Raw genomic sequence first — 57,671 nt, 5'->3', positions numbered from 1 at the left:
TAGAGGGTGCACTGAATAAACTGAAAGATTCGGATTATTCATCCCTTTCAACTTATGTAGATGATGAAGCCAAAAAAGAGGCGGAGGAAGAAAAACAAGAGCGCAAGGAAGAAACGCGACTTGTTTCATATGAAGATCAGGAAAGGGAGTTTATCAAAGGATTTGCGCCCGGAGCGATCTTTAAAGTGAAAATGGATAATACTCATCCGCTGGCTTTTGGGTATGGCAATACCTACTACACCTTGAAAACAGGCTCAAGCAAAGTGGCCTATCTCGATGGAAATAATGTTGGAGTTGTGACAGATAAGGATGATCTGATGAGTGGTTTTGCTGGGCAATATGCTAAGGAAGACATGGCAGAGACGTTAGTCTTTGGTGTGGAAAATAAGGGTAGAGGACAGATTGTTCATATTGTAGATAACCCACTTTTCCGTTCTTTCTGGCAAAATGGGAAGCTATTGATGGTCAATGCAATGTTCTTTGTGGGTCAATAGGGAACAAGTTTTTAGTAGAAAGTCTTATGAGATGTATTTGCTTTGAGACTTTCTACTAGTTACCCTTATCTTTTAGTCTTCCATTCTCTTTTAACGCTTTATGAATGATCCATTCAATCTGTCCATTGGTGGAGCGGAATTCATCTGCTGCCCACTTTTCCAGGGCCTTCATGGTATCTTCGTTTAATCGAAGTGCGAATGGTTTTTTCTTAGCCATCTAGTCCCCAGTTTTCTTTCAATCGCCTCACTGCCTGCTTCATAGCTTCTGGTTTTTGGGTGCCAATCAACAACTGCTTTCCATCGGATAAAATCAATTGTAAACCCTGATTCCCTGCTATATTCATCGCTCGTCCTTTTCCCGGTCGAATTCGATACCCCCATCCTCCATACTCCCATATCGGTTGATACTTTCGTACATAGGCTTCTTTTATGTCTGCTTGCGTTAGTTTTTTTTCGCTATTGACAAACGGTGGGTATCGATAATAGATGGCTTTATCATCAATGGTGACATATAATTTGGAATAAACGAAAAGCATGATTACCCCGAAACAAACCACCACAGCGATTACAACGCCAATGATGCCTTCATTCGTCTCTTTTTCGAGCCATATGGGAATTGCAGCGCCAAGGGTGGCAAGCACACATACGCCTATGACAAGGTAAAACAACCAGGTGCCAACAAAGCTTTGCTCTTCTTTAAATATGATTTTTCCCTTCATTGATTAATGATTTACCTGTCCCTCTCCAGCATCACGATCAAAGAACCATGATCAGATGCAAAACTGTTGATCTTCCATCCCTGACTCACAGTCTCTTGGAGTCTTTTCTCAAATCGTTCTACTTTTTCAAATGCTTTCTGTTTTAAGAATTTATAGTTATTCATGGTTTAATGATTTAAAGTTCCTGAATTGACAACCGGAGCTACATCCTTGTCAGCACAAAGCACAACCATGAGATTGCTCACCATCGCTACTCGTTTTTCCTCATCCAGCTCTACTACTTGTTTTTCGTTAAGCTGATCCAGCGCCATTTCCACCATACTGACTGCACCTCCCACAATCTTATGACGGGCAGCTACAATAGCGGTCGCCTGCTGCCTTCTAAGCATTGCACTTGCGATTTCCTGTGCATAGGCCAGATATCCAATTCGTGCCTCTAGAATTTCTATTCCTGCGATGGCCAGTCTTTCATCTAGCTCTTTCTCCAAATCTTCATTCACTTCCTTAATACCCGAGCGCAATGTCACCTCTGCCTGCTCATCGTCAAAATTATCGTACGGATAGGTTCCGGCAAGTTTTCGAACAGCAGCATCTGTCTGCACACGAACGAAGTTTTCATAGTCATCTACTTCAAAGGCTGCAGCAAAAGTGTCTTTTACACGCCACACCAGAATCACGGAGATCATAATCGGGTTTCCGATGCTGTCATTCACTTTGATACGTTCACTGTCAAAGTTTCGGGCACGTAAACTGATTTTCTTTTTGGCATAAAAAGGATTGACCCAATAGAAGCCGTTTTTACGTACTGTTCCAATGTATTTTCCAAATAGAACTAGAACCCGGGATCCGTTAGGGTTGACATAGAAAAACCCGGGGATCATTAAAATCCATGGAATCAGCAGTAAAAGCCATATTGGCTGCCGAGTGACACTAACAAGTGTTATAAAACCACCTAAAATCAGGAAGTTGATAAATAAACCCAGATATCCGGATGAGGGTGTATGCGTTTTTTCTTGCGTTTGCATAGTTGTAGAGTTTAAAGTTTTTGAATGAATTTGATCATGCCTGACATGAGGCCATCGCTAAGAGGCAAGTCAGGATTATTGTATGTTGCCACGTTTGCTGCAGGGTCTTCTGGTGCATCTTTAAGGACATGATTCATGCCTTCAATGATTACAAGCTCAGCATTGGGATATGCATTTTTTAAATTCTCAGCCTGATCTATTCCAATTTGAATGTCCGTTGTTCCGTTTATGATTAGTATCGGAACTTCAAGCTTTTTGATTTCCTCAGAAGGAGTGTAAGCGATATATGATTTAAGAAATGGCTGGATCGATGGACCAAATAATGAAATTAGATAGGGATTATACTTTTTGACTGTATATCCGGCTTTCAAAGAATCAATATTTATCCTCGCGTCTTCGGCCAATACCGGCGATTGAGCACCAAGCTGACGGACAATCGCTTCTCCTGAGTCTTCGGCTAATCCTGCAATTGAAATGAATCCAACTACATTAGCATTTTCCTGAGCAGCCATCATACCCACCAACGAGCCCTGGCTATGTCCGGCTACCACCAGGTTTTCATACCCTTCTTCAATCAAGAAAATCAACCAGTTTTTCGCATCTTCAATAAAATGTTCAAACCGCAGGTTAGCTTGGTTGGTTACTGCATTTTTGCTTCCCGCAATGCCTCGTTTATCATACCTCAATACTGCATAACCGCTGGTAGAGAGCTCCTGGGCCACCATTTTCAATGAATTGTTGTTAAATCCCAAAGCATTATTTCCATCTCGATCAGTAGGACCAGAACCTGCAATTAGAAGGACTGCTGTTTTCGTTTTACTGACTGGCTCAGTCAGGGTTCCTCTTAGGTCTCCGATTGATACTTCTCTTCCTTTGAACTCTTGGGCAAACAGGTAGCCGAAGGAGATTATCATTAATGATGATAGAATAGATTTCATGATTGAATGGTTGATGATATTAAAATGATATCATAGTAATATACGATAAAAAATCAGAAATGGTTATGAATTAATTATTTCATTCTTTTGCCTAATGGAAAATCAGCATCTAAGGTGGAAGGACTATCATCATCAGCTTTATCAAATCTATCATGGTTTGATAGCGCTCACATTAGTTCCTTTTGCATTGCTCTTTCTGGAATGGGATTCCGGAAACTTTCAGCTTGAAGTTTCGTTTTCAGACGTTTTTTTCATTCTGGTGGCTCAGCTTATCTGGGTGGTTGGGTTTGCTTGCTGGTATGTGGGAAAAGGGGAGAAGGTTCAGTATGAAATAAAGGAAGGGATGACCCTGGAAGAAAAATTAAAAGAGTTTAAGAAGAAGAATGTGTATAAATACCTTCTACTTGCATTTGCAGGTTGTATTGCTGCTTTTGCTATGTGGCTGCAACCAACTTACATTTTTGTAATTGCATATTTTGTTGTTTTGGTTCAGTATTCTTTCTTAAGGCCATCGGAGGATAAAATCGTCAGGGATATGCGATTAACGAAAGAAGATCGGAGAAGACTTCATCAGGAGGAATAAAAAAAGCACCACTGATATAGCGGTGCTTTAGCGTTGATTCTTAATGTTTTATAATGTAATTCCGAAGGTGATTGCATTAAGTGCTGCATTCTCTCCATCGCCATTAAGTGGCCCTCTTCCAGAGGAGAATACTTCGTTTAGATCATAAGTAGCGAATAGTTCTACACCTTTCCATCCTACTTGTGCACGTAATCCATATCGGAAGTTTTCAAGGAAGAAATTGTCACGTTCTTTATCTTTTTCCTTGCCACCATCTTCCTTGAATTTGAATTTGGTATGACTTCCTATTCTGTAACCGGCATAGCCTCCCACTCCAAATCGGAATCCTTTTCTCGAGTATTTTTTTATTTTCAAACCGCCTGATTCAATGCTGGTGATTTTTTGTCTGCCTCTGGAAAAGTCAAACATGGGTACCACAGTAGCATTGATATACGAGGCTGTTAGTTTACTTTTCTGACCACTTATTTCGGGTGGGGTTGCATTAAATTCAACCCTGTCAGCGCCTTCCTGAATGATATAATCAGCGTCTTCCAGCTTCCAGTTGTACCAGCTGATACCCATGCCCCATTCAAGGAAAAGCGGACCACCAACCCAGGTTCTGTTTACACTATTAAGTCCAACATACCATGAGCCGAAAGGCTTCACTGAGTAAGGTGCGTTGTTTGCATCGGGAAAATTCCCATCTTCCAACCAATTGTTCATACCCAGATCTATATTAAAATGATGTGTAGTGCGATCTGCTCGCTCAGCCTCGTAAGTGACTTTTTTGCGCTCACTCCAGTCATCTTCATCCCAGTCGTCCATTTCGTCAGGATCAACATCTACTTCCACTCCTCCCAGCTTTATTCTTACTTCATCCTCATTGATTTTCCAGTCCTTCATTTCGATCTCATCGTCCTCATTCACATAAGCTTTTCCTTCGCTTATTTCCATGTACTCTACACTGTCTGATAATTGAGCATTGAGATCTTTGATCATCTGGTTGATGTCGTAGTTTTCAAGAGTGGCAAGATCTGCGCGGCTCTTTGTTACGATTACAATTTTACTGTTGTTATTTAGTTCGATGATTACGGTATCCTGTTTTGGATCTTTAGTGTCACCATTGAATGCCATTGCCGGAGCAATTGTCAGACAAAGCAGCAGTGTGAAAAATGATTTCATCCGTGTATTTATTTTCAGTTGATTTTTCATGTCCTTGTTTTTTATAATGAGCTTCGTTCCTTTTTCTTTAATCCACCGTTTAGCAGATTGTCCTTTGCGGTTTTAATGTCCGCCAACATATCTCCTGGGTCTATTTTTTCCGCAAAAGCGATGAATTTCTTCAACACTCCAGTGGAATCAGTTTTTTGGATATCCTCTTTTGTCTCACTTCCTGAAGCAGAAGCGATATAAGTGATTTTGATTGCCTTGTATTCAGTTTTGTTTGGCACCTCTATAGCATCTTCCAGCGTTTCAGGTGCATCAATCTCTGCACTTGCTACCATGGTTTTAGCCTCAGCCTCCATCACCGGCATTTGTTCTTCCACTTTTTCCATTTTTGGTGCTTCCTGCTGGTTTGACACAAATTGCGTTTGCAGAGGTCTTTTTCTTACTGGTCTTGTCCGGTCCTCTTTTGGTTTTTCATCCTCTTTATCAATAGCAGGCATGACAAACTCAGGCATGTCTACTTGAGTAGGGGCGTTTACTTCTGAGGCAATTTGTGTGAATTGGTGCTCAGTAGTGGCTTCCGGCCATACGATCCAGGTAATGAGTAAAAGGGAAACAGATGCGGCCACCCAGTAAATCATGGGTGTTTTGTTCGGTCGAATTTGTTTTTCGACCTTAGACCAGGCATTAGCGGAGGGTTTTACCTCCATCTGACCTAGTTTTTCCCTAAATAACCGATCAATGTTTTGTTGATCCATTGGTAATATTATTTTCAAGTTCTTTTTCTATATCAGCCAGTTTGGTCTGTAACCATTTTCTGGCTCTGCTTAGCTGAGATTTCGAGGTGTTTTCATTGATTTCCAATTGCTCCGCAATCTCAGCATGACTATAACCCTCTATTGCATAGAGGTTAAAAACGGTCCTGTATCCAACAGGTAGTTCGCCAATCAGTTTTAGAAGGTCTTCCTGACTAAGAGAATCTTCCATCACGCTTAAATCCGGGTGGCTAGAGGCTGACTCAATATCCGTCTCTAAGGACATATTCCTGTTTTTGCGGATATACATGAGGCAATCATTCACGATGATTCTTCTTACCCACCCTTCAAAGCTTCCTTCGCTTTTAAACTGATCCAGTTTGTCAAATACTTTTACAATGCCTCCAATCATCACATGCTCAGCTTCTTCTCTATCTTTTATGTACCTGAGGCATACACCCAACATTTTGGGAGCTAGTCGATCATATAAATCACGCTGCGCAGAAGCCCTACCTTTTCGGCAGCCCTCCAGCAATTCTTCTTCGGTTAGTGACTTATTTATTCGCAGCATGTTTTTGACCTTCATGGGGTAGATGCAGCGATGCTGCCATTGGTTGCGTGGGGGTGAAATTATTTAAACAAAAAAAGTCGGCAAAAGCCGACTTCTTGAAAATCTATAATTTGTTTATTCCTTAGTCATTATCATGATGCATGTGATGATGATGAAACCTGTTTTGTCTTTTTAGGAGAAATCTCCAAAGACTGGTCCACATATCATCAAACGCGTAGTGGATAATGTTCTTGAAATTAAGCCAGTTGTCTCTTTTCTTTTCCATGATTGACAATAGAGCTGATTGATAACCAAATGTACACGTTTTAACGAAAAAATAACATTTATGGTTCTTGTAATTGAAATACCATTGAATTATCAAATAGTAATCTTGGAATAATTCTAAATGAAAAAATAACCGTACATAAAAAAGAGGGGCCAGATAGAAACCTGAAACCCCTCTATTAAGTATGAAGAGGAATACAAGATTAGAGTAGCACCAACCTCGATAATTGTAAAAAAGGCTGAAATCATCTAACTGTAAAAAAGAAGATTTTTCTCGCCAATCAGGGTTGTTAGCTTTATTGCTTGTTATAAACTCAACAACTCAAAGTGGATTGGACAATGATAGCAATAGGTCTTACCCTGCTGGGCATAGCACTAATCTGGTACACAAAGTACCGGCCCAAAGTAGGTAAGGAAGTAAATGTCGTGGATGATGAAGAAGATCTAAGGGTCATCTACAACAAAACCATTGATTTAATCTCTAATGAAAAGTACTATTTAAACAAAAGTTTGAAGCTATCAGACCTTGCGGCAGAACTGTCTTATAATGAACGCCAGGTATCACGATCGATCAACCGATTTAGCAACGGAAACTTTAATAAGTTCATTAACTCCTTTCGTATTGAATACTCCAAAGAACTTCTCACAGGTGGGCAATTTGACCACTACACGATAGAGGCGATAGCTGAAGAATGCGGTTTTTCGAACAAAGTGTCATTCTATAATGCTTTTAAGAGTGATACAGGAATGTCACCAACACAATTCAGGGCGCTAAAACAATCTAGCTAGGACTTACCCTATCTCAATTTGAGGAAAAAGTAAAAAAGCGTGATCCTTTATATAAAGAATCGCGATTGTTTACATATGTACCTGAAAATCAATAGGTATGAGGTGGGTTAAATACGTTTTGGTTGAAACTAAAATTCACCAAAATGTATACTCAAGGACTAGGACTAAAAGAAAAACTGGCTATTGTGGAGGACTCATTCCAAATAGCGATAGGGTCAAGCAATGGTAACTTCACATTGATCCCGGATGGTAATGCCGAAATAATCATTCCAATTAAAGAAAATATCTCTTTCAAATGCATTGGAAGTGTGAGGTCGTTAAATCTTCTGGCAGGTAAAGGATACTTTATAATGCCTAGAAGGCGCGGTGCTGAGATATCTTTATCGTTTCGGACAAAATGTCTTGTAATAAAGTTAAATCCCGTATACGCGAAGAAAATAGCTGATAGAATCACTGAAATATCCAATGGAGTATTTGATTTGGGCTTATCGTTGAGGCAGGTTGAGGAGCTTTGTAAAACAGTTCAGGCAAAGGACAGATTCGAAATGAGTGACTATCTGGAGAATCTATTTGATGACATTTCTGATTTGTATGAATACAATACCACCATTTTACATGCTATTGATCAGATAAAGGAAAGTTGTGGAACCATTTCGGTCAAAGAAATTTATTCTAACCTCAGTGTAAGTAAGTCCAAGTTAGAGCAACATTTCAATCGGGAAATAGGATTAACTCCCAAAGAGTTTTGTAAAATTGAAAAGGTTAATTGCTTCATCAATGCGTACAAAGATGATGAGAACTTAAGCCTTACGGAATTAACCTATCAATGTGGGTATTATGATCAGTCTCATTTGATCAAAGACTTTAAGTATTTTTTGGACACCAGCCCTAAGAAATTTTTTCTTAGTCAAGAGCGAGGTTAAAGGACAATTTCTATTCAGGTCTAAGATTAGTAAAAAAAAAGAGCCAGCTATTTAGCTGACTCTCTTCATAAGTTTCAAAAGGCTAAAGTTGAAATGCTGTGCTTCCACTATCACCAAATCCATTAGACCAATTCAATGTCAGAACCTCATCACATGTATTTATTGATCCTGTACCGTCAAATTGATCGCCACCATATACAACATCCGGCTGAGCTGTTAAGGTAACACTAAGACCATCAACGACAATTTCTCCGGGGTTGTCTGCAGAACCATAACAGTTGGCGTACAATCCTCCGGTTACATCCGACAACAAATAGGTTGTTGACCCATCCGGATTATCAGATACCTTGGAGATTGTTACCGAATTGGTTACTCCATCACAGCCAGCTGGACTTGTATTGGTCGTGGTTACTTGAAATTCGCCAACTAGTTCCGGCACTGGACAATCATCATCTATGATAGTCACTTCTAATGAAGACTGTTTTGATAGTTCAAAATCAGATGTTTCTGACAAGCTAATAGTGAAGGTCTTCGCTCCATCCACCTCAGAATTATCTACTAAAGTGTAGGTAAAAGACCCTGAATACTCTCCGGAAGGGATCACTACCGTGGATTGTAAATTAAAATCCTCACCTTCCACAGCAGACCCTTCTTCTACCTGAAGGTTTAGTGTAAGATCAGAAGATGGGGCCTTACTTATTGTTATAGATACTGTTTGCTCTCCGGCTGCTTCGTCAATACTGACTACCCCAGGACCAGATATGGATACGAGTTGTCCTTCATAAATCACTTTGTCTTCCTCACTACACCCAACCAATATGAATAGCAGTGCTAATGAAATTATATATTGTAAATTTTTCATAACATCTAAATTTTTAATAGCCATCATTTTGCTGTATTCCTGACACCACGACCTCTTGCGTCGGGATAGGAAATACTCTTCTAAAATTGTTAGCTGATAGATTGCAGCTTTCCATTGGAGATCCGCAATCTGCTCCTCTTACAATTGGCAGATTCCATCTACGTAGATCAAACCACCTGTGACCTTCTAACCACAGCTCTTTTCTTCGCTCGTCTCTGATAGCGGACTCTAAAGCAGTGCCGGTGAGATTCTCATCAACATAGCCTGTAATACGATTTGCTCTTAATGTATTCAGGTCAGCCATAGCTAGTGGTGTTTGATTCAACTCATATTGAGCTTCAGCCCTTATCAAATACATCTCTGACATTCTGAATAGTTTGATGTCATTAACACCATCAATTGCACCATTTCGGCCACTGAATTTGATTGGTACAGTAGTTCCGATTCTACTAGGGCCTCCGTTTACAGCAGCAATATTGAAATTGTCTGAGTAGAAGCTTGAAAAGCGAATGTCATTTGCCTGATCGTAGAGGTTTAGCACATCTTCAGAAGGCACCCACCCTAACCTATTATTGACATAGAAAAATGTCTCTGAAGTGGGTCTTGCTTCAGCCTGATCAACTACGGCGATGGACCAAATCACCTCGGTGCTTTGGTCGTCAGCACTCCAAACAGGGGCATAGTTGCCTGTATTTGCTAATGAGACAGCACCATCCTGAATAACGGATGTTGCATCAGCGATGGCATCATCATATTCACCGGCATACAAATTGACTTTTGCTCTAATAGCCCTCACCACAAGTCTATCAATTCGATATCTTGAGCTTCCGTCCCCGTTAGGGTTTACATCAAGTCCATTTGGCGCAAGAAGTGTTTCGGCTTGATTGAGATCTGCGAAAATTTGATCGTATGTTTCCCTTACTGTTACTCTGGTCGGATTTTCAAGACTTTGGGTGGTTCTTACAGGAACCCCAAGTGCATCCGAGTTTCGCTCATATGACTGACCATACAGTCTTAAAAGGTCAAAATGACCCATCGCTCTCAAGGCTAAAGCCTGTCCAAGAATCCGATTTCTACTGCCCTCATTTTCTTCTGGTACCTCATCGATTCCATCACTTACTACATTGGCTCTGGCGATCATTAAGTAGGGACTATTCCACCCTGCCGCGACGTTCCCACTTCCATCAGAAGGGCCAAAAAACCAGTCTGTAAACTCAGCTTCGTTTCTAAGAGACTCTGCCGTTTCAGTGCCTCCATCTGCACCAAGCTCCATTAGCTCACCATATGTTTCGCCGTAATAACCTGCATCATTTAGTGTAGCGTAAGCCGCAATAAGTGCTTGATCGTACTCCTCAGCCACTTCAAAAGCATTGTCTGAAGTAAGTGAAAACTCAGGAGAGATATCCAACTTGTTATCACACGAGTAAACAGTGAGAACAAGCATTGTAAGTATTATATGTTTTATTTTCATCTCTAATCTTGTTTAGAATGTTAAGTCTAATCCGAAAGTGTAGGTCCTAACTGCTGGATATACAGCTCCCGCCAGGAATCCATTGGTGTCTTCAGGATCAGCTCCGGTAAATTTGGTTAGAGTGATCAGGTTCTGACCTTGAGCATAGAATCTGACATTTTTAAACCCTGCCTTGCTGATAAGGTTGGTTGGAAGATTATATGCAAGGACTACATTTCTTAGCCTGAAAAAGTCCCCGTCTTCAAGATACCTGGTGGTCGCACTCTGATAGGTATTAGTCGTTAAACCATCCACTGTTCGAATTCGGGGAACATCTGTGATATCGCCCGGTTGTTTCCATGCTCTAAGCAGATCTGTGGAAACATTATCAGGAACATAAGCAGGGTTATCTATGTTAATCCGCTCATTGTTATAAAGAGTCGAACCCTGGATCCATGATCCCAGTGCGAATAATGAAAGATTGCCGTAAGTCACATTTAAGGTCACACCACCACTGTACGGAGCTGTTCTTGGCCCGTATACCCTTGAGTCATTAGCCTGATCAAATACATTTGTTATTCGACCATCAGCAGTAAGATAAAGTGCATCACCGTTGGCTGGATTTACACCGAGGTATGGCACAACATAATTTGCTGAGACGGGCTCTCCTTCACGAATGATGGTTGTGTTTCCTACAATATCATCCTCGCCCGCTAAGCTCTCAACAACATTTTCATTGTAAGCAAAATTGGCTCCCAGTACCACAGAGAAATCGTCAGCATCAACTAATCTTCCGGATAATGAAACCTCAACCCCCGAGTTTCTAACCTCTCCTGCATTTTGGTTTTGCGCAGCAAATCCGGTTGTACGAGAAAGCTGAGTATTTAGAAATGCATCTACAGTCAGGTTATCATAGTATTCGATGGTTCCAGACAGCCTTGACTGAATCATGGAGAATTCCAGACCCACGTTCAACATTTTGGTCGTTTCCCATTGAATACTGGGGTTTGGTATGCTTAATAAAGCTAAGCCGTTTTCACCTGCATAAGATACAGTTCCAAGTGTGGCTGCATACTGAAAATCTCCGATTTCCTGATTACCTGTAGTTCCATAACTCGCTTTGAATTTTAGGTTATCAACAAAACCTACATTAAAGAAACTCTCATCAGATACAATCCATGCGACTCCAGCGGAGTAAAAAGTTGCGTAACGATTGTTGGACCCAAACCTTGATGATCCGTCTCTTCTGAGTGTTCCATTGAATGTGTACTTATCCATGAAGGTGTACGCAACTGTTCCAAAATAAGAAAGTAAAGAGCTCCTGACTCCACCACCCCCTACATCTGGAATAAATCCATTCGTAGCACTTCCTTGGGTAACTCCTGCATCATTCTTTAGTTTCAGGTTTGTAAACCCATAACCGGTGTAGTTAAAGCTTTCTGTATCGTTCCAAATAAACTCCTGAAACAATGACACAGAAAGTCTATGGTCTGATCCAAAATCGGTAACGTAATTGATTGAATTGGTTCCTATTAGTGTTACGTCACGATCAAAGTCTCGAAATAAGCTACCTTGACCTCCTTTTGCTTGTGCTCCGGGATTCGTTCTCGGATCAGTGAAATCAGAATCTATGTCGGAATCAAAATCAACACCCCAGCGTGAATTGACAGATAGTCCATCTACTCCTGGTATGTCGAATTCACCGTAAAGTGATGAAATGATCTTCACATTCTCGGTGATGTTTGTATTCTGTACCAATTCCTGTACACCATTTGGCTGACCGGAGACCAATTGATTGTACGTTCCGTCAGGGTTAAATACAGGCTCATAAGGGTTTGACCAGTAAGCTGCATTAAGAGGAGATCCAATAAATTGATCACCCTCATTTGTATCTCTTAAACGAGAGTACCCAAGCGTGTTATTCGTCCCAAAAGTAAGGTTTCCTGTAACCGTTTTAAGATTTACTCGAGCCGTATATCTTTTCAATCCAGTTGTAACTACAGCTCCATCTTCATCATAATATGATCCGGATATGAAATAGGTTGTGTTTTCATTGCCACCAGAAACATTGATTTGATAGTTTCTGGTCACAGCAGTTTCGAATAGCTCATCCTTCCAGGAAGTTTCAAATTGTCTCAATGAGTCAATTTGCTCTGCGGTATATGTGGACAAAGTTGTTCCTCCGGTTAATAGCTCAAAATCTATTTTTTGATTTGTATTCATAACCGGCAGAAAGTTCTTTGGTGCCTCAGAAACCCCATATTGTGCACTGAATGTCACTTTAGGTTTTCCTGACTGACCACTTTTTGAGGTAATTACAATTACACCGTTTGCTCCTCTTGATCCATAAATTGCTGAGGATGAGGCATCCTTTAGAACAGATATATTAGAAATATCATTGGGATTAAGAGTCTCAAACTCTGCGGCATCAATCGGCACACCATCCAGTATATAAAGTGGTTGTGTGCTTGAATTAATACTACCTGCTCCACGGATCAGAACACTTGCTCCTGCACCTGGTTGTCCACTATTTGATTGTGAAAGAACCCCAGCAGCTTGTCCCTGAAGAATCTTATCAAAAGATGCCATGGGTACATTATTGATCGTTTTGGCGTCTACAGAAGCAACCGCCCCTGATGCTCTTCTTGTTTCTATCGGTCCATATCCTGTAACAACTACTTCCTGGAGCTCAGTTGCTCCACCCATTGTAACATCGATAACAGATCGAGTGCCAACATTAATCTCCTGAGATTTAAACCCAACAAAAGAGTAGACCAGAATATCACCATCGTTAACCTGTAAGCGATAATTCCCATCTAAATCTGTCGTAGTACCAGTTGTGGTGCCTTTAATCACCACATTCACTCCGGGAAGACTTTCACCGACATCATCGGTTACTTTTCCGGACACAGTCCTTTGAGCAAAAACCTGTGTTATTGCCAAAAGACATGCAAATAGCGAAAAGTAAAACTTCTTCATAAGCATGATTTATTTGTTAAAAATTGTTTTTGAACCTGTAATGGTAGCTTTGAAAAAGTTTCATTAATTGTAAAAAAGAAGCGCCTTTTTCTTAAGGGAAAGCGAGTTTTGGTGAAGAAAATAAAAAAACCCACTCTGAGATCAGAGTGGGTTTTTAATTGAGAATTGGGTGCTACTTAAGGAGCATTTCTTATTTCTACAGTATGAGAACTTGCAGTTCCAATTTCTGTTTCAGGATCATTGGATCCTGTTAAAGTAACTGTCAAGTCAACATCGGTACCTGCATCTAGTACTTCGATCAGAATTTCTTCTTCCTGATCAAGAGCAAAAGAGATGCTACCACCTGAAACGTCATTATAATCGACCCCAGCTGTACCACCTGTTATAGTGTAAGTCACATCATTTGTGTTTCCATTGTCAAAGTCAAGGTTGCTCAGCGAAACTGGGATTGCAATGACTGAAGAGCCAGAAACTGAAGTGCTGGCAGTTGAAAATGAAACTACTGTGGAATCATCAACGAACACTCGCCCCAGAGACTGGTCAGCCAAAAGAGATGTTTCCGCATTACCTCCTGATATTGAGGTCAACTCAATGTAGAAGTTACGATCTGCATCTGCTGTTGCATTATCAAATGCATCAGCAAACGTGACAACTATCGTATCCTGAGTTGTACCTGCCTCGATGATAATTGGATTAGCCCCAACAGTATAATCAACACCAGCAGTCAAATCTCCAGTGATGGAGTAGTTGACAGAAATATCAGCGTCAACATCATTTCCAGCGGTTACAATGAACAGCATTTGTCCTGACATTTCTGCTACTTCGATAGTATCAACGGAAAGGCCGATCTCTTTGAGGTCTTCTTCCCAATCAATAGTTGCTTCTAGTTTCGAAAAACCAGCATCCGGACCGCCTCGACCTAGGTCAAGGCCATTATCCACGGAAGTAAGCGCAAATGTGGCGCTTCCGCCTGTTGCTTCCAGTGTCTCATTATCAGCTATTGTTATTGTTGCACTTGCACTTTGTGAATTAGCAGGAATAACAATACTACCGGATTGAGTAATATCACCTGTGACACTATAGCCAACCGTCACATCGTCAGGAAGTGCTTCTCCCAGACTGACGGTTACTGTAACTTCATCACCTTCACTACCCTCAAAATCACTACTTGTGATTTCCACATATTGCGGTAGAGAATTTGAGAAGTCAAGATTATCATCCTCAAAGTCATCACATGAAATAATGACAGAGGCTATTAATGTATATAAAAGTATTTTTTTCATGATTTTCATTCTATTTAGTCAACATCAAAATACATTCGCTCGTCCAATGGCGGATCACCATCCGGGGCATTCACGTTAGCCGCTAGTTCATCCGGAGGATAAGGCAACCTTCTCAAAAGATTGGTTGTCAATGCACCATCAGGGACATTCAATGCTGGAGACTCAATTCTTCTCCATTCAGTCCACCCCTCTATCCATCGAGCCTGGTTGCAATCAAGCCAATACTGCTCTCCAATGATGGATCTAGCCTGTATATCAGTTAATGTGGCTAAATCAGGAATCTCATTATCAAGAAAAGTAGAAACGGCTGAACCCGTGAGTCCGTGCTCGGCCATAGCTGCAGTTATACCTGCTCTTAACTTCTCATCGGCAACAGCTAATCCGCCAGAAGCATAACCCATTGCATGCGCTTCAGCTTCCAGGAACAATTGTTCTTGAACTGTGAAGAGAATTTCAGGTTTATCAGGACGGATGAGATTATTCGTGCCAGACCCACCAGTAGAAAGCACCCATGGTGAAAATGGAATGGAAGTAACACCTGCTGGCGCTCCTGCTGGAGTTGCAGGACTTCCTCCTCCTGGATAAGGGTCAAAATACACATCAATTCTTGGATCATTGGTTGCAAGCATTCTATCAACCATTACCTCACTGGCGAAATAAAAGAAGTTAGACCCACCTGCAAACGCCTCAAGGACAGTATAGAAAGGATTTTGATTTCCCGGCTCTCCGAAGAATGGAAATTCTGCATTTTCAGATGCTGAAGAAATCATATCATTATCCGTAATCATCGCTTGAATTTCTGACGCCCTTGCCGGCTCAGCATCAACCAATGTCATCAGTGTTCTGAACTTGATAGATTTGGCAAACTTTCTCCAGTTTTCCATATTCCCGCTGAACATCAAGTCTTCGGCTTGAATAGCTAAAGCAGGACTTCCTTCGTCGATTAGAGCGAGCGCCTCATCAATGATGTCAATTACACCTTGTAGTACATCAGCCTGACTATCGAAATTTGGATTTCTATTATTGATAGCGCCTGTTGCTACATCTATATCAACAGCTTCTGAATACGGGACATCTTCCCACAAAACAGTAGTGTACCAATAAACCAGTGCAGACATGATTTTGCATTGTGCAACTGCATTTGTCTGACCCAATATTTCAGCATTAGTGGAAGCCAGGAGCAAATCCTTTTGCGCATCTCTATACCATGATCTCCACGTATTTCCTGTAGTGAAAATACTGAAGTTGTATCGCTCAGGGTTTGTGAATACCCCTGCGCCAAATGATCCGCCTCCAGACCATAGCTGAGCGGCTGCACCGGACGATCCGATATCATTGGACCGGTTGGTAGCAATTCCTACCATCACATTGTTAAAAATGGGACCAGGTTCTGAATTTGAAGCCGCATTTGGGCTTTCGTTTACATCTAGATAGTCCTCACATGAAGTAGCAAAAATGCCTACCATGAAAAGGACGAATAGTTTTTTATATAAATATTTCATTGTTGCTATCATTTAAAATGTTAGTCTAACGTTTGCTCCGAAAGTCGTTGACGATGGAACATTGTAGAATTCCACATTAGCCTGTCCTCCAATTAACCCAGGACCAAAGAAGCTTGCTTCCGGATCAATATGAGGAACCTCGCTATCAATCAACCAAAGGTTTCTTGCTTCAAAACCAATAGATGCTGCCTTAAGTGGAGTGCCTGAAAGGAGTCCATTAGGAATTCTATAGCTGATAGTCACTTCTCTCAACTTCACATATGAAGCATCGAATACACTTCCTTCGGTATTACTTCCGTTAGTGTAAGTGTTCCAAAAGTCCTGCATAGAACGAACTGGTGTTTGATTCTCAACATAGCTGAATGTTCCATCTCCGTTATCAATTCTATTCACACCATTATCGATGAAAACTCTGCCTCGATTCTCAGCCGTTTCAGCAGCAACACCACTTCCTCGAATTCCACCTACTGTTCCTGACCAAAGAACTCCACCTTTGCTGATATCAACTAGTGCACTTACAGTAAAATTTTTATAAGTGACTGTATTCATAATGCCAAGTTGATAGTCAGGGTTGATATTACCCAGTCTCGCTCTGCCACCTCTTTCTCTCTCACCAGTGGTTGCATTGATTATGATGTCTCCATCTGGGCTTCTGTCCCATCCAGCACCATAAAGGCCAAACTGTTCACCTTCTTCAGCTCGGATCGACAAACCACTAAACCCACTGGTTAAAGCAAGGTCCTCCAGTCCGGGAGCTAGTTTTGTAACTTCCTGTTTGTTGTTTGAGAAATTAGCAGTTACTCGCCATTCGAAAGTTTCGTTTTTGACTGGTGATCCAAATACTGAAAGCTCAATTCCTGAGTTGGTTACCTCACCTGCATTTTGTCTGACGGCATCAAATCCAGTTGACTGAGCCACCTGAATACTTAGAATTTGGTTGCTTGTTACCGTTTCGTAATAAGTCGCGTCAAATCCAACACGTCCACCAAAAAACTGTACCTCAGTACCCACTTCAAATGTAGCCTGGTCTTGTGGCTCAAGTGATTGACCTGCTGGCAGTGTTGCCGGACCACCAAATCCTCCTTGTCCTCCGTGTGGGAAGGTGTTGTTATTAGGTAGGAATTGAGTGAAAACTTCAGCTTGTGGCAAGAACAAGAAATCAAGTTGATAAGGCAACTCATCACTACCTACGATAGCGTAGCTAGCTCTAAATTTGCCATATGAGATGAAATCAGGTAGGTCAAAAGCCTCGCTAAAAATAAAGCTACTGCTAACCCCAGGGTAGAAAAACGAATTATTTGCTTTTGGAAGCGTTGAGCTCCAGTCATTCCTTCCCGTGATATTTAAAAACAAGTAGTCTTTATAACCGAATCCAATATCAGTATATACGCCAAATAGCCTTCTGATAGATTCAAATCTTGTATTTGCTACAGAAAGAGCATTCGATGGAGTATATAAGTCAGCTACGATAAGATTACTGGCAAATGCTCTTGTTTGCTCATTATTAATCTGGTTCACCTGATACCCAACAAGAGCTGTCAACACTAGATCTGAATTAATATCATAAGTAGCCCGTGCGAATAAATCGTAAGTCATCTCTCTACGATAAATATCCCGATCCTCAAAGCTTCCGGCTTGAGCACTTTTTGTTCCTTTTGCTGTGATATTTCTTCTGGTTTCAGTGAACATATCCAACCCAACACGAGATGTTACGTCTAGCCATTCAACTGGACGATAATTCAACGAGAAATTTCCAAAAACCCTATCAACCTGGTTATTGAATGGGGTTTCATTGACAATCCAATAAGGGTTATTACCAGTTTGGTTTCCGTCGATTCCGATAGGTACTCCATCAGCATCTCTTAAATTATTTTTAAGAACATCAATGTTGTGAGTACGCTGTAAGTTGTACACCGAGCTTATGACTCGGGTAGGTGTATTACTACCCTGACGTGGACGTCCAACTCCCTCTGTTCTGCTATAGTTGACAACTGCTCTGGTAGATAACTTTTTAGTTATTGTAGTACCTGCGTTCAATGAAAAACTGTGTCGTGTTAATTCATTGTTTGGCACAATTCCTTTCTCATTGAAGTTGGTATAAGAAAGTCTGAAGTCCCCTGCGTCAGTACTTTGGCTAATAGCAAAATTGTTAATTAGCGTAGTGCCTGTCTCAAAGAAATCTTTCACGTTATCAGGTTGAGCTACAAGCGGACCTTCGTTTCCATCATATGGAAACTGTCTGAATGACTCTCCTTGTAAACCATCGATTCTTGGACCCCAGCCATTAGAAAAAGCATCTGTATTGTAAGTTCCAAAATCTCCTGAAGCATATTCGTTTTGTAAATCAGGAAGAACGAAAGGCTTAGAAACTCTAACTGAAGAGTTTACATCTAGCTTTAATGCTCCTTTACCTTTCTTAGTAGTAACGATGACAACACCATCACGAGCTCTCTGTCCATATAGTGCAACAGCTGAAGCACCTTTAAGTACAGTCATAGACTCAATATCATCCGGGTTAAGGTCCGAGGCTCTGTTACCTGTGTCAGCACCACCGTTGATGGTTTCATTTCGTGTTCCTCTAAATGAGGAGTTTGAAATGGGAGTACCATCTACAATAAATAGAGGTTGGCTGGTACCAGAGATTGAACTTGCTCCACGAATCTGAATATTTACCGATCCACCTGCTGTACCTGAGGAGGAGTTGATTCTTACCCCCGGCACTCGTCCGGATAATGATTGAAGAACGTTGCTTGACCTAGCTTTAGTTAGCTCATCCCCATCTACTGTGGTGACGGCATATCCAAGCTCTTTACGCTCCTTCTCGATACCGAATGCAGTTACAACAACTTCCTGAAGCTCTGTTGCTCCGCCCATTGTCACATCAATGACCGTTCTTGTTCCTACATTGATTTCCTGAGTATCAAAACCAACAAAGGAATAGACCAGTACATCGTCATCATTTACCTGAACACGATAGTTGCCGTCAATATCAGTTGTGGTTCCGCTAGTGGTGCCTTTTATCACCACATTTACTCCGATTAAAGGCTCACCTGTGTCATCAGTGACCTTTCCGGATACCGTCCTCTGTGCATGGGCATAAGCCATGACTAAGAGGCACGCCATCATTGAAAAGAAAAACTTTTTCATAAGCATGATTTGTTTGTTAGAAAATTGATTAACTCGTAAGACTAGCTCTGAAAAAGTCTTTTTAATTGTAAAAAAGAAACCCTCAATTCGTAAGGGATTTGAGGGTTTGGAAGGTTAAATGGTAATTTTTACAATTTTAAAAGAGGGAGTTAATTAAAGAAATCGAAGAAGCTTCGTCGTTTTTCAAGTTTAAGATCCTGAAGCACCTGTGATTTAACTCGTATGGATAAGAAGTAGGACTGGTACCTTCCGAAAGGAACCCAATCAAAATTCATTGTCCAGCAGTGAAGATCTCGCGAGATTCCCAATCGAGTGGTGGTAAAGTCTTTCGCCTCAAAGTCATAGCCCGAGTTGAAAGTGATCTGCGTTTTGTCGGTAAGACCTAGCGTTCCGCTGAAGGAGAGGCTTTGCCGGATGGTGGGGTCTTCAAAGCCTTGTTTGTTTCTGTTTATTGAGTATTGCACGCGTAAACTCCATGGCACGGCAAAATCGACATACATTTCAGGGTTGTTTTGAATATGTTCCACTTGCTCTCTTTCAAAATCAGTCATCCCATCAAAGCCCACCTGTTCATCGGGAGGTACTACTCCTTGTTCACCATAAAGATCATTCAGTCGACTGTTTTGGTTTGAGTTTTTTCTCTTTGAGGATCCTGGAGGAGCAAGATTTAAACTTATTGCAGTAGTCATATTAGATAACCTCCCTAAACCATTTCCATTATTCCAGGCATACCTATTCAATCTACGCTGACTTACAGTCCTCTCTCCTCGCGCATTTACACTTTCGGAAATTAGAAGGTACTCATATGGGTCAATAGTACCAGTAAAGTTCACGGATACTTTGCCTTCAAAGAAGCTCGTTCGTGCATTCACATTGATATTACTAAGCTTAAATGAGTCTGCTGCAAGATTGTAACCAGAGCTTAATCCGAGGTTGTCGAACAACTTTATTTTTTTGAAGCCACTGACAGTGTCTTTCTTACTTGCCACTTTCATTTCAAGGTTGTTGGAAAGTGAGAAGCCCAAAGTTTTACTTTCTCCACCAGGAGGAGAACCATAGGCAAAGCCTTCGTATTTACTCACCCGTCGAGTGTTGCCTAGAGAATCAATCTGTATATCATTGTACACCCCATATTTTGTATCAGAAAAGTCCGGACTATAGCTAAATGAAACACTTGGAGTCATTACATGTCTGATTGCCTGAATTTTACTATTTGGGAAAAATACCGTTCCGTAAACACGTGTATTTAATGAGGCACCTGTAGACCAACTTCCTGCTCTGCTGAACCCGTCTACAGTATCTATTCTTACTCCATTTTCCTCCTCAACATATTCATATTGTAATTCCTTATTATACCAAAGCTCTTGATAATTGAAATTGGGATTTAATGTGAAAAACTTCAAAAGGCTTAATGAAGTAGAAATCGGAACGGTGTGTTTACCACCAAGCTTGGAGCGATCCATTATCTCGCTAAGATTCCCCTGATTAAAAGCAATTATTTCATCGGATCGCTCTCCTCGGTTTATTACATTAAAACCTGCATTTCTAACTGCTTGATTTGACAATTCATTCTTTGCGACAAAATTGTGACTGAAGTTGAGCTTTGCTAATGGAGACTTGCTGGAATTAACCACATTTTTAAGTGGATAAATTCGATTCATATTAACCGTTAAATCCGGTAGTGTAAGGTTCACAATGCCTGTGCTAAGGTTTTGGCTATGTCGCAGGTTTGTTGACATTTGAAAAGGGGTACCAGCGAATGTCTTTCTATAGCTAATATTTGAAGCTAATTGCGAATTGATGCTTCGATCGAAATCTTGAACAACAAGGTTATTATTGGTATTGTAGCTCGTGGAAGCAGCGTTCACGGAGGCAGAAAATGAGGAATTCCCCCTGGACTCAGGCGTGTGATTCCATCGAACACTATAGTCATTTGTTTCCAATGGATTCTCTATCTCATCCGAGATGGATTTGATGTAAGACATATTGAATGTTCCCCTGAAAGAATAACGCTTGTAATAATTTGATACCGACTGAATACCATGGCCACCTTTTGAATAGATATCTCCTGTAAGTCTTAAATCCACATAGTCACTGATGGCAAAATAATACCCCCCATTCCTTAAGAAAAATCCTCTTCTCCGTTCTTCTCCATATGATGGAACCACAATTCCTGATGATTTTTCCTTGGGTTGAGGAAACATGCCAAACGGAAAGAATAATGGAGTTGGTAAGTCTCTAAAACGCATGTTAAAGGGTCCGGAGACCACTTTGTTGTTAGGTATTACTTTGATTTTAGTTGACTTTATTGAAAAATGCGGATCTTCTAGATTACACGTGGTGTACTCTGCACCTCTGATAAACAATTCATCCTCTGAATTTTTTTTCACGTCTTCACCGTGCATAAACCCTCCATCCTGCTCGGTAATTACCCCCTTGATTACCGCCCTCTCTGTTTTGAAATTGTAGACGATATCATCTGTGACATAAGTGTCCGGGCCATCTGTAAAAACAGGTTTACCAATTTTCTTACCAGTGGAGTCAGTTTTGTATTTAGCCTTCAACGTCCGCTTATTCCAATCCACTTCGGTTTGTTCAGCCTCCAGAGCTACTTTGCCATAATCAATATGGGTATCACCATACATAGTTAGCTCTCTGCTTTTTACATTGAAAAAAAGTGAATCTTTTGCGTGATAATTGATGGTAGTTTCAATATCACTTTTCTTAGATGCAGGTTTTTTTTGGACTAAAGAGTCAGCTTGGGTTGTATCTGAATTGATTAACGTATCAGATTCGAGTAGGTCCTCCCGGTCCTTAGATAGTGAATCTATTTCCTGTGATTGTACATGGAAATAGGCAGTGAAACAGAAAAGTAAAATGAGACACCTCAATCCAACTCGCTTTTTTGAAAATGAATGATGACCAAACTATCTTTGAGATGTTTAATTACTGGCACAATTGGCAGATTTTTTGCAAATGAAAGCAATTGAAAACTGTATTGAATGCCGGTTTTTCTAACTTTTGCGTAAAAGTATTTCATTTTAGACAATATAAGGGCGTGAGAAACCTAGTACTACCCATCGGACTGACTCTATTTTTGGTTTTAGCATCATTTCACCCAATAGGGAAGAAGAATTTTGCGGTGACAAAGATTGTGATTGATCCTGGTCATGGGGGAAAAGATCCAGGAACTCTTGGATCTTATACCAAAGAAAAAGATGTGGCTTTGTTGGTAGCCATGAAAGTGGGGGAGTATGTTGAACAGTATATTCCAAATATAGAGGTCATCTATACCCGTAAAGACGATACATTTATAGACCTTAAAAAAAGATCTGAGATTGCAAATAGTCATGATGCTGATCTGTTTGTTTCGATCCATGCAAACTCCTTACCAAAAACAACTCCTTATGCCAGGAAGCAGGCTATAAAGGGGTCAGAGGTTTATGTGATGGGAGCGCAAAATACAGATCGCGCACTTGAGGTTGCAAAACGGGAGAACTCAGTAATCTTATTGGAAGAGGATTACGAGAAAAACTACGATTTTGATCCACAGTCCGAAGAATCCTATATTCTTTTTAACCTGACTCAATCGGCTTTTCAGGATAATAGTTTGATGCTGGCCAGCCTGATTGACGATCAACTAAAAAACCGTGCCGGGAGAAGAAGTTATGGCGTAAAACAATCCAGTCTTTACGTGATGTGGAGCACTGCAATGCCTAGTGTGTTAGTAGAAATTGGCTACCTTTCCAACCCGGCCGAGGAGAAGGAATTAAATAATCCGGATGTGCAGTCTTACATTGCGTCTGGTATTTACCGTGCCATCAAAGATTACAAAGAAGCATTTGATGCTCAAAACTAAAAATTAAGAACTGTGTCAAAAGAATTCAAGATTGGTCTAATCACCATTATTTCCGGAGCTCTTTTATACTATGGGTTCAATTTTCTACGAGGGTCTGATTTGTTCTCACCTTCCAACAGATACTTTGCCACATATACGAATGTTTCGGGCTTAAACGTATCTAATCCAGTGTATTTTAACGGACTTCCCGTTGGACGAGTAAGTGGGTTTGAGTTGGTTCAAAAGAAAGGGTACATAGTTGTCTCAATCGATATTGATGAAAAACTTACTATTGGAAAAGATGCATCGGCCACACTAGCCAATGATGGACTTTTTGGAGGCAAGGCGATTGTCCTAAATGTGGGAAAGTCTGAAGAAAAAGCACAGCCCGGTGACACGCTGGCTTCTGATATGGATGGTGATATGCTCTCGCAATTTGAGCCAGTGGCAGACAACTTGAATACAACAATTACCAAGCTTAATGAATTGCTTGACGAACTAAATAATACTGATATTAAAGGCACTGTTGACACCTTAAAATATGCTATTGGTTCAATCACATATAAGGTAAATCAGCTCGAGGTGGAAAAAGTTCTCACCTCGACAGACTCATTAATCCTGAGTATCAAGGACAGAAGTGACCAATTGGAGGGGCTGATTTCAAGCTCTAAAATGTTGATGGATTCACTCAATGAAGTTCCAGTTGCTGCCACTTTAGAAAAAGTAAATGAATCACTGGAGCACGTCAACAAACTATTATTAGCAGTACAATCCGACGAGGGGACCGTAGGTAAGCTCCTCAATAATGATTCTATCTATAACAATTTGAACAAGCTTTTAGTAGATATGGATGAATTAATCATTCACTTCAATAATTATCCTAAGGACTTCCTGGGACCTTTGGGAAGGAAGAATAAAAAACTAAGAGGTATTCCGCAGGAACAGGAAGGTAAGTAGCGAACATTCATGGACATTCAATTCAATAAAAATGAAGATGCCAACAAACAGTTGGTATACAAACTAAACGAGCGCCTGAAAAAAGTAAAACTTGGTGGTGGAGAAAAGAAAATAGCTTCACACCATAAAAAGGGTAAGCTTACCGCTAGAGAGCGAATTGACTATTTGCTCGATGATCCAAAAGATTTTTTGGAAGTGGGAGCCTTTGCAGCTGATGGCATGTATCAAGAAGTGGGTGGGTGTCCGTCTGCAGGTGTGGTAACTGGCATTGGAAAAGTATCCGGGCGGCAGTGTATGATTGTAGCGAATGATGCGACAGTGAAAGCAGGAGCGTGGTTTCCGATGACGGCTAAAAAGAACCTAAGAGCTCAGGAGATATCAATAGAAAACAACCTGCCGATTATTTATTTGGTAGATAGTGCCGGAGTATTTCTTCCTATGCAGGATGAAATATTTCCCGACAAAGAACACTTTGGTAGACAATTTCGAAATAATGCAGTAATGTCCTCTAAAGGCATCATCCAGATTGCAGCGATCATGGGAAGCTGTGTGGCTGGAGGAGCGTATCTGCCGATTATGGCCGATGAAGCTTTAATAGTTGATGGTACTGGTTCTGTATTCCTGGCTGGTAGTTATCTGGTCAAATCAGCAATAGGCGAAGATATTGATAATGAAACGCTTGGTGGTGCAACCACTCACTGTGAGATTTCTGGTGTCACAGACAATAAGTTCCCTGATGACAAAGCGGCTCTAGACGCGATCAAAAAGATATTTGATAAAGTCGGAGATCCTAAAACTGCAGGGTTTAATAGAACAAAGAGTAAAGCACCCAAGAAAAAGCTGGAGGATGTCTACGGTGAATTCCCTGCGAATAGAGGCATTCAATATGACGCAGTAGACGTAATTAAGTGCCTGGTTGATGATTCCGAATTTGACCAATATAAAGAGCTCTATGGCAAGTCTATTGTCTGTGGATATGGACGAATTGATGGGTGGAGTGTTGGCATTGTTGCTAATCAACGAAAAGTTGTGAAGACCAAAAAAGGCGAAATGCAGATGGGTGGAGTCATCTATTCAGACTCTGCGGATAAGGCAGCTCGCTTTATTATGAACTGCAACCAGCGAAAAATTCCATTGGTTTTCTTGCATGATGTGAATGGATTCATGGTTGGATCGCGATCAGAACATGGAGGCATCATCAAAGACGGTGCGAAAATGGTTAATGCTGTTTCCAATTCCGTGGTTCCTAAATTCAGTATTGTCATGGGAAGTTCTTATGGAGCTGGTAATTACGCAATGTGTGGAAAAGCCTACGATCCACGTTTGATCTATGCATGGCCTACTGCTGAAATAGCGGTAATGAGTGGAGGCTCGGCTGCAAAAACGCTTCTGCAAATAGAAATTGCCTCAGCTAAAGCAAAGGGAAAAGAACTTACAGAAGAGGAGAAGAATGAGCAGTTGAAAAAAATTGAGGATTCCTACAAGGAAAAGCTAAGTCCATACTATGCCGCATCGAGGTTGTGGGTAGATGGAATCATCGATCCTAAAGACACTCGTGAGGTTATTTCAAAAGGAATTGAAGTGGCCAACCTCGCGCCAATTGAAGAGCGTATGAATGTAGGTGTCATCCAAACTTAATACCTTTATTAAGTGCTGAAGGATTCTGAAATAAAGGCATTAGTCGTTCTCCTGGACGATGAAGATCACGAGGTAGTTTCTCATGTGGAAGAAAAAATCATGTCTATTGGCACGAGCGTGATCCCCATGCTGGAGCAGGAGTGGGAGAGCACATTCAATCCTATCATTCAAGGCAAGATTGAAGATTTGATCCACGAACTTCAGTTTGAATTACTGAAGGAACGGTTTATTGAATGGAAAGAAAATGAATCCGATGATCTGTTGAAAGGGCTATGGATTGTAGCCACTTATCAATACCCTGATTTAGAACCGGATGAGCTTCGCCAGCCTTTGGACCAGTTGTATCATGAATTGTGGAGGCATATGAGTGAAGAGATGGCTCCTTATGATCGCATTAGGGTCTTCAATGAAGTCTTTTTCAATAAGTTTCGATTTAGGGCGAATACAAAGAATTTTCATTCCCCGGCAAATTCAATGCTCAATGCCGTGCTGGAAACACGAAAGGGAAACCCTATTTCTCTTTGTGCAATCTACCTGCTCCTGGCTCAAAAAATGGACCTCCCAATTTATGGGGTTAACCTCCCTAACCTATTTATCCTCACCTATAAAATAGGTGAAGAATCCTTTTATATCAATGTTTTCAATAGGGGTTTGGTTTTCACAAGGGATGACATAGACAACTATCTGGAGAGCCTTCAACTTGACAAAAAAGACATCTTTTACGAACCTTGCTCTAATCTGGATATCATTCTCCGAGCCCTACGTAACTTGATTGTCTCTTTCGAGAAGCTGGGGGATTACCATAAAGCAGATGAGGTCAAACTAATCCTGCAAAAGCTGGACGATCAGTATTTCAGCCTCTAATTTCTCCATAGCATTGTAACCTTTCGTTTCTCTTTCAGTATTAAGATTACATTTAAGACTTAAATATTTAGTCTACTTTTAGGATTTAAATTGAAAATCTATGAATAAGTATTCGATAGGGGAATTCGAGGAGGTTGTAATGCTAACAGTGGCTGTTCTTTACGAAAATGCCTATGGGATTTCCATTAAGGAAGAAATTGAGAGCCGGTTGGAGCGAAAAGTAAGTGTAGGTGCTATGCGCACGGCACTTAATAGATTAGAGAAAAAGGGCTATCTCGAGTCAGAATTTGGGGAAGCAACTGCTGTTAGAGGAGGTAAGCGTAAGCGCTATTTCAAAGTGACTCCTTTGGGTAAAAAAGTATTGGAGCAAGTAATGGAAACCAGAAAGCAGCTTTGGGATTCTATTCCGTCGGTAGCATTTGATTTCAAATTTGCATGAGCAACTCTCAGCAAATATCGCCTCCTAGACTTCCAGCCCGATTCCTAAGGTGGTTTTGCAATTCAAAGCTTATTGAAGATGTAGAAGGAGATTTATCAGAGTTGTATGCTGAGCGTGCTAGCACTAATCTGAGCAAAGCAAAGCTCAAATACTTCCTTGATGTCATACTGCTTTTTCGACCTGGAATCATAAAAAATATCGAACTCAAAAACGGACTAATTAATATATCAATGTTAAAAAACTACTTAAAATCTGCATTTAGGAATCTCTTAAAACATAAGAGCTTCTCCTCTATCAATATTTTTAGCCTGTCCATTGGGATAGCTGCTTGCCTGGTTATATATCTTTTCATTAAGGATGAGCGATCGTTTGATGCTTTTCATGAAAATAATATTTATAGACTATGTGAGGTGCAAAGCTTCACCGGAACTAATACTCAAAAAGTGGCACTCTCAATGCCCGGTATGGGCCCAACGATGGCTGAAGAATTTCCGGAGATAGAAAAATATACGCGATTCTGGAGCTGGGGAAATCAACTGGTGGAGTTGGAGGACAAGAATATAATGGTTGACAAGGTTGTAGGTGTCGACAGTACATTCTTTGAGGTCTTCGATTTTTCACTCATTCATGGTGATCCATCTGAAGTAATCAGTGGGCCGCTGGATGCAGTTGTTACAGAATCTACTGCACAATTGCTTTTTGGTAAGGTAGATGTTGTTGGTGAGGCTTTCGAAATGGGAGGAGATCAGGTGGTTATTAGGGGAGTAGTGGAGGATGTTCCTGAAAACTCACATCTTCAATTTGATATAGTGTTATCTGTCTTTGCTGCTGGTGCTGAGGAGGACGAATTTAACAATCGGTTTGGGGGAAATTTTCTGAACACCTATTTCATCATGAACGAAAATGCCAATCTGAAACAAATGGCAGAGAAGTTCCCGGAATACTTACTCAAGTATGTCGACAATGGTGACGGAGACATTAATGAGTATTACCAACTTTTTCTTCAGCCACTCCCGGAAGTGCATTTAGCTTCCATGGATATTGAACATGACTACAATAACTACAGAAAGTTTAATGGAGAATATCTTGACATTTTTGTTATGGTCGGAATATTCATTCTCATCATTGCGTCTGTCAATTTTACAAACCTCACCACTGCAAGGGCGAGCAATCGAAGCAAGGAAGTCGGGGTAAGAAAAACGATAGGTGCGGTACGAAAACAGCTTTTCGATCAATTCATTTTTGAATCCATCCTACTTTCTGTCATAGCATTGGTGTTTGCGGTTTTGTTGGTAATCGTTTCACTTCCTTCATTAAACAACCTCATTGATCGGCAACTATCACTTTTTCCATTTCTAGTTGATATGGAGTTTATGCCCATTGTTTTAGGCGTCACTCTGCTGCTAGGAGTAATCGCAGGATTGTATCCATCGCTTTATTTATCATCATTTAAGCCAGTAGTCGTGCTTAAAGGATTAAAAACTCAGGAGAAAAAGTCTATTTTCAGAAGCTCACTTATTGTTTTGCAGTTCAGCTTAGCACTTGGCATGATTGTCTGCACATTGATTGTTGTCCAGCAGCTGATGTACATCAAAAACAAGGATATTGGTTTTTCTAAGGACCACATAGTGCTGGTGGATATGAACCGAGAGTCTCAGGAGCATTACCGGGAGATGAAAGAGGAGTTGCTAAAACAGTCAAACATTTTAGGTGTTACAGGTTCGGGTCAGCGACTTGGCAACAACTTTCATCAATGGGGTTTCAAGGTATTAAAAGACACTGGCGTTGTAAGCGTAACTCCTTCCAATGTGCATGTAGATTACGATTACCTGGAGGTGTATGATATCAAACTCAAGGATGGACGATCGTTCTCAAAAGAGTATGCAACCGATGATGGCTTAGCATTTATAATCAATGAGGCATTTGCTGATGAATTGGGCTTTGATGATCCTATTGGACAGAAAGTAGGTCATAGTTGGTACCCGAATGATTCACTTGGAACTATCATAGGAGTGACAGAGGATTTTAATTTCAACTCATTGCACTATAAAGTGAACACGCTCTCAATGGTGGTGCATTCCGAATGGGGATATAGTGAAATGTCGGTAAAGTTGAATGGTCAGAATATTGAGGCTGGTCTAGCTGAAATCGAACGAGTTTATAGTCAGTTTGTCAAGGACTTTCCTCTTGAGTATGAGTTTTTGGACGACCACTTCAGCGAGCTTTACAAATCCGATCAGCAGATGGGTTCTGTGATTACGATTATTGCTGTGCTATCCATTTTCATTGGATGTATGGGTCTTTTTGGTCTTGCTTCAATTTCGATTCAGCGGAGAATCAAGGAAATTGGTATACGAAAAGTCATGGGTGCCTCAACGAAAGAGTTAATGATACTACTTTCCAGAGGGTTTGCTATGATGATCTTGTTGTCATTTTTAATAGCAACGCCAATTACTTTCATTTTCATGAAGGGCTGGCTTGAAAACTTTGCGTATCGAATTGAAATAAATCCATTCTTATTTCTTATCGGGGGAGCAGTTGCCCTGCTCATTGCTTTAGGGACTGTTAGCTTTCATGTATTTAAAGCTGTTCGAGCTAATCCGGTGCAGTCCCTAAGGTACGAGTAAAGTTTAGGTGCCATAAGCCAACAAATACTCCTTCACCCATTCGTAATGGATTTGGTGAGTCGTTTCATGGCCCGGTTTCAATATCTCACCTTTGATCAGGCTGTCTGTCTCAAAGGACAGCTTGATCTCATTTTTCAGACTCAAAAATTTACGTCCAAAGATTTTATAGATCACTTCTTTGGCGCACCAGATTGTGCAAAGCTTTTGCAAATCATCCTGATATTGCATTTCTGTTTCATGCAGGTATTTCAGCTTAACATACTCATGTTTATCTCTAGGCCGCTCCATATCTATTCCGCATGGTTTCTCCAGGTGGATCATAGCTGCGGCGATGGGGAACGAATGTGAGATAGAGATGTTTGCTGTATTATCATTTAGGTATGGCTTGCCTTTATCCTGTTTACTGATGCCCTGGTACTTGATGCCGAACTTTTCGCAGAGTGTTTTAACAAGGATACGTCCAATAATCCACTCAGCTTGTCTTATGGGGTGCAGCTCAGCAGGGTAGGGTTCTGGAGAAAGGTATGGAAGCTCCAAAAAGGTTTCCTGGATGTTCCAGACGGCATAGGCAGATTGTTCGTCAATCTGCTTGTTCAATAGCAATGGCATTGGCAATTGTAATAATTTTGTATTCCAAATGAGCAAAATCGAAGTAAAAAAACTCCACACTTTTCTAGGGCACAACGACAGCATTTATACACTTCAGGCATTAGATGATCATCGATTTATTTCAGCCGGAGGTGATGGAATGGTCGTCATGTGGGACCTGAGATCTCCTGACGAAGGAGAGGTCATTGTGAAAATACCAAGCTCGGTTTATGCACTCACCTACGATTCCGAAGAGGGATTCTTGTACGCAGGCCAAAACAATCAAGGTATCCATAAAATCGACCTTAAGGAGAAGAAGGAGATGAAGTCCATCCATTTAGGAGAATATCAAATTTTTGACTTGCAAATGGTTAATGGTTCTCTATGGGCTGGATTGTCCAATGGTGAGGTACTGGTTCTTTCAAAAGACCTGACCATAGAAAACCGAGTGAAATATGCCAATGATCGTATCAGAAGTATTCATCAGATAAATGGCGAACTGGTGATTGGTTGCAGTGACAATGTGGCTCGTGTTGTTGACCCAAAAACAATGGATGTCAAACAAGTACTGACAGGACATAAGAACTCTGTATTTGCGGCTAAGTATCATCCCTCCGGGAAATACCTGATAACAGCGGGTCGGGATGCACACTTGAAAGTCTGGGATACGCAGGAAGATTACGTTTTACGGGAGTCAATTGCGGGTCACCTTTACACCATTAATGATGTAATATTCCGAACTGATGGACGATATTTTATAACCGGTAGCATGGACAAGTCCATTAAATTGTGGGATGCGCATAATTTTCGCTTGCTGAAAGTACTGGACAAGCATAGGCACGCTGGACATGGAAATAGCGTTAATAAGCTGCTATGGATGAATTATCAAGACTTGTTAGTAACTTGTAGCGATGATCGTTCAATCTCCGTTTGGGAAATTAAATTTGCAGAATGAAGATAACACCGCTGGAAATTCGTCAGAAAGACTTTGAAAAGAAGCTGAGAGGATATGATAAGGATGAAGTCAACGCTTTTCTCCAGTCGCTATCCAACGAATGGGAACGCATGCTCGAGGAGAATAAGGATCTGACCCTTAGGCTGAAGCAAGCAGAAAAGGAAGTGGAAAAACTCCGTGAAGTTGAAAGCTCCCTTTACAAAACACTCAAGACGGCTGAAGATACAGGTGCAAATGTGATAGAGCAGGCTAACAAGGCCGCTGAGCTTCACATGAAGGAAACCAAGATGAACGCCGAAGCTCTGCTCAGTGAATCTAAAAACAAAGCACGCTCGATGATAGAGCAAGCGGAAATGGAAGCTCGACAGATCATCGAAGAACTTCAGGACGCAGTAAAAAGCATTGAGCAAAATCACCGTGACATTGAAAATCACCGTCAAAATGCACTGCAGGAGCTGAAAAATCTTTCAGTTACTCTAATAGAGAAAGTAGAGAAAAACACTGGTGCGAATAGAGAGTTCAAGTTTGATGATTATGTGAAACGGGTAAAAAAACTTGCCCGTGAAAGTGAAGAGCGAATCAAATCCGAAAGGACAGAGGTAAAGGCAGAAAGTAAAACTCTGGAGACACCTCCAATGGATATAGAGGCACATAAAGCTGAAGTCCCCAAACGCGAATCAGAAGAAGCACAAGAAACTTCAAGTGAGCCCCCAAAAACGGAGGAGTTGCGAGAACGCATTACTCAACGAAGTAGAGTAGAAGATAAAGAGGAGGAAAAGGCCAAGGAGGCTGACAACAAAAAGACAGAGGATTCTAAGAAAGCTGATGAACCTAAGGCCGAAGAGCAGGAGGAAAAACCCAAGAAGGAAGAACATGTAGAAGAGAAGAGAGGCCCTCGTATTTCCAAGACCGTATCATTTTTTGATGAACTAGACACAGATAGCTAAGCATGGGAAGGGTTTCTCTGGAGGGAATGGAGTTTTACGCTCGTCATGGCTATTATGAAGAAGAGCGTGTAATCGGTAACAAATACAGTGTGGATGTAACGCTGGATGTAGACTTTACTGAGGCTGCTTCAGACGACAAACTGGAAGGCACTGTCAACTACGAGCAGGTTTATGAAATAGTCCAAAATGTGATGAGCATTGATGCCAACCTATTAGAGCACCTGGCCGGTAAAATGATTAAAGCTTTAAAAGAAAACTTTTCCCAAGTCAATCGTGTACAGGTTCGGATCAGTAAATACAATCCACCGATTAAAGGGCTATGCCATAAGGCGACAGTGGAGCTGGAGGGTTAAGTAAACACAAACCCTCGTCCATCAGACTCATCGTAAAACTCAATTTTTTTCCCAACCAAAAACATCATTTCACTCTTTCGGATCAGGACTTGCACGCCATCCAAATCGTAAACGTCATCCGTATCCTTCTGCTTATCAAAGCCCAACTTAAAACCAACGCCACACCCCATGCCTCTAGTAGCAATACGCAATCCATAGCCTTTGGGGATGCCTTTATTTTTTAAGATATTTTTAACCTCTTTCAGCGCTTGATCCGTTATTTCCACAGGTGGTTTCATTCACTTAATCATTTATTCAATACTAGCTTTGAATTACTTAAAGCCTCCACGTAAAAGTATTATTTTTGACGTTTATCAAATACGTATTCTAAAAATCAGCTAATCTCCTTCTCCACTTTGGAGAAGGATGGGAAGAGGCCCAAAGAAAATGGATTTTTAGAATGCATTAAAAACATTAAACAATCCAATCCATGGAAATGGTTTACGAACTTCTGAAAATTACGATTCCAGCAGCCCTGGTTCTTTATTTAGCCTACTTATTGGTTCGCTCCTTTTTACAGAAACAACTGGACGAAATTGCTTTCAGCGTGCGTCAGAAAAATCAGGAGATTGTCGTGCCGATTCGACTGCAAGCTTACGAGCGGATTGTATTGTTACTCGAGAGAATAACACCTGCAAACCTCATATCCAGGCTTAGTAGCTCGGATTATTCGGCAGAAGAATTTCAGCATATTCTGATCCATGAAATCAGAAATGAGTTTAACCACAATCTTTCGCAGCAAGTATACATGTCGGACAGTGCATGGACTTACGTAACAACAGCTGTGGAGCAGACCATATCCATTATTAATTCCTCATCGAACGCACTTGATAAAAAGGCAAAAGGGTTTGACCTGGCAAGGGCTATTTTAGAAAATAGTGCAGGAGAGGAGATGGATACGCCAAAACAGGCAATTAAGTATATTAAGGAAGAAATTCAGGACGTTTTTTAATTGATGGACAAGACCAGAAAAATATGGCAAAAAGCAAAGGAAACAGCTACTGATAAGGAGGCGATGAAGTCCACCTTGACGAAGGCTGGAAATAAGTTAAAAAGCCTAGCTGAAAATTCCAGAGAGCTGCGGGAACTGAAAACCAAACTGGAAATATTGTTAAGGATGTTCCAATCGCATATAAATGGTGAGTATAGGGCATTCCCTGTTTCAACAATCGTTTTGATTGTATTTGCATTGGTCTATTTCATCACCCCTACAGATTTAATTCCTGATTTTATTCCGGCGCTTGGCTTTACAGATGATGCTACGGTTGTGCTTTTGATAGTCAAAAAGCTAAACAGAGATATCAAAAAGTTTTACAAATGGGAAGACGAACAGTGGGAAGAAGCAGACTGATTTTATGCGAACAGTAATTCAACGAGTTTCCGAAGCATCTGTCGCCATAGAAGGTCAGACAAAGTCTAAAATAGGAGTTGGTCTAATGATTCTCTTGGGGATTGAGGACGTAGATGAAAAAGAAGACATTGAGTGGCTATGCCGCAAGATTAGCAATATGCGCATCTTTCCGGATGACGAAGGAGTTATGAATAAAAGTCTGATTGATGTGAATGGAGAAGCTCTGGTGGTAAGTCAATTCACCCTCCATGCCAGCACAAAAAAAGGAAATCGTCCGAGCTACATTCAGGCAGCCAAACCAGACAAAGCAATTCCCATGTATGAATCGTTTGTAGAGGAACTGCAAACTCATCTAACCACTGATATAAAGACCGGTGAGTTTGGCGCAGACATGCAGGTATCCCTCATTAATGACGGCCCTGTCACCATTCTGGTGGATACCAAAAACAAGGAATGATTTATTTTCGGTAAATGAGTAACCACTCTTTGAAGCTGGTTAGCAGCATGTTACCTTTGCGGCTAATTTTCAAAGGATTGAGGAGAAAGAAAGTCACAATCCGCTGACTTACATATATGAAAAACATACGAAACTTCTGCATTATTGCCCATATCGACCATGGTAAAAGTACCCTGGCAGATAGGCTTTTGGAGTTTACTCATACAGTGACTGAGCGTGATATGCAAGCCCAGCTGCTTGATAACATGGATCTGGAACGCGAGCGTGGGATCACCATTAAAAGTCACGCCATTCAGATGGATTATGAGTTGGAAGGGGAGAAATACACACTCAACCTTATTGACACCCCGGGGCACGTCGATTTCTCTTATGAAGTTTCTCGATCCATCGCAGCTTGTGAGGGAGCACTTTTAGTGGTGGACGCGGCACAGGGAATTGAGGCACAAACCATCTCAAACTTGTACTTGGCATTAGAACATGATCTGGAAATCATTCCGGTATTGAATAAAATAGACCTTCCGGGAGCAATGCCTGATGAGGTTTCTGATCAGATCATCGATTTGATTGGATGTGCCAAAGAAGATATTATCCATGCCAGTGCCAAGGAAGGTATTGGTATCACCGAAATTTTGCAATCAATTGTTCATCGAGTGCCCTCTCCTGAGGGGGATGCCGACGAGCCATTGCAGGCCATGATCTTTGATTCTGTTTTCAATCCATACCGAGGTATTGAGGTGTTCTTCCGTGTGTTTAATGGCACGTTGAATAAGGCGGATAAGGTGAAGTTCGTCAACACAGGTAAAACATATGAGGCAGATGAGATAGGGGTTTTGCGATTGCAACATGAGCCTCGAAAATCCATTTCTGCTGGTAACGTTGGTTATTTGATCTCAGGAATTAAGGTTGCCAAAGAGGTAAAAGTAGGAGATACAATCACACATGTGGATCGACCTACACAGCGGCAGGTAAAAGGATTCGAAGATGTGAAGCCAATGGTATTTGCCGGTATTTACCCGGTCGACACAAGTGAGTTTGAAGAACTCAGGGCATCTATGGAAAAACTTCAGCTGAATGATGCTTCACTTATATGGGAGCCGGAAACATCAGCGGCACTTGGATTTGGTTTTCGATGCGGCTTTCTGGGAATGCTCCACATGGAAATTGTGCAGGAGCGATTGGAGCGTGAGTTTGATATGACTGTAATCACGACTGTACCTTCGGTGCGATTTCACGCCATCGAAGAAGATGGAACAATCATTAAGGTAAGTGCTCCGTCTGAGCTTCCTGAGCCCAACCTTATTGATCACATTGAGGAACCATTTATTCGTGCTCAGATCATTACAAAGTCTGAATTCATCGGACCGATCATTGCACTCTGTATGGATAAAAGAGGGGAGATTAAGAATCAAGTGTACTTAACCTCAAACAGGGTTGAGCTGACATTTGAGATTCCATTGGCTGAAATAGTATTTGATTTTTTCGATAAGTTGAAAACCATGTCAAGAGGATATGCCTCGCTTGATTACGAGCTGATTGGCTATCGAAGATCGAACATGGTGAAGTTGGATATCATGTTAAATGGAGATAAGGTAGATGCACTGTCAGCAATTGTGCATAGAGATAAAGCCTATGAGTGGGGCAAGAGACTGTGCGAAAAACTTAAAGAATTAATCCCTCGTCAGATGTTTGAAATTGCGGTACAAGCAGCAATTGGTACCAAGATCATCGCGAGAGAAACCGTGAAGGCCATGCGTAAAAATGTATTGGCTAAATGTTACGGTGGAGATATTTCAAGAAAGCGAAAGCTACTTGAGAAACAGAAAAAAGGTAAAAAGCGAATGCGTCAGGTTGGCAATGTAGAAATTCCACAGGAGGCATTTATGGCTGTATTAAAACTAGATTAAAAATGTCATCACCAACTATCATTGACGGAAGAAAAGTCTCCAAAGACATTAAAAATGAAATCGCCGAAAAAGTTGAAAAACTTAAGGCTGATGGTAAACGAGCACCGCACCTGGCCATTATTATTGTTGGTGATGATGGAGCCAGTCATACGTACGTAAATGGTAAGATCAACGCATGCAAGGCAGTGGGGTTTGATTTTACACTCATGCACTTCGCAAATACGATCTCAGAAGAGAAGCTGATTAAGCACATTGAACAACTGAATGACGATCAGGATATAGATGGGTTTATTGTCCAGATTCCTTTACCTGATCATATATCAGTGGAACATATTACCGAGCGTATTGCTCCGCTTAAAGATGTTGACGGCTTCACGAACCAAAATTTTGGCAGCATTATGTCCCATCATCAGTTGCTCTTGCCGGCAACTCCTTTTGGAGTGATGGAATTGATTCGCAGGTATGAGATACCAACAGAGGGAAAACACTGTGTGATCGTCGGTGCATCTCGTATAGCCGGAGCTCCATTGAGTTTGATGATGCTTCAGGATGGGGGCGCTACAGTAACCGTCTGTCACAAGCTCACAAGAGACCTAAAAAGCCATACAAAAGAAGCGGATATATTAGTTGTCGCAGTTGGCAAGCCAGGCTTAATCACCAAAGACATGGTGAAGGAGGGTGTAGTAATTATTGATGTTGGAACTACACGCGTGGAAGATGCCTCAAAAAAATCCGGGTTCCGACTGTCAGGAGATGTGGTATATGATGAGGTAGCACCATTAGCTAGTTATATAACCCCCGTTCCAGGTGGCGTAGGTCCTATGACCATAGCATCTTTGCTTTTGAATACATTCAAGGCTTATGAGCGAAATCACTGACCCGGATTACCTTCCAGTGATGGAGTCTTTTTACACAATTCAGGGTGAGGGCTTCTATTCCGGGACTCCCGCCTACTTTATAAGATTGGGCGGATGTGATGTGGGATGTGTATGGTGTGATGTAAAAGAATCATGGGATGCTTCACAATTTGAATGGTTTTCGGTAGGACAAATCGCAAAGGATGCAAAGAACTCAGGAGCACATGTGGTGGTCGTGACGGGTGGCGAACCTTTAATGTATGATCTTTCTGAGCTTACCAGCGAACTAAAAAAGCTTGGCCTTCAAACCAACATCGAGACCTCTGGTGCTTATCCATTATCAGGTCAATGGGATTGGATTTGCTTCTCTCCCAAAAAATTCAAGGCACCATTGGACGAGTTTTATTCAAAATCACATGAGTTGAAGGTAATTGCCTTTAACAAGAGTGATTTTAAGTGGGCAAGTGAACATGGAGACAAAATGGGACCAAACGCCGAACTATTCCTTCAACCAGAGTGGTCGAAAGAAAAAGAAATGACACCTTTGGTCGTTGATTTTGTGAAGCGAAACCCGAAATGGAAAATATCCCTTCAAACACACAAGTACATGGATATACCCTGAAATGGGTGTTGATTATCATATGTACATTACTTCAATCTGGTTTTATATACTCACAGTCACTGTCTACCGAAAGTAAGAAAGCAAGAAAGCTTTACGAAAAAGCAGATAAGAAATATCAGGACAGGGATTTCTACGGAGCTCTGGAATATCTGGAAGAGTCCGTAAAGGAAGACCCTTCATTCTTCGAAGCGTATATCAGAATGGGCAGTTTCTATAATGCTCTGGGACAGGAGGATTCGGTCTACTCCAAGTTTCGTAGCTATGTAAAGATTGCTCCTGATCCAATAGCTTCAGTTTTGGAAAAGTTAGCCTTTATGGCTTTTGATCGAGGTGAGTATGAAAATGCCAATCAATTCTTAAACCAATTTCTAAAAAGAGTGCCCGAAAGAGCCGCAAGCTTTGAAATTGATTTACTTTCCAGAAGTATTGATTTCGCTGTTTCAGAACTAGCCAGCTCAAAGGATAGTGTTGAAATGAAGCTGTTACCGGAAGAAGTAAATCGCTTCCGTCTCCAGTACTTGCCTTCAGTCACTATTGATGATGCTTCTATGTTTTACACAAAGAGAGATGATGTAAAAGGAGATGAAGATATTGTAGTCAGTCATAAGAAGGATGGTATGTGGCTTCCGGCCCAATCCGTTTCATCCCGAATCAACACTCCACTCAATGAAGGGGCATGCACAGTCTCTGCAGATGGTAGAACCATGATCTTCACTTCCTGTGACGGAAGAAATTCGTTAGGCAGCTGCGATCTCTATATTTCTAAAAAGTCCGGAGATACCTGGTCGTATCCAAAAAACCTGGGTCAACCGGTGAATAGTATTTACTGGGAGTCTCAGCCTTCTTTATCTGCGGATGGAAAAACACTCTACTTTTCATCTAACCGAAGAGGAGGTTTTGGTGGTCGTGACCTTTGGGTTTCTGAGAACAGAAATGGAAAGTGGTCTGAACCAAGGAATCTTGGCAAAGAGATCAATACGCGAAAAGATGAAACGACCCCTTTCATTCATACCAATGGAGTTTCGCTCTATTTTTCTGGAAATGGTTATCCCGGTATGGGAGGATATGATTTGTATCTAGTCCAAAAAGAAGACACTACCTGGTCAAAGCCTCAAAACTTAGGTTATCCTATAAATACGTTTCGTGATGAAGTATCTATTGTGATAATAGGAGAAGGATCCAAAGCGTATTACGCCAAGGAAGAACAAAAGAATTTTGAAATTCTGGATAGCAAGATTATCAGAATTGAATTACCAGAGAGACTAAAGTCCAAAAGGGCTTCTTATATAATAGGTGAGATTAGAGATGCTAAAACCAATAAACCATTAAGAGCGGATGTTCAGGTTGTTAATTTATCTAACGATCAATCGATATATGAAAGTGAGTCCGATTCAATTACCGGACAGTATTATATGGTATTACCTGTTGGTTTAGATCTGGCGGGATACGTGAAAAAGAAAGGATATCTCTACTCAGACTTCCATTTTTCGACTGATTCCAATAGTGCTCTTCAGCCTGACACTATTGATATTGAATTGATTCCAGTACAAGAGGGTGAGACACTTGTTCTAAAGAATATCTATTTCGATGTGGACTCTTATGAAATCAATAATCGATCTACTTCCGAGTTAGAAAATGCTTTTCAACTATTAAAAGAAAATCCAAATATAGTTGTGGAAATAGCTGGTCATACAGATGATACCGGGAGCAAATCATACAACGAACAACTTTCAAGATTCCGAGCAAAGGCTGTATATGATGCACTTATTTCAAAAGGCGTAAATGAGAAAAGGTTAACCTATAAAGGCTATGCGGATAGTCAGCCTATAAAACCAAATACCACCGAAATCAACCGACAATCCAACCGCAGGATAGAATTTCGTGTCCTACGGACGAAACAATGAAAGGTTTTGCTTTTTATTACAATTTTTAACAAATCAAGATTCAGAATTTAATTAAAGTGATACTTTAAGACGTAATGAAAAATTCCGAAAATTTAACTTTTACTTTTTTTTGCTATTGATTTCGGTTTTTTCCAAACAATTTGTCTTGAAAATTACTTTGATGGGCCTGTTTTTATTTTGTTAAATAACCTTAAAAAGACATATCTTTCGGGTTTCAAATAATTAATGTTTAACAATTAACTAGTTAGTATGAAGAGGATTTTACTACTAAGTTTTGCGTTCTTAACTGTTATTGCCTTCAGTGCAATGGCGCAAAGAACGGTTTCTGGTAAAGTCACCGATGATACAGGTGAGGCTTTACCAGGAGTGAATGTTGTGATTAAAGGCACAACAACTGGTGTTACTACTGATTTGGATGGAAATTACCGACTTTCAGTAGATGATGGCGCTACCTTGGTCTTTTCTTACGTTGGGTTTGAAACGCAAGAAATTCAGGTAGGCTCAAGAACTACAATAGATGTTACTTTGGGCGGTGCTACAGAACTTACCGAGGTAGTTGTCTTGGGATACAGTGATGCCTCTAGAGACAAATTGACATCTGCGGTATCAGTGGTAGACAATACTGAAATTGAAAGCTTTAATGCAAGTACAAGTATTGACCAAATCCTGCAGGGAAAAGCGTCTGGAGTTTCAATTGTTGGAGCAAACGGACGTCCGGGACAAACAGCGTTGGTAAATATTAGAGGTATTACTTCAATTCAGGGTGGAACGAACCCATTATACATCGTAGATGGTGTTCCTGTTGATCCTTCCAATGTGAATAATATCAATCCAAGTGATATCGAAAGCGTTTCTGTACTAAAAGATGCAGCAACTGCGGCACTTTATGGATCTCGTGCCGGTAATGGTGTGATTGTAATTACTACCAAAAAAGGATCAGCTGGTGATGCTAAGATTACAGTGAAAACCAGCTACGGTTCTGCTTCCAGAATAGAAGACAATTTTGATATGATGAATGCACAGCAAATGCTTCAATATGAAAAGCAGCTTGCTGATGTTGGTGTTTCATCTGCTGCTGCTCAACCGGGTGGACGTTTAGCTAAAGGTAGAGATTGGGGACCGTTCCTTAATAGAAATACCGATTGGTTCGATGAATTGCTGAAAGCAGGTCGATTGGAATCACAAAGTGTATCCATGCGAGGTGGAACTGAAGCAGCAACTTATTTCTTCTCTCTGGCAAGAGATTATAACGAAGGAATTATCAAAGATTTGGACGGATTTGAGAGATTCTCAAGTAGGTTGAATACCACTTTTAAATTGAGTGATAATGTAACTGCTGGTGTGAACGTAGCTGTTGCAAGATCAGAATCTGATCTTCCTCGAGATCGAAACAATGTTCAGAACCCATTCCGGGCAATGTATGATTACAAGCCATGGGCGACTAAATATGTGACTGATGCAGCTGGAAATGTGATTTTGGATGCCAACGGAGAGCCTCAGTACAACTTCGGAGAAGGAATTTCACTTGGTTTCAATATCTCTGAGGCATTAGTAAACAACACTGAGACTACCACAAACTTAGTTTCAATTGCCAGCGCGTTCACAGAAGTTTCTTTCTTGCAAGACTTTAAGTTCAGAACCACTTTGGGGATGTCGAATGATAGATTTCAGCGTCAGTCTTTCCTAAAGCCAGGATCAAGACTGGATCAGTTCGTGGGTGATGCCAATAATCCGGGATCAAAAACGGATAATGGCAGCAATGATTATCGTATTGTTTCTACAAACATTCTTAGCTGGACTAAAACGTTAGCTGATGTTCATGACGTAAGTGTTCGAGCGCTTTATGAGTATAATAAAAGAGTATTTACAGATTACACAGTAACATCTGCTGGATTTGTAACCGATCGTTTGTCAGTGCAGGATGTAGCTGCTATTCCAACAGCTTCCGGATCATTTGAAACCTCAAATATCTTAGCTAGTTACGGTGCATTCATCAATTATGCATTTGATGACCGATACATTGTTGATTTGTCATTGAGACGAGATGGTTCATCAAGGTTCGGTCGAGAGAGTAGATGGGGTACTTTTTATGCAGTCAGTGGTGCATGGAATGTGCACAACGAATCTTTCTTTAATGTAGATTTCTTTAATTCATTGAGAGTGAGAGCGTCTTATGGAGCGTCAGGAAACCAGCAAATACCAGATTTTGGTAGTTTGAGTACTGTATTGTTCCAAAGCAGAAACGGTCAATCAACTGTAATACCTAACGGTGAAGCAGATCCCGGTCTTCAGTGGGAGGCTCAGAAAATCATTGATGTGGGTATTGAGAGTACATTCTGGGACAATAGAGTCACTTTCGTAGCGGATTATTTCCAAAGAACATCATCTGAGCTTTTAGGTGAGAGACCATTGAGTCAAAGCATTGGAGATGAGAATAACGTTATCCTAACGAACTTAGGTGAAATCGAATCTAAGGGTTGGGAGTTTGAATTGTCTGCAGATGTACTTAGCAACAATGATTGGTTAGTGCGAGTTGGAGGTAACATTTTCTTCATTGATACAAAAGTGAATAAGCTTTCTGAAGGAAATGATATTTTCAGAAACTTCACAATTTTGAGAGAAGGCGAAGAGATCAACTCTTTCTACCTGAATCGATATGCTGGTGTAAACCCTGCGAATGGTGAAGCACTTTGGTACACTGCTGATGGAGAAATCACAAGTACATTTAACGGTGAAGATGCTGTTTTGCTAGAAGGTAAATCTGCACAACCTGATTATCAGGGTGGATTCTTTGTTAGTGCAAGATGGAAAGGAATTGACCTTCGAGCCGATGCGGTATTCAGAGGTGGTAACTATATCTATAATACAATGGAGTCTAACATGCTTTCAGACGGTGTGAGTATTAACACGAATCAGCGTACTGATGCATTTAACTTCTGGAGAAATCCGGGAGATACAGATGTGCTTCCAAATCCACTTTTCGGATCAACGGCAGCACAGACTTCTGATCGATTCCTTCAAAGAGGAGATTATATTAGGCTAAGAAATGTAACTATCGGTTATACCCTGCCTAAAGCGCTTATCGAAAGAGTTGGATTGGATTTTGTGAGAGTGTTTCTACAAGGTCAAAACCTTCTTACTTACAGACCTTACTTTAAGGGTGATCCGGAAGTTGGAATTGGATCTGGAGAGACAATTGCACCCGGAGCGGATGGTTTCGTAGCTGGTGAGTTTAACCTTTACAGCTATCCAAACCTGAAAACGTATTCTGCAGGTATTGAGATTAGATTCTAAAATGAGAAACTGTATGAAAAATTTAAATAAATACTTAGTAATATTTTTTGTATTGTTCGCAGCTTCTTGTGCGAGCGATATAGATAATGTGCGTCCTAGTGACTCACTGGAAATCAATGATTTCTTTGCAACTGCATCAGATTTTAATGCAGCATTGGGTGGAGCATTCCAGCAAATGCAAAATTATTATGCTTTAGAGTTGCTGATTATGGGTGATATCCCCACTGATAATGTGATTCAATCGCAGACCGGTCGTCTTTCGAATGATGCTTATTGGGATTGGAGATATACGTCTCTAAACGACATTGGCATGCTGGACGAAGGTTATGAAGCAGTGAACATTGCGAATTTGATCATTAAGAATATTGATGTGTTGCCTGATGGCGATGCAAAAACTAATATTCTTGGTCAGGCTACTGCAATCAGAGCAATTGCCCACTTTGATATGGCTCGTTTGTATGGACCTATCCCTACAGAGAGCTCGGATCCAAATACAGATTTGGGTGTTGCCTATTTGAAGTTCGAGGATGGAGATACAGGAGATCCATTTGCTTTGCCAGCTCGTGAATCGGTGGCAAGTAATTACACCGAAATCATTGGTGATTTGGAAGATGCCATTGATTTAATTGGAACAGCTGGTGTTAGTACTTCAGTAACTAACAACTTCACTGTTGAGGCACTTTATGGTATTTTGTCAAGAGTACATCTTTACAATGGTGACTGGACGGCTGCTATTGATGCTGCCAATGAAGTAACAAGTGCTCCAGCTCCTGCTGCTGACTTACTTAATGTTTACAGAGATGCTTCAAATGCAGGGATCCTAATGAAGCTAGGTATTGATCAGCAGGTAGATGCTCTGTCAGCTGGTGTAGTATTTAGTCAAAGTAGTTCAACAAATACCATTTCGGAATACGCAATGGCATATGATCTATTCAGTGCCATTGCTGCTGATGATATTCGAGGAACTGCATTTGTGTTCACTGGAGTTAATGAAGGTAACAACTATAACGCCATTAACAAATGGATAGGTGAAACCGGACAAATCAATGGTGAAACAGATATGCCTGTAATTAGAGTTGAGGAGGTTTTGCTAAATAAAGCCGAGGCTCAGTTTGAAGATGGCCAACAGGCTGCTGCTCTTACTACTCTAAATCAACTTAGAGACGTAAGGTACACAGCAAGTAGCTACACTGATGGTGAAACAGGAGCACAGCTTGAGGCAGCCATTCGATTTGAAAGAAGACTGGAGATGTTTGCGGAGTATAGTCGTTGGTTCGACATCAGGAGATGGGGACTGGGTGTAAACAGAGCTAACTTTGGAGACTTTGCTGACGGTACAGGAACTGCTCCTCAGGAAATGACCTTACCTGCAGGCGACCATAGATTCTTGTTGCCAATCCCTCAGACAGAGACTAACGTGAATCCAAACTTTGGGCAAAACCCTGGTTACGGATCTGGATCTTAAAATATATACGACATGAAACGATATACATATTTATTTTTAGTAACAGCTCTCCTTTTTCTTACGAATGCTTGTAAGGAAATTGAGAATGGTAATACAAAGTCTTACCCAGGACCAGATTATGTGGGTTTTGATGTTGAAACTATTACATCTGAGGAAACAGCTGGAGAGGTAACACTTACTGTGTTAAGCAGCAACCCTAATGGAGCATCAGCTACTATTGCAGCTTCTTCTGAAGATGCAGTAGCTGGAGTTGATTATACATTGGGTGCCACATCAGTTACATTCGCTGCTGGCGAATTTCAGAAAGAAGTTACAGTGACATTGATCGACAATGAAGAAATTGACGGTCAAAAATCTGTTACTTTTAGTTTGACTTCTGATGATGCACAGGTAGGATTGAGTGGAAACTCACCTGATTTGGTTTTGACCATCAATGACGATGATTTCTACTGTCCTGCAAATAAGCTTCAAATCACCCAGGGTACGGATGTAGGATACAGCACTGCTGCTGCTTCTGTTGCAACAGTTGCAGCCCCTGGTGATGAATGTACAACTTTCCTTATTGTCGGTGGAGCTGCATCATTGTTTGGTCAGCAAATTGATTTCGCAATAACGGTGGTGCCAGACGGTGAAGAAAGTAACACCGGTACTATAAAAGCTGAAAGCATGGCAGCAATGTTCTTGCCTGATGGCACGGAAATTGGTAATACTATTGATATAGTTGCTGATGACTCAGGTTTTTCAGGTACAGCGTCTTATTTTGATTTGACCACAGGTGAATTTGGATTCGACTATGTACTTTATAATGGATCTGGCGCTGCACTGTTTGGTGGAAGACTAGAGTTTGAGTAATAGATCGATTACTTTTTAGAGTAATTAAATCAAAGGGTTTCTTCTATGAAGGAACCCTTTTATACATTTTATATCTTATATAAGAAAGCAATTGTGATGAGAAGAATTTTAGTTTTATTTTTTTTAGGCCTCTTTGGATATGGTTCTATCTGTTCCGCTTTAAGCCAAACATGCGGAACAACTGTATCTGATAAGGTTATAAAAGAGGAAGAGGCATTTCAGGATTACATGCGGAGAGCAAGAATTAATGGCGATGCAATCAATAGTTTGGCAATTACTCCACATGTTGTTAGAAGAAGCAACGGAACAGGTGGATTAACCGAAGAAGAGATTTTTGAAGCCATTGAAGATTTAAATGAGGCTTATGTAGGAACGCAATTACGTTTTTACATCGATGATGAAATCAATTTCATTAACTCAGATACATATTTTGATTTCGACGCAAGTCAGGAAGGAAACTTTGCTCCAAGTTATAATGTAACAAATACAATCAACATTTATTTTTTTAATACATTAAGTTCAGGAAGCTCTGCGCTTTGTGGGTACACTTATTTGCCCGAGGATAATGTTGGAAAGAACTTAATCATGATGGCTAATGGTTGCACAGTAGGAGGGAGCACATTAGCACATGAAGTGGGCCACTTTTTTAATTTGTTTCACACACATGGGGTAACAAATACAGGAACTACAGATGAATTAGTAGATGGTTCAAATTGTAGCACGAATGGCGATAGGGTATGTGATACACCGGCAGATCCTAACCTTAGTGGGGCAGTTGACGCTAGTGTTTGTGCTTATGCCGGAAGTGCAACGGATAGCAATGGAGCCAGGTATAAACCTGATGCGAGAAATTTCATGTCTTATTCAATCTCCTCGTGTAGGAAGCTTTTTACACAAGGTCAAAAAGATAGGATGCTGGCAGCTTTTAACAACTATAAAACAGACATAAAGTCTGAAGAGATAAATGTGGATTTTCGATTAGTTACCAATGTAACTTGTTCTGGTGATATATTAGAATTTGAGAATTTGTCTCGAGGGGTTGAAAGTATTGAATGGACATTTGAAGGGGGGATTCCTTCAACCAGTACTTTAGAAAACCCTATGGTTGAATTTCCTAATGCGGGAAACTATACAATCACTTTGGTTGGTACTGATGATCAGGACAATGATTATACGTATGAAAGGGAAATTAATGTTTATGATATAGAGAGTGTTGACAATCAGGCTTCCTTGCCATATAAACAAAGTTTTGAAGATAACACTTCACTACCAACAATTATCAATGTTGACGAAGATGTGACATTCATGAGAGTTCCTGATAATTCTAATGACGGAGCGTTTTCTTATGTAATCGAACAATATTATAATCGAAATATTGGCTCGCAAGATTATCTCCTCTTACCTTCTTTTTTAAATGATAATGGTTATTATCAATTCAGATTTGCTTACGCATACAAGCAGTCAATTAATGGATATGACGATAAGCTTGAAGTGATCTATCGGGAAGATTGCGGTGATTGGAATGTTTTATGGGAAAAGGAAGGAAGTGATCTTTCTACAAATAATGATTTTACAATTGCGGAGTTTTTACCATCAAGTCAAGATTGGGTAAATCAAACAATTGAATTTCCTATCGATGAATCCTCAGAAGTATTTGAGATTGCAATCAGGGCTTCTTCCGATGTTGGAAATAGTATCTATATTGATGATTTACAACTTACAGAAAATGATCCAGCTTTTAGTATTACTTCTATTGACATATCACGTTCATCATGCCCTGGAGTACAGGACGGTAGTATCGTGGTTAATACTGATGGAGGATTGGAGGATTTAGAATTCAGCTTAGACGGTGTTGAATTTCAAACTGAGAACCTTTTCGATGGTTTATCTAATGGTGATCTAGTGGTCTATGTGCGGAATCCTAATTCAAATATTGTGGAATCTGAATCTATTAAAATTATTCCGCAATCAACTTATCCAACCACCCCTAGCTTATTTATTAACGGGAAGGGTGAACTTGTTGCTAATGCGAGTTTATTACCGGGGCAATTTTTTGAATGGTTTTATGAAGATGAACTCATAGAAGGAGAAGACGGATCTTCTATTCAAAATCCTTTAAAAGGTGCCTATCAGGTGGGGGTATCAAATGGCATTTGTGCAAGTTATTCAGAGCCATTCCTGGTACTCTCAGCAATAGATGAGCAAAGTAGTTTAACAATATTCCCTAATCCTTTTAGTGATAATATTAACTTTTCGAGAGAATTGAATCGCCGTAACCTTTCTGTGTTTAACAGTTTGGGACAATTGGTTTTCAGGGGGACAATTGAAAAATCCCTGGATTTTTCTTATTTAAAACCAGGGATTTATTTGTTTCAAGTTAATGGCAAGAGCATTAAAATGGTAAAGACAAAATAAAAACTAGATTGATCCTAATGCAATTATAAGATCATCAGTTTTCTTGATATTCAACTTTTTTTCTTTGAACCATTTTTTGGAATTAGGAAGGATCGAATCAAATACTTGATATCGATCCTTCTTTTTGTTTGGAAACTCTTTTATTTCCTGATCATTTAAGCTAAAGTAAAGCTTAAGGTTATCAACAAATTTGTCTTCTGTACTTCCAACGTTGTAGCCTGTTGCAGGCTCGGCATACTTAACTTCTTTTTTGTGTTTAAGGAATAATTCTAACCCACTTGAGCTAGCAAGATCCTGTACATAACCTTGGTTGTCAAAGTAAAGAAACCTGTAATGTATTCCATCTTTGATCAAAGTAAATTCTGAAATGATCTTCCTTGGGACTTCTTTGGAGTTACTTTTGATTTTATAGATTAATGCATCGCTATAAACATCATATTTAAGCTGCACATCGTTCACGAAGTTTTGCCCTTCTGTTAATATTGTTCCCTCAACCCAATCATCAAAAAAATAAGCGGATCCCTTAATATCACTATATGTTTTGTCATAAAAGGCATCAGTATTTTGATAGGTAGGATCTAAAACATCCTGAATCGATTGGGGACTACCATAGCCACCAACTGCTTGTGAATAGATTTCATCTACTACTATAGTGCTCAATGTCAGCACTATTAATCCTTCTCTTAATAGCTTCATTTTAATCAATTTTTTAATACTAGTTTTTTTGCGATTTTTTGATTATTAAACGCGCAATTTACTATTATGATTCCTGTATTTCCATGCATTTCAACGATAATATTTTGGGTTCCTTCATGATAAAACGGTAATCTTTTTCCATCTATTGAATGAAAATTAATGTTGTTAACACCATCAGCAAAGGAAAACGCTAGGTCGCCATTAGGAAGCTTGTGAAGATCGGCTATAATATCAACTTTATCATTTTCAATATTAAGTGGACATCCAAGTTCCTCTAAAAGATATTTTGGTTCAACATTATATTCTGATAATCCACTAAAACTTTCGGGTATGAATGATGCACGGAATACAATGCCTCCTGTCTCACCTTGATTCTCAGTGCATTTTGGTTCTGTATCAATTGGATTGATGTATTCCCAAACAATCTCCTTGTTATCGTCAATTTGAAAAATACGTCCATTTGCACCTTCACATATCAGATATTGATTATCACCCAAATCTTGCACTCCTGAAACAAAGGAGGAATAAAAATCCAACTTGTTTTCAGCTGTATATATATCTGTTGAAGTAGAATTAAAAACTCCATTATTAATGGTATAATTCAATTCATCATTTTCAAATGTCAAATCTATACGTTCAATGTTTGAGTACGGTTCGTTCCGACCTCTGCCATTATTGAACAATAGAATCTTCCAAGCCTCTCCCTCTTTGACCCAATGAGGATTGTGCTGTCCAAAAAGATATCTATCTGGTAAATCAGACATTCCGAATGAATGATTATTACCCCACCGAAATAGAAAGTCTCCACCATGACCGGCATCCCCCCCAGTACTGGATGAGGCTTCCTCAGTGGTAGTACTGTGATCAATAACCCATATTTCGTTCAGAAAAGGTGTGCTTAGAACAATTTGATCAAGTTCTTCATTATAGTCAATGGCATTCATGTGAATCCAATCAGAACCATTATCTTCTACCTGGTAATTGAAGTCAAGCTTCCTGAAGTTACTTTGAATATTTCCATAATTAGGTTTGGTATCATCATAATCTTGAATAATATGGTCAATCAACCGCCACTCCCAAACGATATTGGCATTGTTTGATTCTAATGGCTCCAACTCAATGATTTTTTCCATCCATATTTCTCCAGTAGTTGGCATTAAGTCTGGATTTTTCCCATTTTCTAATGCTACAATTTCAGATATTTTTTCCCAAGTTATTGCCAGAATATTTCCATTTGGCAGATAAGCAATGTCATGATGCAAAGACTCAGACTCATTTGATAGCTCATAAGACCAAATGATCTCGTTATTTGAATTGATTAGTTCAATTCTACCTCCTCTCCCACCGTCGATAAAATTTGGATTATCAATTCTGGCAGTCTTTAACAAGTTACCATTCTCAAGAAGGTAGACTGCTCTACCCGGTTGGTAATCAGAGTCCCATTCAGTAACAACGTACCCCTTTCTATCAATAAGATATGTGGTTACATTGTTGTTTGGTTGATATAATATATAACCGTCTAAGTCATTACTACTGTTAATTTGGAGTCCTATTTGAGCTAAAATCTCAAACATAGGACTGACCAAAAGAAGAATTCCGAGCACTTTCTTCATACTTTTTAATTTTATTTCAAATCTATTAAGGATATGCCCAATTGTAGCCATTCTGATTATATTTATGATATTTGGAAATGTCAGCTATCTATCGCAAAGTACATTTTAACGCTGCACGTAAGCTGTGTAATTCGGAAATGGCCAAAGGAGTAAAATGTAGGGGTTTTCGGACCATGTGCAAAGAAGAGAATTGGCATGTGCATAATTCCGTATTAATAACTTCAGTTAGAGGAGAGGTAGATCCGGAAACTCTATGAGACGTATCGAGATTTTGTTGATTACTACGGGGAATAGATGAAATATTTAATAGTTGGTGAGAATTCGCTTTGCATTCAATTGTCCGATACTTTATCTGATGAAATTGAGCGATTTGATATTCGTAGTGCTATAAAAAAGGCTATACCTCAAGAAGCAACTTCTCTTTTGAAGTCCTTTGAACCAGACCTTTTGATTGTAGTTGGAACCAATCGATCAAATTCACTGCTAGTAAAAGCTAGAAGAAGAGGAGTTAAATCGTGCTTCTTTCATCAGACACTTCTTGATGATCGAAACACGTTCATCCAACCCACATCTGGTCAAAAGGTTTTTTATGACATTCCGAGAAGTAGTAAATCGTCTAATCATGCTTTCTTATTGTTAGATAGGATTAGAAATCATGATAATTATAGTTCTCACGAAAACATCAAGCCAAAAGTCAGTATTATCTATTCTGAAGCGGCAGAAGAGAAACGTGCAAGAAAACTTTCAAAGAAGCTTTCAGGACATAGTAACGATATTATCTATGAGCTCTTAAATATTTCGGCTGATTTGCCCGAAGCTATTGATGCTTCTATCCATTCAAACTCAGCAATATCTCTGGATAGATTCAGCAATCTTTTTGCTGCATACACTAACTGTCCAACGGTGAATGTGTATCGAAACAGTTTATTTAAAAAGGCTAATAATAGAGTGAGCCCACTGAATAAACTTACCAATAATGAGGTGGTAAAAGATATATCAGGAAACAACATTGAACTAATCATTGAAGAAATTAGCAGAATCCTCAATGATCACCAGTACTGTGCTGGTATCATGCAAAGCTACCAGGAAATAAAAGATATTGTTGGGACACATCCGTTTGCCAGACAGGCAGTCCGTGAAATCGTAGATTGGATGGAGGAAGAGGATTAAGCAGCTCTAAGCTTATTAAACTTAGACTTCTCGAATTTTTCTTCTGCGTATGATCGATCTATCACCATCTCCTTAATGTCCTTATTGGAAGGCAATTCAAACATCGCATCCGTAACGATTGCTTCACATATTGATCTTAAACCTCTGGCACCAAGCTTGAACTCCATCGCTTTTTCAACAATATAATCCAGTGCATCTTCCTGGAGATCAAGTTTTACATCCTCCATTTGGAACAGCTTGGTATACTGCTTGATCAGTGCATTTTTCGGCTCGGTAAGGATTTGCTTCAATGCCTCGGAATTGAGTGGATCTAAATGCGTTAATACCGGAAGACGACCGATCAATTCAGGAATTAGACCGAAGCTTTTGATATCCTGTGCAGTGATGTATTGAAGGAGGTTCTCTTTGTCAATAGCCCCAGTCCTGAATTCATTATCATTAGCAAAACCAATTGGTCGTGTATTCAGTCTGTTAGCAATGTGTCGTTCTATTCCATCAAATGCACCCCCACAGATAAATAAAATGTTTTCTGTATTGACGTTGATCATTTTTTGATCCGGATGCTTGCGACCTCCTTGCGGTGGAACGTTTACAGTCGTTCCTTCCAATAACTTCAATAAAGCTTGCTGAACTCCTTCACCACTAACATCTCTCGTTATGGATGGATTATCCGATTTTCGCGCGATCTTATCAATTTCATCTATATAGACGATTCCTCGCTCTGCTGCTTCTACATCATAGTTCGCAGACTGGAGAAGGCGAGTGAGAATGCTTTCCACATCTTCGCCTACATAACCGGCCTCTGTGAGTACGGTGGCATCAGCGATACAAAATGGAACCTGTAGGATTTTCGCAAGAGTTCTGGCTAGATAGGTTTTTCCGGTACCTGTCTGGCCAACCATAATGATGTTAGACTTCTCAATCACCACATCGTCTTTATCTACAGCTTGCATGAGACGTTTATAGTGGTTGTATACCGCAACTGAAATGTATTTTTTTGCTTCATCCTGCCCAATAACAAACTCATCAAGGTGCGACTTCATATCCGTCGGTTTGATGAGTTTGAAATTCGGACTTTCATTCTCAGAGGTAGTTTTCAACTCCTCATTCAATATCTGCTGAGCCTGAGCAATACATTTATCACATATGTGTGCATGTATGCCTGAGATCATCAGATCTACATCTTTCTTATTCCTACCACAAAAACTACACGTTACCTGAGCCATGATGATTTTATTTTTTCTCTAACACCTCATCTATGAGGCCATATTCTTTTGCTTCTGATGCACGCATCCAATAATCACGATCAGAATCTTTTTCAATGTCTTTAAGCGATTTACCCGAATGCTTTGATAAAATACTATAGAGGTCTTTTCTCAATTCCTGCATTTGCTTGAGCGTGATCTCCATATCTCTTGATTGACCCTGCATTCCACCACTTGGTTGGTGAATCATAACCCTGGCATGAGGAAGTGCAGACCTTTTGCCGGCTGCTCCTCCTGATAACAATACAGCACCCATCGATGCTGCCATGCCTGTACAGATGGTTGCTACATCCGGACTTACATATTGCATAGTATCATACATGCCTAAGCCGGCATAAACAGAACCACCGGGACTATTGACATACAGTAGAATGTCTTTTTTGGAATCAACAGACTCTAAAAAGAGCAACTGAGCGGTGATGATATTGGCAATGTTTTCCTCAACCTGCATACCCAAAAAGATAATTCGATCCATGATTAGGCGTGAAAACACATCAATTTCACGGAAATTGGTCGGACGCTCTTCGATTACCGCTCGTGTCATGTTTTCAACATGATGGATATAATCGTCAACAGCTGTTCCGCTTATATTTTGGCCTTTTACGGCGTATTTTCTGAATTCCTCAGTGTTTATCATTTCAATAATTTAAAGTATAAGGTGTAAAAATAAAAAAGTCCCGTGTACAGGACTTCTTCAAAACTTAAAATGATATCATTTGGTTCAAAATCACAGCTTTCTAAATTCGTCCAGTGAAACAGTCTTTTCCTTGATTGAAACCTCATTCTTGATATAATCAAGGACTTTATTGGACTGAACCTGATTAAAAACCTTCATGTAGTTTTCTCCATTTTCTCCCTGAAGATAATTATTAGCGAAGGTATCGAGCTGATCATTCATTTGGTCCCCCATTCCGGAACCAGCAAATTGTTTCTTGATAAGCTCTTTTGCTTCATTGATTACATCTTCGTGTTCCACTTTGATACCCTGATTTTTCACAATCTGGTTTCGGATCAATGACCACTTTAACTCTTTGGCATAGGATCCATATTCCAGCTCCATCAATTCAGGAGTAATGTTTTCGTTAGTGCGAATCAACCATTTCTTCAAAAATTCATCAGGTAGATTGATTTTGGCAGACTCTGTCAATTTTTCTCTTACCTGGTGATCAAAAAACTTCTCCTCTTCACCTTTATAATTTTGAGAGACAATCTCTTTTACCCGCTCGCGAAATCCTGCTTCATCCTTGATCGTATCCTTTCCGAAAGTCTTATCGAAAAGTTCTTGATTGACAGGTGCCAGCTTATAATGATTGATAGCCTGAACAATGAAAGTGAGTTTTTTGAGTTTTTTGAATTCATCTTCATCCAATCTCAATTGATTCTTGAGCACATTATCATGTTTGAAGCTCTTCTTCGGATCAATTTCAACTTCTGCCCCAACTTTTACTCCGGTTAGTTTTTTTAACGTCCCTTTCTCAACATCGCGCAAATCAATGCTCACCTCCTGATTGATTGAACCGTCTTTTGATTTGATTGGACCATACAGCGTATCTTTCTCAGAAGAAGTATCAGGATTCTCCATTTCTCCAAATTGCCTTTGAAGATTCTCAATAGTCTCATCGATCACTTTATCATCAACCTTGATAAAATGCTTATCTAATTTAACTTTTTTATCAACTTTTACTTCAAATGGCTCTGCAAACCCAATCTCATAGTTGAACTCAAAATCCTTATCATTCTCCCAATCAAACTGTTTGTCAGTTTCTGCAGGTAGTGGTTCTCCAAGAAACTGGGTTTCACTTTCCCTTAAATAGTTGTTGAGCTTGTCAGAAACCAGTTTATTGATTTCCTCCACGATCAAAGCACTTCCATACATTTTTCGGATCATCCCCGGAGGTACTTTTCCTTGACGGAATCCTTTGATGTTAGCAGTCTTACTGTACTCTTTGATTTTTTGATCCACACCAGGTTGAAAATCAGCTCTGTTTACGCTAATTTTAATTACACCTTGAGTTTTTTCGGTTTTGTCAAAAGTTATATCCACCGTACTATTGTTTGGTATTTATAAAATAAAAACCCTCTTACACGCCCCGCTAGTCGGGTTCCGGAAAGAGGGTTGTTTTTCAGTGCGGATGGAGGGACTCGAACCCCCATGCCTCGCGGCGCTAGATCCTAAGTCTAGTGCGTCTACCAATTTCGCCACATCCGCAGTTTTCTTTGCTCGATCTTTTTCTTGCTCTGAAAATTGGAAGGCAAAAGTAGGTAATATTTTTGATTCAACAAGGGATTAATTTTGTAAAATTATTATGGTAGTAGAGGAAGATTTAGAATCAGAAAAAAAAGAGATAATCAGGCGATACAGGCGCTTGTTGAGAAAGGCAAAGCCAATCCTGAAAGATGGTGATGCTAAAATTATTAAGAGAGCATTTAATACCTCGATGGAAGCGCATAGTGGAATGCGACGAAGATCGGGAGAGCCATATATTTTTCATCCCCTTGAAGTAGCTGAAATATGTGTTTCCGAAATAGGTCTTGGGACCACATCCATCGTAGCAGCTCTTTTACATGACGTTGTTGAGGATACGGATTATGAGCTGGATGATATTGAAAGACTCTTTGGAAAGAAAGTAGCTACGATCATAGATGGCCTAACGAAAATTGCCGGGGTATTTGATCATGGCAGTTCCCAGCAGGCAGAAAACTTTCGGAAAATGCTGCTGACCCTTTCTGACGATGTGAGAGTGATTTTAATTAAGCTGGCAGATCGCTTGCATAACATGCGTACGCTTGAAAGCATGCCTCGCAACAAGCAACTCAAAATTGCGAATGAGACCATTTACTTATATGCGCCACTTGCTCACAGGCTAGGACTCTATGCTTTCAAATCAGAGCTCGAAGATCTTTACTTGAAATATAGTGAACCTGAGGTGTATAATGAGATAGCAGGTAAAATCAACGAGACAAAGGATTCTAGAAATAAATTCATTAGGGGTTTTATTCGTCCTATAAAGGATAAACTCAATTCTCTTGGTGTAAACTATGAGATAAAAGGGAGGCCAAAATCCATTCATTCCATTTGGAATAAGATGAAAAAGCAAAACGTGCCTTTTGAGGAAGTGTACGATTTGTTTGCCGTACGAATAATTCTGGATGTACCATATAGAGATGAAAAGGCTTTCTGCTGGCAAGTGTATTCTTTGGTTACAGACTATTACCAACCTAATCCTGATAGATTAAGAGATTGGATTAGCATTCCTAAGGCTAATGGGTACGAATCTTTGCATACTACAGTGATGAGCGATAAAGGTCAGTGGGTAGAAGTGCAGGTCCGCACTACGCGAATGGATGAAATAGCCGAAAAGGGATATGCAGCCCATTGGAAATATAAGGACGGAAAAACCACCGATGAGACGGGACTGGAAATGTGGATTGCCAAAGTGCGAGAAATCTTAGAGCAGAATGACGGCAATGCAATAGAGTTCGTAGATGACTTCCGCTCCAACTTATATAGTGATGAGGTTTTTGTATTTACACCAAAAGGGGATTTACGAACCCTACCTCAAGGTGCGACGGCATTGGATTTTGCTTTCGACATACACACTGAAATTGGAGAACATTGTCTGGGCGCTAAAGTGAATCAAAAGTTAGTGCCGCTCAACTTCGAATTAAAAAATGGAGACCAGGTTGAGATTCTAACATCTAATAAGCAAAAGCCGAATGAAAGCTGGTTGCAATACGTAGTAAGTTCTAAGGCTAAGTCAAAAATCAAGGACGCTCTAAAAGAGGAAAGAAAAGTATTCATTGACGAGGGTAGGGAAATAGTCAAAAGAAAACTCAAGCAGCTTAAAATAGATTATAAGCAGTCAGTGTTGGAGGATATTTCTCACTACTTCAATGTGAAAAGTGTTACAGACCTTCTTTACCTGGTCGGAACCGGTAAAATCGATCATTCTTTGATCAAATCCTTTGCAAGGACCAATAAAGAAGAAATCAAAAAGCCGAGTGTTCAAGGAGCTAAGGATGTTGAAGAGAAACTAAGTAGAGTCAGGAAGACGGATAGCGATTTACTACTGCTAGGAGAAGATTTGGACATCATTGATTACAAGTTTGCAAAATGCTGCAACCCAATAGCCGGAGATGACGTGTTCGGCTTTGTGACTGTCAGTGACGGTATTAAAATACATAGAACCACCTGTCCTAATGCGGCTGAGTTACTTTCAAACTATGGCTATCGTATTATTAAAGCAAAATGGGCCTCTTCGCGTAAACACTCATTTGAGGCAACACTATCTATTATAGGAACGGATAGAATGGGACTAGTAAGTGATGTTTCGAATATTATTTCTGAAGAACTGAAAGTAAACATGCGATCTCTTTCAATTAATACGGAGGGGGGAATCTTTGAGGGTATAATACGCTTATATGTAGAAGACACTTCACACTTGGATACACTTGTTAAGAAGTTGGAGAAAGTAAATGGAGTAGTTAAGGTAAGTCGCACCAATTGATCGAATCCCATAAATTATATTTGCATTATGCAGGGACAGAATGTTATGGATGAGGTAAAGAAAATCTTTCAGGCTCATCTTGAAAATAAGAATTTAAGGAAAACTCCTGAACGGTTTGCCATTCTTGAAGAAATATATAATCGTAATGGTCATTTTGATGTAGAGTCATTGTATGTCAGCATGAAAGACAAAAATTACAGAGTGAGTCGTGCTACGGTTTATAATACCTTAGACTTGCTTGTCGATTGTGATTTAGTTACTAAACATCAATTTGGGAAAAACCTGGCGCAGTTTGAGAAAGCGTACGGTTTTCGTCAGCATGATCACCTTATTTGTACCGATTGTAATAAAGTACATGAATTTTGTGATCCGCGCATTCAGAATATTCAAACGACCGTTGGTCAATTATTACAGTTTAAAGTAATGCACCATTCGTTGATACTGTATGGTAGTTGTGAAAAGGAAAACTGTGAAAACAAAATAGCCTCCTAATAAGAAATACATGAAATACACCAAAGAAATTAAAAACAGAGTTTTAAGATTACAATTCTCTGGCGATCTGATCGGGGAAAACAATGGCCCTGAGGTGGTAGAGCTTGCAAATGATGCTATTTCTCAAGGTG

Annotated in this window: 50 protein-coding genes and 1 tRNA gene (2 of these 51 only partly in view); 28 read left to right on the top strand and 23 right to left on the bottom strand. The window is 40.2% G+C overall.

Annotated features, from left to right (window positions below; translation table 11 throughout):
• On the top strand, window positions 1-494 hold the 3' end of the coding sequence (locus ACOQON_RS13565; protein WP_420575956.1) for a M14 family metallopeptidase. It extends 2,017 nt beyond the left edge of the window; only the last 494 of its 2,511 coding nucleotides appear in the window; its start codon lies off the left edge, out of view; the stop codon is at window positions 492-494.
• A gap of 55 nt (window positions 495-549) precedes the next feature.
• Here ACOQON_RS13565 and ACOQON_RS13560 read toward each other — a convergent pair whose 3' ends face one another.
• Genes ACOQON_RS13560 through ACOQON_RS13540 form a run of 5 tightly spaced genes read right to left on the bottom strand, consistent with a single transcriptional unit; the run spans window position 550 to window position 3,176 of the window.
• The gene (locus tag ACOQON_RS13560) at window positions 550-711 is read right to left on the bottom strand and encodes an Arc family DNA binding domain-containing protein (protein ID WP_420575955.1); all 162 of its coding nucleotides are present in this window, start codon (window positions 709-711) and stop codon (window positions 550-552) included.
• Window positions 704-1,213: a hypothetical protein gene (locus ACOQON_RS13555; RefSeq protein WP_420575954.1), complete on the bottom strand. Its 510-nt coding sequence runs from the start codon at window positions 1,211-1,213 to the stop codon at window positions 704-706. The genes ACOQON_RS13560 and ACOQON_RS13555 overlap by 8 nt, the downstream gene beginning before the upstream one ends.
• Window positions 1,214-1,224: 11 nt before the next feature.
• Window positions 1,225-1,377 (bottom strand): hypothetical protein, encoded by a 153-nt coding sequence (locus tag ACOQON_RS13550; protein WP_420575953.1) that lies wholly within the window; start codon window positions 1,375-1,377, stop codon window positions 1,225-1,227.
• A 3-nt stretch (window positions 1,378-1,380) separates the two neighbouring features.
• Complete coding sequence (locus ACOQON_RS13545; protein WP_420575952.1) at window positions 1,381-2,238, bottom strand: SPFH domain-containing protein; 858 nt, start codon at window positions 2,236-2,238, stop codon at window positions 1,381-1,383.
• Window positions 2,239-2,249: 11 nt separating this feature from the next.
• Window positions 2,250-3,176: an alpha/beta hydrolase gene (locus ACOQON_RS13540; protein ID WP_420575951.1), complete on the bottom strand. Its 927-nt coding sequence runs from the start codon at window positions 3,174-3,176 to the stop codon at window positions 2,250-2,252.
• A 94-nt stretch (window positions 3,177-3,270) separates the two neighbouring features.
• Between ACOQON_RS13540 and ACOQON_RS13535 the strand changes: the two genes are divergently transcribed.
• Window positions 3,271-3,759, top strand: coding sequence for a hypothetical protein (locus ACOQON_RS13535; protein ID WP_420575950.1), 489 nt, complete (start codon window positions 3,271-3,273; stop codon window positions 3,757-3,759).
• Between the two features lie 48 nt (window positions 3,760-3,807).
• Here the strand turns inward: ACOQON_RS13535 and ACOQON_RS13530 are convergent, their stop codons facing one another.
• Genes ACOQON_RS13530 through ACOQON_RS13520 form a run of 3 tightly spaced genes read right to left on the bottom strand, consistent with a single transcriptional unit; the run spans window position 3,808 to window position 6,231 of the window.
• Complete coding sequence (locus ACOQON_RS13530) at window positions 3,808-4,950, bottom strand: hypothetical protein (RefSeq protein ID WP_420575949.1); 1,143 nt, start codon at window positions 4,948-4,950, stop codon at window positions 3,808-3,810.
• Window positions 4,951-4,961: 11 nt separating this feature from the next.
• A complete protein-coding gene (locus ACOQON_RS13525; protein WP_420575948.1) occupies window positions 4,962-5,663 on the bottom strand; it encodes a hypothetical protein in 702 nt (233 codons plus the stop codon).
• Window positions 5,644-6,231, bottom strand: a complete 588-nt coding sequence (locus tag ACOQON_RS13520; protein WP_420575947.1) for an RNA polymerase sigma factor — start codon at window positions 6,229-6,231, stop codon at window positions 5,644-5,646. The genes ACOQON_RS13525 and ACOQON_RS13520 overlap by 20 nt, the downstream gene beginning before the upstream one ends.
• Window positions 6,232-6,822: 591 nt before the next feature.
• On the opposite strand from ACOQON_RS13520, the gene ACOQON_RS13515 reads away from it, so the two are divergent.
• Window positions 6,823-7,284: a helix-turn-helix domain-containing protein gene (locus ACOQON_RS13515; RefSeq protein ID WP_420575946.1), complete on the top strand. Its 462-nt coding sequence runs from the start codon at window positions 6,823-6,825 to the stop codon at window positions 7,282-7,284.
• Window positions 7,285-7,427: 143 nt separating this feature from the next.
• Window positions 7,428-8,207 carry a helix-turn-helix domain-containing protein gene (locus tag ACOQON_RS13510; RefSeq protein WP_420575945.1) on the top strand — a complete coding sequence of 260 codons (780 nt, stop codon included), beginning with the start codon at window positions 7,428-7,430 and terminating at the stop codon, window positions 8,205-8,207.
• Between the two features lie 82 nt (window positions 8,208-8,289).
• Here the strand turns inward: ACOQON_RS13510 and ACOQON_RS13505 are convergent, their stop codons facing one another.
• The 7 genes from ACOQON_RS13505 to ACOQON_RS13475 all read right to left on the bottom strand — a co-directional run bounded on the left by ACOQON_RS13505 (window position 8,290) and on the right by ACOQON_RS13475 (window position 22,321).
• Window positions 8,290-9,069, bottom strand: coding sequence for a Calx-beta domain-containing protein (locus ACOQON_RS13505; protein ID WP_420575944.1), 780 nt, complete (start codon window positions 9,067-9,069; stop codon window positions 8,290-8,292).
• 13 nt (window positions 9,070-9,082) lie between these two features.
• Window positions 9,083-10,540: a RagB/SusD family nutrient uptake outer membrane protein gene (locus ACOQON_RS13500; protein ID WP_420575943.1), complete on the bottom strand. Its 1,458-nt coding sequence runs from the start codon at window positions 10,538-10,540 to the stop codon at window positions 9,083-9,085.
• Between the two features lie 12 nt (window positions 10,541-10,552).
• Entirely contained in the window at window positions 10,553-13,498 is a 2,946-nt protein-coding gene (locus ACOQON_RS13495) for a SusC/RagA family TonB-linked outer membrane protein (protein WP_420575942.1), read from the bottom strand.
• A gap of 176 nt (window positions 13,499-13,674) precedes the next feature.
• Window positions 13,675-14,781: a hypothetical protein gene (locus ACOQON_RS13490; RefSeq protein WP_420575941.1), complete on the bottom strand. Its 1,107-nt coding sequence runs from the start codon at window positions 14,779-14,781 to the stop codon at window positions 13,675-13,677.
• Window positions 14,782-14,795: 14 nt separating this feature from the next.
• A complete protein-coding gene (locus ACOQON_RS13485) occupies window positions 14,796-16,283 on the bottom strand; it encodes a SusD/RagB family nutrient-binding outer membrane lipoprotein (RefSeq protein WP_420575940.1) in 1,488 nt (495 codons plus the stop codon).
• 12 nt (window positions 16,284-16,295) lie between these two features.
• Window positions 16,296-19,430, bottom strand: a complete 3,135-nt coding sequence (locus tag ACOQON_RS13480) for a SusC/RagA family TonB-linked outer membrane protein (RefSeq protein ID WP_420575939.1) — start codon at window positions 19,428-19,430, stop codon at window positions 16,296-16,298.
• A 149-nt stretch (window positions 19,431-19,579) separates the two neighbouring features.
• Entirely contained in the window at window positions 19,580-22,321 is a 2,742-nt protein-coding gene (locus ACOQON_RS13475; protein ID WP_420575938.1) for a putative LPS assembly protein LptD, read from the bottom strand.
• 167 nt (window positions 22,322-22,488) lie between these two features.
• Between ACOQON_RS13475 and ACOQON_RS13470 the strand changes: the two genes are divergently transcribed.
• The 6 genes from ACOQON_RS13470 (at window position 22,489) to ACOQON_RS13445 (ending at window position 29,793) form a co-directional block, all read left to right on the top strand.
• Entirely contained in the window at window positions 22,489-23,289 is an 801-nt protein-coding gene (locus tag ACOQON_RS13470; protein ID WP_420575937.1) for an N-acetylmuramoyl-L-alanine amidase family protein, read from the top strand.
• A 12-nt stretch (window positions 23,290-23,301) separates the two neighbouring features.
• Window positions 23,302-24,225 carry an MlaD family protein gene (locus tag ACOQON_RS13465; protein WP_420575936.1) on the top strand — a complete coding sequence of 308 codons (924 nt, stop codon included), beginning with the start codon at window positions 23,302-23,304 and terminating at the stop codon, window positions 24,223-24,225.
• Window positions 24,226-24,234: 9 nt separating this feature from the next.
• Window positions 24,235-25,863: an acyl-CoA carboxylase subunit beta gene (locus ACOQON_RS13460; protein ID WP_420575935.1), complete on the top strand. Its 1,629-nt coding sequence runs from the start codon at window positions 24,235-24,237 to the stop codon at window positions 25,861-25,863.
• 15 nt (window positions 25,864-25,878) lie between these two features.
• Window positions 25,879-26,727, top strand: a complete 849-nt coding sequence (locus ACOQON_RS13455) for a transglutaminase-like domain-containing protein (protein ID WP_420578693.1) — start codon at window positions 25,879-25,881, stop codon at window positions 26,725-26,727.
• Between the two features lie 100 nt (window positions 26,728-26,827).
• Window positions 26,828-27,166 carry a PadR family transcriptional regulator gene (locus ACOQON_RS13450; protein ID WP_420575934.1) on the top strand — a complete coding sequence of 113 codons (339 nt, stop codon included), beginning with the start codon at window positions 26,828-26,830 and terminating at the stop codon, window positions 27,164-27,166.
• Window positions 27,163-29,793, top strand: coding sequence for an FtsX-like permease family protein (locus ACOQON_RS13445; RefSeq protein ID WP_420575933.1), 2,631 nt, complete (start codon window positions 27,163-27,165; stop codon window positions 29,791-29,793). The genes ACOQON_RS13450 and ACOQON_RS13445 overlap by 4 nt, the downstream gene beginning before the upstream one ends.
• 3 nt (window positions 29,794-29,796) lie before the next feature.
• Here ACOQON_RS13445 and ACOQON_RS13440 read toward each other — a convergent pair whose 3' ends face one another.
• Window positions 29,797-30,402, bottom strand: coding sequence for a 4'-phosphopantetheinyl transferase family protein (locus tag ACOQON_RS13440; protein WP_420575932.1), 606 nt, complete (start codon window positions 30,400-30,402; stop codon window positions 29,797-29,799).
• Window positions 30,403-30,430: 28 nt separating this feature from the next.
• On the opposite strand from ACOQON_RS13440, the gene ACOQON_RS13435 reads away from it, so the two are divergent.
• The 3 genes from ACOQON_RS13435 to folB are packed head-to-tail and all read left to right on the top strand — an operon-like array spanning window position 30,431 to window position 32,636.
• Entirely contained in the window at window positions 30,431-31,336 is a 906-nt protein-coding gene (locus tag ACOQON_RS13435) for a WD40 repeat domain-containing protein (RefSeq protein ID WP_420575931.1), read from the top strand.
• Window positions 31,333-32,283: a DivIVA domain-containing protein gene (locus ACOQON_RS13430; protein WP_420575930.1), complete on the top strand. Its 951-nt coding sequence runs from the start codon at window positions 31,333-31,335 to the stop codon at window positions 32,281-32,283. The genes ACOQON_RS13435 and ACOQON_RS13430 overlap by 4 nt, the downstream gene beginning before the upstream one ends.
• Window positions 32,284-32,285: 2 nt before the next feature.
• The gene (folB, locus tag ACOQON_RS13425) at window positions 32,286-32,636 is read left to right on the top strand and encodes a dihydroneopterin aldolase (RefSeq protein WP_420575929.1); all 351 of its coding nucleotides are present in this window, start codon (window positions 32,286-32,288) and stop codon (window positions 32,634-32,636) included.
• Here the strand turns inward: folB and ACOQON_RS13420 are convergent.
• On the bottom strand, window positions 32,633-32,914 hold the full coding sequence (locus ACOQON_RS13420) for a HesB/IscA family protein (RefSeq protein WP_420575928.1): 282 nt from the start codon (window positions 32,912-32,914) through the stop codon (window positions 32,633-32,635). The genes folB and ACOQON_RS13420 overlap by 4 nt on opposite strands.
• Before the next feature lie 191 nt (window positions 32,915-33,105).
• On the opposite strand from ACOQON_RS13420, the gene ACOQON_RS13415 reads away from it, so the two are divergent.
• The 11 genes from ACOQON_RS13415 (at window position 33,106) to ACOQON_RS13365 (ending at window position 47,796) form a co-directional block, all read left to right on the top strand.
• The gene (locus tag ACOQON_RS13415) at window positions 33,106-33,627 is read left to right on the top strand and encodes a hypothetical protein (protein ID WP_420575927.1); all 522 of its coding nucleotides are present in this window, start codon (window positions 33,106-33,108) and stop codon (window positions 33,625-33,627) included.
• A 3-nt stretch (window positions 33,628-33,630) separates the two neighbouring features.
• Window positions 33,631-34,026, top strand: coding sequence for a YkvA family protein (locus ACOQON_RS13410; protein WP_420575926.1), 396 nt, complete (start codon window positions 33,631-33,633; stop codon window positions 34,024-34,026).
• A gap of 4 nt (window positions 34,027-34,030) precedes the next feature.
• Window positions 34,031-34,483: a D-aminoacyl-tRNA deacylase gene (dtd, locus tag ACOQON_RS13405; protein ID WP_420575925.1), complete on the top strand. Its 453-nt coding sequence runs from the start codon at window positions 34,031-34,033 to the stop codon at window positions 34,481-34,483.
• A gap of 116 nt (window positions 34,484-34,599) precedes the next feature.
• Entirely contained in the window at window positions 34,600-36,387 is a 1,788-nt protein-coding gene (gene lepA, locus ACOQON_RS13400) for a translation elongation factor 4 (protein WP_420575924.1), read from the top strand.
• A 2-nt stretch (window positions 36,388-36,389) separates the two neighbouring features.
• Window positions 36,390-37,265 (top strand): bifunctional 5,10-methylenetetrahydrofolate dehydrogenase/5,10-methenyltetrahydrofolate cyclohydrolase, encoded by an 876-nt coding sequence (locus ACOQON_RS13395; RefSeq protein ID WP_420575923.1) that lies wholly within the window; start codon window positions 36,390-36,392, stop codon window positions 37,263-37,265.
• A complete protein-coding gene (locus tag ACOQON_RS13390) occupies window positions 37,249-37,866 on the top strand; it encodes a 7-carboxy-7-deazaguanine synthase QueE (protein WP_420575922.1) in 618 nt (205 codons plus the stop codon). Before ACOQON_RS13395 ends, ACOQON_RS13390 begins: the two co-directional genes overlap by 17 nt.
• Window positions 37,821-39,770, top strand: coding sequence for an OmpA family protein (locus ACOQON_RS13385; protein ID WP_420575921.1), 1,950 nt, complete (start codon window positions 37,821-37,823; stop codon window positions 39,768-39,770). The genes ACOQON_RS13390 and ACOQON_RS13385 overlap by 46 nt, the downstream gene beginning before the upstream one ends.
• A gap of 249 nt (window positions 39,771-40,019) precedes the next feature.
• The gene (locus tag ACOQON_RS13380; protein WP_420575920.1) at window positions 40,020-43,064 is read left to right on the top strand and encodes a SusC/RagA family TonB-linked outer membrane protein; all 3,045 of its coding nucleotides are present in this window, start codon (window positions 40,020-40,022) and stop codon (window positions 43,062-43,064) included.
• Window positions 43,065-43,077: 13 nt separating this feature from the next.
• Window positions 43,078-44,529, top strand: coding sequence for a RagB/SusD family nutrient uptake outer membrane protein (locus ACOQON_RS13375; protein WP_420575919.1), 1,452 nt, complete (start codon window positions 43,078-43,080; stop codon window positions 44,527-44,529).
• Between the two features lie 12 nt (window positions 44,530-44,541).
• Window positions 44,542-45,381, top strand: a complete 840-nt coding sequence (locus ACOQON_RS13370; protein WP_420575918.1) for a Calx-beta domain-containing protein — start codon at window positions 44,542-44,544, stop codon at window positions 45,379-45,381.
• Window positions 45,382-45,426: 45 nt separating this feature from the next.
• Window positions 45,427-47,796, top strand: coding sequence for a M43 family zinc metalloprotease (locus ACOQON_RS13365; RefSeq protein ID WP_420575917.1), 2,370 nt, complete (start codon window positions 45,427-45,429; stop codon window positions 47,794-47,796).
• Between the two features lie 3 nt (window positions 47,797-47,799).
• Here the strand turns inward: ACOQON_RS13365 and ACOQON_RS13360 are convergent, their stop codons facing one another.
• On the bottom strand, window positions 47,800-48,492 hold the full coding sequence (locus ACOQON_RS13360) for a hypothetical protein (RefSeq protein ID WP_420575916.1): 693 nt from the start codon (window positions 48,490-48,492) through the stop codon (window positions 47,800-47,802).
• Window positions 48,493-48,497: 5 nt separating this feature from the next.
• Window positions 48,498-50,156, bottom strand: coding sequence for an aryl-sulfate sulfotransferase (locus tag ACOQON_RS13355; RefSeq protein ID WP_420575915.1), 1,659 nt, complete (start codon window positions 50,154-50,156; stop codon window positions 48,498-48,500).
• A 243-nt stretch (window positions 50,157-50,399) separates the two neighbouring features.
• Here ACOQON_RS13355 and ACOQON_RS13350 point away from each other — a divergent pair, with 243 nt between their 5' ends.
• Complete coding sequence (locus ACOQON_RS13350) at window positions 50,400-51,275, top strand: hypothetical protein (RefSeq protein WP_420575914.1); 876 nt, start codon at window positions 50,400-50,402, stop codon at window positions 51,273-51,275.
• Here ACOQON_RS13350 and clpX read toward each other — a convergent pair.
• The 4 genes from clpX to ACOQON_RS13330 form a co-directional block, all read right to left on the bottom strand.
• A complete protein-coding gene (gene clpX, locus ACOQON_RS13345; protein ID WP_420575913.1) occupies window positions 51,272-52,501 on the bottom strand; it encodes an ATP-dependent Clp protease ATP-binding subunit ClpX in 1,230 nt (409 codons plus the stop codon). The two genes, ACOQON_RS13350 and clpX, sit on opposite strands and share 4 nt — an antisense overlap.
• A 7-nt stretch (window positions 52,502-52,508) precedes the next feature.
• Complete coding sequence (locus ACOQON_RS13340) at window positions 52,509-53,177, bottom strand: ClpP family protease (RefSeq protein ID WP_420575912.1); 669 nt, start codon at window positions 53,175-53,177, stop codon at window positions 52,509-52,511.
• 90 nt (window positions 53,178-53,267) lie between these two features.
• Window positions 53,268-54,584 carry a trigger factor gene (locus ACOQON_RS13335; RefSeq protein WP_420575911.1) on the bottom strand — a complete coding sequence of 439 codons (1,317 nt, stop codon included), beginning with the start codon at window positions 54,582-54,584 and terminating at the stop codon, window positions 53,268-53,270.
• A gap of 83 nt (window positions 54,585-54,667) precedes the next feature.
• Window positions 54,668-54,749, bottom strand: a tRNA-Leu gene (locus ACOQON_RS13330).
• Window positions 54,750-54,846: 97 nt separating this feature from the next.
• On the opposite strand from ACOQON_RS13330, the gene ACOQON_RS13325 reads away from it, so the two are divergent.
• The 3 genes in view from ACOQON_RS13325 to ACOQON_RS13315 are tightly spaced (at most 27 nt apart) and all read left to right on the top strand, a layout consistent with a single transcriptional unit that may run on beyond the window.
• Window positions 54,847-57,048 (top strand): RelA/SpoT family protein, encoded by a 2,202-nt coding sequence (locus ACOQON_RS13325; protein ID WP_420575910.1) that lies wholly within the window; start codon window positions 54,847-54,849, stop codon window positions 57,046-57,048.
• Window positions 57,049-57,075: 27 nt separating this feature from the next.
• On the top strand, window positions 57,076-57,540 hold the full coding sequence (locus tag ACOQON_RS13320) for a Fur family transcriptional regulator (RefSeq protein ID WP_420575909.1): 465 nt from the start codon (window positions 57,076-57,078) through the stop codon (window positions 57,538-57,540).
• Window positions 57,541-57,550: 10 nt separating this feature from the next.
• Window positions 57,551-57,671, top strand: partial view of an STAS domain-containing protein gene (locus ACOQON_RS13315; protein WP_420575908.1) — the beginning only. 218 nt of this gene lie beyond the right edge of the window; the window shows 121 of its 339 coding nt (coding positions 1-121); the start codon lies at window positions 57,551-57,553; the stop codon falls past the right edge of the window.

The sequence above is a fragment of the Ekhidna sp. genome, from assembly GCF_965221965.1.
Lineage (GTDB): Bacteria > Bacteroidota > Bacteroidia > Cytophagales > Cyclobacteriaceae > Ekhidna.
Note: the sequence above shows the minus strand (reverse complement) of the source record. Positions and strands in the feature narration are given on the sequence as shown.

Bases quoted from the DNA above. Each gene is read 5' to 3' on its own strand.
- ACOQON_RS13560 (WP_420575955.1), bottom strand. From the start codon at position 711: ATGGCTAAGAAAAAACCATTCGCACTTCGATTAAACGAAGATACCATG.
- ACOQON_RS13555 (WP_420575954.1), bottom strand. From the start codon at position 1,213: ATGAAGGGAAAAATCATATTTAAAGAAGAGCAAAGCTTTGTTGGCACC.
- ACOQON_RS13550 (WP_420575953.1), bottom strand. From the start codon at position 1,377: ATGAATAACTATAAATTCTTAAAACAGAAAGCATTTGAAAAAGTAGAA.
- ACOQON_RS13545 (WP_420575952.1), bottom strand. From the start codon at position 2,238: ATGCAAACGCAAGAAAAAACGCATACACCCTCATCCGGATATCTGGGT.
- ACOQON_RS13540 (WP_420575951.1), bottom strand. From the start codon at position 3,176: ATGAAATCTATTCTATCATCATTAATGATAATCTCCTTCGGCTACCTG.
- ACOQON_RS13535 (WP_420575950.1), top strand. From the start codon at position 3,271: ATGGAAAATCAGCATCTAAGGTGGAAGGACTATCATCATCAGCTTTAT.
- ACOQON_RS13530 (WP_420575949.1), bottom strand. From the start codon at position 4,950: ATGAAAAATCAACTGAAAATAAATACACGGATGAAATCATTTTTCACA.
- ACOQON_RS13525 (WP_420575948.1), bottom strand. From the start codon at position 5,663: ATGGATCAACAAAACATTGATCGGTTATTTAGGGAAAAACTAGGTCAG.
- ACOQON_RS13520 (WP_420575947.1), bottom strand. From the start codon at position 6,231: ATGCTGCGAATAAATAAGTCACTAACCGAAGAAGAATTGCTGGAGGGC.
- ACOQON_RS13510 (WP_420575945.1), top strand. From the start codon at position 7,428: ATGTATACTCAAGGACTAGGACTAAAAGAAAAACTGGCTATTGTGGAG.
- ACOQON_RS13505 (WP_420575944.1), bottom strand. From the start codon at position 9,069: ATGAAAAATTTACAATATATAATTTCATTAGCACTGCTATTCATATTG.
- ACOQON_RS13500 (WP_420575943.1), bottom strand. From the start codon at position 10,540: ATGAAAATAAAACATATAATACTTACAATGCTTGTTCTCACTGTTTAC.
- ACOQON_RS13495 (WP_420575942.1), bottom strand. From the start codon at position 13,498: ATGAAGAAGTTTTACTTTTCGCTATTTGCATGTCTTTTGGCAATAACA.
- ACOQON_RS13490 (WP_420575941.1), bottom strand. From the start codon at position 14,781: ATGAAAAAAATACTTTTATATACATTAATAGCCTCTGTCATTATTTCA.
- ACOQON_RS13485 (WP_420575940.1), bottom strand. From the start codon at position 16,283: ATGAAATATTTATATAAAAAACTATTCGTCCTTTTCATGGTAGGCATT.
- ACOQON_RS13480 (WP_420575939.1), bottom strand. From the start codon at position 19,430: ATGAAAAAGTTTTTCTTTTCAATGATGGCGTGCCTCTTAGTCATGGCT.
- ACOQON_RS13460 (WP_420575935.1), top strand. From the start codon at position 24,235: ATGGACATTCAATTCAATAAAAATGAAGATGCCAACAAACAGTTGGTA.
- ACOQON_RS13450 (WP_420575934.1), top strand. From the start codon at position 26,828: ATGAATAAGTATTCGATAGGGGAATTCGAGGAGGTTGTAATGCTAACA.
- ACOQON_RS13445 (WP_420575933.1), top strand. From the start codon at position 27,163: ATGAGCAACTCTCAGCAAATATCGCCTCCTAGACTTCCAGCCCGATTC.
- ACOQON_RS13440 (WP_420575932.1), bottom strand. From the start codon at position 30,402: ATGCCATTGCTATTGAACAAGCAGATTGACGAACAATCTGCCTATGCC.
- ACOQON_RS13435 (WP_420575931.1), top strand. From the start codon at position 30,431: ATGAGCAAAATCGAAGTAAAAAAACTCCACACTTTTCTAGGGCACAAC.
- ACOQON_RS13430 (WP_420575930.1), top strand. From the start codon at position 31,333: ATGAAGATAACACCGCTGGAAATTCGTCAGAAAGACTTTGAAAAGAAG.
- folB (WP_420575929.1), top strand. From the start codon at position 32,286: ATGGGAAGGGTTTCTCTGGAGGGAATGGAGTTTTACGCTCGTCATGGC.
- ACOQON_RS13420 (WP_420575928.1), bottom strand. From the start codon at position 32,914: ATGAAACCACCTGTGGAAATAACGGATCAAGCGCTGAAAGAGGTTAAA.
- ACOQON_RS13415 (WP_420575927.1), top strand. From the start codon at position 33,106: ATGGAAATGGTTTACGAACTTCTGAAAATTACGATTCCAGCAGCCCTG.
- ACOQON_RS13410 (WP_420575926.1), top strand. From the start codon at position 33,631: ATGGACAAGACCAGAAAAATATGGCAAAAAGCAAAGGAAACAGCTACT.
- dtd (WP_420575925.1), top strand. From the start codon at position 34,031: ATGCGAACAGTAATTCAACGAGTTTCCGAAGCATCTGTCGCCATAGAA.
- lepA (WP_420575924.1), top strand. From the start codon at position 34,600: ATGAAAAACATACGAAACTTCTGCATTATTGCCCATATCGACCATGGT.
- ACOQON_RS13395 (WP_420575923.1), top strand. From the start codon at position 36,390: ATGTCATCACCAACTATCATTGACGGAAGAAAAGTCTCCAAAGACATT.
- ACOQON_RS13390 (WP_420575922.1), top strand. From the start codon at position 37,249: ATGAGCGAAATCACTGACCCGGATTACCTTCCAGTGATGGAGTCTTTT.
- ACOQON_RS13385 (WP_420575921.1), top strand. From the start codon at position 37,821: ATGGAAAATATCCCTTCAAACACACAAGTACATGGATATACCCTGAAA.
- ACOQON_RS13380 (WP_420575920.1), top strand. From the start codon at position 40,020: ATGAAGAGGATTTTACTACTAAGTTTTGCGTTCTTAACTGTTATTGCC.
- ACOQON_RS13375 (WP_420575919.1), top strand. From the start codon at position 43,078: ATGAAAAATTTAAATAAATACTTAGTAATATTTTTTGTATTGTTCGCA.
- ACOQON_RS13370 (WP_420575918.1), top strand. From the start codon at position 44,542: ATGAAACGATATACATATTTATTTTTAGTAACAGCTCTCCTTTTTCTT.
- ACOQON_RS13365 (WP_420575917.1), top strand. From the start codon at position 45,427: ATGAAGGAACCCTTTTATACATTTTATATCTTATATAAGAAAGCAATT.
- ACOQON_RS13360 (WP_420575916.1), bottom strand. From the start codon at position 48,492: ATGAAGCTATTAAGAGAAGGATTAATAGTGCTGACATTGAGCACTATA.
- ACOQON_RS13355 (WP_420575915.1), bottom strand. From the start codon at position 50,156: ATGGCTACAATTGGGCATATCCTTAATAGATTTGAAATAAAATTAAAA.
- ACOQON_RS13350 (WP_420575914.1), top strand. From the start codon at position 50,400: ATGAAATATTTAATAGTTGGTGAGAATTCGCTTTGCATTCAATTGTCC.
- clpX (WP_420575913.1), bottom strand. From the start codon at position 52,501: ATGGCTCAGGTAACGTGTAGTTTTTGTGGTAGGAATAAGAAAGATGTA.
- ACOQON_RS13340 (WP_420575912.1), bottom strand. From the start codon at position 53,177: ATGATAAACACTGAGGAATTCAGAAAATACGCCGTAAAAGGCCAAAAT.
- ACOQON_RS13325 (WP_420575910.1), top strand. From the start codon at position 54,847: ATGGTAGTAGAGGAAGATTTAGAATCAGAAAAAAAAGAGATAATCAGG.
- ACOQON_RS13320 (WP_420575909.1), top strand. From the start codon at position 57,076: ATGCAGGGACAGAATGTTATGGATGAGGTAAAGAAAATCTTTCAGGCT.